This window comes from Chryseobacterium barbadense (assembly GCF_042849955.1).
Taxonomy (GTDB): domain Bacteria; phylum Bacteroidota; class Bacteroidia; order Flavobacteriales; family Weeksellaceae; genus Chryseobacterium.
This window is the reverse complement of sequence record NZ_BAAFHL010000019.1, coordinates 1-57,671: the sequence shown is the minus strand read 5'-3', so window position 1 is coordinate 57,671 and position 57,671 is coordinate 1. Positions and strand designations below refer to the sequence as shown.

Below are 57,671 nucleotides of genomic sequence, written 5' to 3'. Positions count from 1 at the left end.
CCATCCAATATAATTATTTAAATTTACCAAGCCAGATCACCCAAAACGCCAAAGTAACCAGCTATACTTACAGAGCAGACGGGGTGAAGGTAAAGAAGCTCTTTGGAGATATAGAAACGAATTATCTGGATGGATTCCAATATAAGTCAACTTATACAGCTGAATCAAATCTTGAAGGAACTCCAATAGATCCTGATGAGACTCCTGTTTTAAAGCTGAGAATTATCCCTACTTCTGAAGGATATTATGATGCTTTACATGGGCAATATGTATATAATTATACCGATCACTTGGGAAATGTAAGGTTAAGCTATTCTGATTATGACAAAAATGGAACGATCCGTCCTAAGGCAATTACGGAAACCATATGTGATGGTCCAATTGATGATCCATTCACAATTTGCTACTCACAATGGCAACCGGGAGAAATTGTAGAAAATAACAACTACTACCCTTTTGGAATGCTGCATAATTATACAGCAACCACGCAGAACGCTTACCAATACAAATTTAATGGTAAGGAGCTTCAAGAGTCTGGAATGTATGATTTTGGAGCCAGAATGTATATGCCGGATTTGGGAAGATGGGGCGTCATTGATCCTTTAGCGGAAAGCTACAGAAGGTGGTCTCCTTATCATTATGCGATGAACAATCCTGTTAAATTTACGGATCCTGATGGTATGGGGTCTTACGATTCGGAAGGGGTTTGGCATAGTGAAATGGAGGATTTTAACAATTACCATCATATAAATTGGAATGCACATGATCAAGAGTATAATACCTTTAAGCCAAGCGATGAGGGTGGCGGTGGCGGACCAGGCATAACAATGGGAGATTTATGGGATGCTTTGTTTGCACAATCTGAGGATTATACACCAAATTTTGAGCAGTTTGATTTTGAGCAATTTGGAGCGGAAGATTGCTGTCCTGATCCGGCAGCTCCATGGTTTTTTGATAAAAAAGGCGAAGAATTGATGAATCATTGGCTTGGAGGTTCTGGAAAAAAATTAAGTTTTGCATATGATAAAAACTGGACTATATACATGAGCAATAACGGATTTATAAAGGATGAACTTCTTAAAAGAGCAATAGCACGAAGTTATACCATGTATTCAGAGGGAAAAACTAAATATTCTGAAACATCGGGTAATTTTTCATTTGAAATAGATAATACATATAATACCGGATACGGTATGCTCCATGGAACTCGATATTTTAGTTACGTTATGAATGGAAAATATGATAAATCAATCGATTCATATATCTTTAATTTTGATTTAAAATGGACTGATCAGATAAACCATAATAAAAATGTTTTAATGGATAGAGTGTTTAATGGTATTGCTAGGTCTATTGGTCATCCTGCTGATTATTGGATAACAATTAAATGGACTCAAACAATTATAGTAAAAAATAAAGAATGGGAAAGATTAAGATAATTATAGCATTATTTCTACTTATTAGTTGTGACAATAATTCTAATTTTACGAGAAATAATAAGAATAGAGGAGTATTTATTAAGCAAAATACATTTATAAATTCGCCTGGAAGATATTATTTCAGAGACCTCACTATTATAGTAAAAGAATTTAAGGATGATACTATTGTTTATGGGGTTTTTGATTATTATAATAATCTATTATATCAAAGGAATATTAATACTCCAATAAGTAGTCATATGAAATGGACTATTTATATTGATAATCAAGGTCAAATATGGTTTTACAATGTAGATTATCAAGAAACAAATGTTTTTATTATAGAAGAAAAAAAAGGAACTTTTATTAAAGATAAAAACAAACTTCCTTCAATACCAATAGAGCTTTCTAGATTTATAAAAGAATAAAAATGGAGTTTCTAGCTTTTTTGAGACAAAAAGTTTATATTTCTTATACGCTTTAAACTTTGAAAACCAAATAATTAATTAGAGTGTTGAAATCAACACTCTGATTTTTAAAACAAATTTCGCAAAAAACATCATAGTGTTCTTGAAACCACAGACAATAATGATTACTCTCCAACGGTTACCAATACAAATTTAATGGTAAAGAGCTGCAGGAAAGTGGGATGTATGATTTCGGAGCCAGAATGTATATGCTGGATGTTGCCAGATGGGGAGTTATAGATCCTTTAGCGGAAAGCTACAGAAGATGGTTGCCGTATCATTATGCGATGAACAATCCTGTTAAATTTACGGATCCTGATGGTATGGGATCTTATGATTCGGAAGGAGTTTGGCATAGTGAAATGGAGGATTTTAACAATTACCATCATATAAATTGGAATGACATGATCAAGAGTATAATACCTTTAAACCAAGCGATGAAGGTGGCGGTGGTGGACCAGGCATAACCATGGGAGATTTATGGGATGCTTTGTTTGCACAATCTGAGGATTATACACCAAATTTTGAGCAGTTTGATTTTGAGCAATTTGGAGCGGAAGATTGTTGTCCTGATGACCCAAAACCTAAATCAAACAAAGAGATTACTCCATATGAATTAGGAGTTGAATGGCTTACAGGGACTGGTCCAAGACACAGAGATTTTACAAATGGAGATTTGATGACTGAAATGTTACGAAAACATTCTCATGTAGAGAAAACAAGACAGATAATATTGTATAATGTATTACATGGTCAAGAACTTTCTGGTAAAAATTCATATCAACTAGGAGGAATAAAGGGAGTGGATTATATATAAAAGATTACTCAACCCTATTAACTGGGGGAGTAACAGGGAACTTAGCTGTGACTTTTCTCGGATCATATACATTAAACTGGACAGCTATGCCTAATTATAGGAATCATACAGTAACTGTTCGTTTTTCTGTGGAAAATTCTTCTACAATGCAATCTGCTTCCAGACCTCCTGTTTTAGGCTATTTACCTGTGTGGCAAAATACAGCTGGAAAATATATAAATGAAAAATTTAAAAGTGGTTGGGGATCAAAAACAACACAAAGATTAATTTGGACGGAAATTTTAAAAATGAAATAATGGTAAGAATAGGTTATTTATTAATAGTAATATTTTCACTAATAAGTTGCAGCAAACCTAAGATTGAAAAAGAACATTTTATAGGTGAATGGGAATCAGATGATGGCTCTGTAATAATATTAAAACCAAATGGCACGTGTACGTTACAAAATATAAATCATTATATTTTTAGTAGTTTTCCTGAAAATAGTAATAAGAAATTGAATACTAATGGTACTTGGAATATAGTAACCGCTGAAAGTGGAACTATTGATGGTATAAATAAAGGCATTAAAATTGTCTATGAAATACCTGATACTCAGACAAAAGGTAGTATTACTTTCTTTATCTCAGGCCAAGGTATTCAGGGCAATACCCCACCATGGAGTTTATATGTTTGGGACGGTGATCCAGATGAAATGAAAAAATATGAGTTTATTAAATAGTTTTATAAAGAGTAAGAGTAGGAACTAAGTACCCTTGTTTATTAATCTAAGCGTAGATCCTTTAGCGGAAAGCTACAGAAGATAGGTCGCCTTATCATTATGCGATGAACAATCCTATTACGTTCACCGATCCTGGCGGTATGGGGTCTTATGATGCAGATGGTGTTTGGCACAGTGAAATGGAGGATTTTAACAATTACCATCATATAGACTAGAGATCACCTGATGAAAAAGAGTATAATACCTTTAAACCAAGCGATGAAGGTGGCGGATCAGGTATAAACATGCGCATAAATTTTATATATTTGTATATATAACTAAAAGTTCATTGATTCTTTGATAAGATTTTGCTGATCAAAATATTTTTATGGAGTTGTGGTAAATTCGTGGCAATGCTCTGTTTTGAAAATGTACTAAATTCATTTTCAGGATTAAAAGATAAATAGTTCGAATCCCTCACTCTCCGCAAAATTTAAAATACATCATTGATTCAATGGTGTATTTTTTTTGTCAAGTGTCTATATTTTTTGACAGGTAATTGTTTTGTTTATCCATAAATTGTCAAATTTGAGTTCCCTTAAACTTTACAGGATGGATGCTAAAATGATGCGCAGTGTTTCCAAGTAACTATTTTAATTCTTGTGTACAACATCAGAATAGAATTCTTTGAAATTATTAACAAGATGGTTACGGGGCTTTTAGTTTTGTGTAAATTTATCACACCAATTAAAAATAATCAGAATATGGAATTTTCACCATTCAATAACGTGGTAAAGCGATGTCTTCAAGGAATGAGTATGGAAGAAAAGGGAAAACCTGAGGAAGCTCGCCGATTATTCCTTCAGGCTTGGGAAGAATCCGGAAACGATCATGAAAAATTTCTCGCTGCCTATTATATATCCCGACATCAAAAAACAATTCCTGATACCTTAAAATGGCTCGAAACAGCTTTGGCACATGCTGTCATTCTTAATGATGATACAGTAAAGAGTGCTTTCCCGGCTCTCTATTTAAGAATATCTGACTGCTACAAAAAATTAGGCAATGTTGAAAAGGCAAAAGAGAATGCTGAATTAGCAGTGCTATTTAAAAATAACCCTTCCGATAAAGGTCCTTTTTATCACGGAACCAAAGCGGATTTAAAGACGGGCGATTTTCTGAAGGCAGGTGGTAATTCTAATTATAAGTCTGAACTTACCATGAATCATATTTATTTCACTGCTTTAGTGAATGGGGCAGGACTTGCCGCTGCATTAGCGAAAGGGGATGGAAAGGAACGTGTATATATTGTTGAGCCAACTGGAAATTATGAAAATGATCCCAACCTTACGGATAAAAAATTCCCGGGTAACCCAACCCGCTCGTACCGTTCTGAATCTCCGTTGAAAATTACTGGTGAAGTAACGGATTGGGTTAAACCAAATCCTGAAGAACTTCAGAAATTCCGTGAAAAACTAGAAAGCAGTGAGGGAGAAATACTAAATTAAGCGGCCTTAGAGCAAAACGTATTAAAAGAAAACTTATATTTTATGAAGTCTTTTAAATTCCTTCTTCCATAAGCAAAACATTGAATAAATGTCCGTCAGGATCGGCAAAAGTAAAACCATAATAACCGGATCCGTTTCTTTCTGTTTCATGGGAAATACGACCACCGGCTTCCTTAACTCTGTCTTTCCATTCATTCACTTCTTTTTCAGTTTCTGCTGAAAGAGTAAATATGATTTCGCTGGTTTTGAATCCCGGGGATAAATATTCATCTATTTTGGTTCCCTGTTCAAAAAAATGGATCACAAAATTATGTTCACCAAAAAGAAAGCTGGCTAGTTTCGGATCACTATTAGATGGGGTGGGAGTAAATCCCAGTCGGGTATAGAATTCGTGAGTACGTTTGGCGTCTTTTACACTAAAATTGGCCCAGATTTTTTTTGATTTCATAGATGTTGGATTGGTATTATTTTGATAACGCAAAACATATCAACTTCGTATTTTTACCAATTTCATACGTGTTTTTATCAAAATAAAAATGAAAAAGCCCTTTATATTTGTCAAAGATGTGATCATGACATTTTTTAAAGAACAATAATTCGAAATTTTTTTTTCATCATTTGTGTTTTTTTTAACCGTATCTGAAAAGATACGGTTTATTGTTTTTTGATAGTCAAATAAAATAACCCTACTGCCGTTTTGAGACTATGAAAGAACTTTTAACAGAGCCTTTTTTACATTCTGATAACGGTTTTCCGAAGATTAATACAAAGGAAATATCAGATTTGTTGTTGTTACGGCCGGAACAGCTTTTTCAGCCGCATCGGGTTTCATTTTATGCGATTCATCTTCTTTGTGAAGGTTTTGGAAAACATTCCATTGATTTTGATAGCATTGATATAAAAGAAAAACATATTCTGTTTATTTCTCCGGGACAGATCGCCCAATTTCATCATCCGACAGATTATAAAGGCCGGGTTTTGATTTTTACTGAAGATTTTTTTTGCAGAAATAATGCCCAGACTCAATTTCTGGGACATACCTGTCTGTTTAATGATCCGCTCAAGCTGTCATATTTTTCTGTGGATGATAGATTTGAAGAGATTCTAAACCTGTTTGATGGTATTCATAAAGAGTTACAAAGACCATTTAGTGAAATAAAATCTTCCATAATCAATAATTACCTGTTCAATATATTGCTTATTGCAGAAGAACTTTATCAGCCGATGGAAACGATTCTTGATACTCATCCTTATAAAATCCTGGTTTCGAAATTCAAGAGTATAGCCAACAAAGATCTCAGTTGCCAGTATTCAATTCAATATTTCGCAGATCAGTTGAACGTAAGTATAAGAACGTTGGAAAAGGCATTTGTTGAGGTAGAAAAAATCACTCCTAAAAAATGGTTAATAGAAAGAATTATTTTAGAGATTAAAAGAAATCTGGTGTATAATGAAATTACAATAAGTGAAATTGCCTATAATCTCGGATTTAAAGAAGTGACGAACTTTACAAAATTTTTCAAAGCAAAAACAGGACAGACTCCTTCTCGGTTTAGAGAAAATATGCATTGATAGGTGTAAAAAAAGTCCACAATCTTTTTGGTTGTGGACTTTATACTAAATATATTATAATTAAGATTCGGTCTGTATTAATCTGTAATTTTGTGAAACGGGCTCTTTACCGAATAAACAGGCAAATATATTTTGAAATTCATGAATATACTTGCACCGGATTGCGTTGCCGTATATCTTAAGCCCGTCAACAATTTTTCTGGAACTTAAGTCAATGTCATATTTTATAAACGGTTCAGGTCTTTCATAACGTATTCTCTGCTCAGAACTGTAAGTTCTAGAGAATCCAAACTTTTCAAGCCATTCTTCCGTAATTTTTATAGGCTTGATCGTGTCTGCGGGAACTGACACGCTTTGGATGTCATTTTCAATTCTCACAAAATAATTTTTCTCATGATTTTGGAATATCTCAGCAATAGTAAAAATCTGATTCTTGTATTCCACAAGATTTTTAATCTTTAGATCTGCAACGTTCATAGTATTATATTTTTGTGTAAGGTTAGGGTATAAGTGTGTTGGTAAACAATATTATTGCAAATATTATGCCTTATATGTTTCTTTTTTTAAATTATATATTAATTATGATGTAAATAATTTAATAATTGTTCATTGATTGGTTTAAATTCAAAAGTAATTGCCTGAAATGAATTTATACGAAAAGTTCACCATTTGTATTTGATGAATCTTTTTTAAATTTATATCCTTATTACGTGAGCAATATGAATAATGATGAGAAATTATTTAAGAGAAGTAAGGAAATTGCCAGTAGCTATTTTTCTTTTCTGGATCAACACATTATGGATGTAATTAAAGGAGATGCTTCTGAATTCCTCGAGCTTAATGAAATTGCCGGTAAACTGGCTGTTTCACACACTCATCTTACAGATACCATTAAAAAAGAAACAGGCAATCATCCTTGTTATTTTTATGATGCTAAGATTATTGAACAAATGAAGTTAATGCTTTTGGATTCGGATAAGTCCATTGCCGAAATAGCTTTAATTTTCACCTATGATCCTTCTAATTTTTCAAAGTTCTTTAAAAAATGGACGGGCCTGACTCCGGGAAAATATAAAAAAAACAATTCAGGCAAGAGCTAAACTTCCGAAAAGTTCACCATATTTAATTCCTCTTTCCGGGTCATATTTGTACTGTAAAACAATAAATAAAAAATTATGTCACAAAATGATTTAAAAGGTAAAATAGTGCTTATTGCAGGAGGTGGAAAGAATCTGGGTGGATTATTAAGCAGGAATTTTGCAGCAAAAGGGGCAAAGCTGGCCATACATTATAACAGTGAAAGTTCAAGAGCAGACAGTGAAAAAACACTGGCAGATGTAAAAGCGTTGGGGGCGGAAGCATTCCTGTTTCGGGGAGATCTTACAAAAATAGAAAACATTACCAAATTCTTCGATGAAACCATTACAACATTTGGCGGGATTGATATTGCTGTGAATACCGTAGGAATGGTTCTTAAAAAGTCTTTTGTAGATACTACCGAAACGGAATTTGATACCATGTTCAATGTCAATTCAAAAGTGGCTTATTTCTTTATCCAGGAGGCAGGTAAAAAGCTTAATGATCACGGGAAGATTTGTACCATTGTCACGTCTTTATTAGCTGCATATACAGGGTTGTACTCAACGTACGCGGGAGCTAAAGCTCCGGTGGAGCATTTTACGAGAATGGCTTCCAAAGAATTTGGAGACAGGGGAATTTCGGTTACAGCAGTTGCTCCGGGACCTATGGATACCCCTTTCTTTTACGGACAGGAGAGTGATGACGCAGTAGCATATCATCAATCTGCTTCAGCATTAGGAGGGTTAACCAATATCAAAGATATTGCACCATTAGTGGAATTTTTGGTGACTGACGGTTGGTGGATCACGGGTCAGACCATCTTTGCCAATGGTGGCTATACCACGAGATAAAATATTTAAAGACATGTAAATGAGGCGATTGCGAAAAGCAATCGTCTTTTTTTATGATAAATGAAGAATTTGTTCCATTTTTTTGTTAATTTAATAGGAAAATAAAAACAACAAATGAGTAGTTAAATTCTTAGAAAAATCACCTTAAAAATGTGAATTAATCTGATTTTCAATAAATGGTTTAAAAGAATACCACACATAGTTTTTTTAATTAAAGATTAAAAATCTGATTTCAAAAATCATATATTTGTTTCTTTAAACAGCTAAAACAATTAAGGATGAATATTGATTTTTTAACAGCCACATTTAAGGATTTTGAGAATATCCCGGATTACGATATTGCTCAAAGAGCGGATTATTTTTATGAATTTCTGAATCATATGAAATCCAGAGGGCACATGAATTACAGATTAAAAAATGTTTCGGGAACCAATGCAACATTAAATATAAATATTGCAGACCAGAAAAAAGAATATGTAAGCTTCGTTTCCAGTGATTATTTGGGATTTACACAGCATCCCAAAGTAAAGCAGGCTGCCATTGAAGGGATTGAAAAATATGGAACAGGTACCGGAGCAACACCTCTTATTGGGGGATATTTTGATTATCATTATGCATTGGAAAAAACAATTGCCAATTTTTTTGGAAGAAATGAGGATGAAGCAGTAATCTATACTACAGGATATACAGCTAATAGTGCCACTTTGCAGATTTTGATGCACAAGGAAGATTTGGCTATTTTAGACATGGCTGTACATGCCAGTGTGCATGAAGGGTGTGCTTTTACCAATAAAAAAACATTTCCACACAATAATTTGGAAGCTTTGGAACACATTTTGAAGATATCTGAAAATACGTACCGTACAAAACTTGTTGTAGTAGATGGAGTATATTCCCAGGATGGTGATACTTCGCGTCTCAATGAGATATACGATCTTGTAAAAAAGTACAATGCTTACCTTATGGTGGATGATGTACATGGTGTTGGGATTTTAGGTGAAACCGGAAGAGGAACAATAGAGCAGGCTGGCTTACTGGATAAAGTAGATTTCATTACAGGTACATTCAGCAAAACATTTGGTAATTTGGGCGGATTTGTGATTACGAATAAAAAAATCGCATCGTTCCTTAAATTCCAATCCAGACAGCAGATTTTCTCAGCAACAGCACCACCTTCATCTTTAGGAATCGTAAAAGCAATCGAATTGATTGATGAAGAACCGATCTGGAGAGAAAGGCTATGGAACAATATCAATTACTTTAAAAAAGGTCTTGATGATTTGGGTATGGATACCGGAGTTACCTGTTCAGCAATTATTCCGGTGAAAATAGGGGATCAGAATAAAATGTGGGATATCGGAAGAATACTGATTGAAAAAGGAGTATATACAAATCCTATCATGTATCCTGCTGTAGCAAGAAAAGATGCACGTATCAGAATGAGTGTAACGGCGAGACACGAAAGGGAGCATCTTGACAGAACATTAAATGTATTTGATGACATTAATAAAAAAATGCATATCGCGAAAAAACAATAAATTATGCCTAGAAAAGTAGTGCAAGGTCCTATTAGGGACAAAGAAAAGACAAAACAAAAACTGCTTGCAGCAGTGGGGAAAATCCTGAGAGTAAAAGGCTATTCAGGATTAAAAGTAAGTAAGATTGCGGCTGTAGCCGGTTTTGATAAAAAACTTATCTACGAGTATTTCGGAAGTACAGACAAACTTATCGATGAATATATTAAGTCTCAGGATTACTGGAGTAAGTTTAATCCGAACGTAGAAGAGGAAAAGGTAACAACAATAGGTAAAGAAGTTCTTACTCAGGGAATATTGATGCAGTTTGAAAGTTTGAAAAAAAATAAAGAACTGCAAAAAATTATCCTTTGGGAGCTTTCCGAAAGCAAGCCGATACTTAAGAAATTAGTACAACAAAGAGAAGATGTGGGAGCTGAGCTATTTGCGGTTACAGATCCAATTTTTGGGGAAAATGCTAAAAGATTTAGAGCCATTTTAGCTTTGATTGTATCAGGAGCTTATTATCTGAACCTATATCCTGCTTATAATGCCAATGAATTTTGCGGGCTTGATATGAAAACAGATGAAGGCAGGTCTGAAATTGAAAAAGCGATTGTTGATATCGTAGATTTTGCATATCAGAAAGCGAAAAAGTAATTAATAGTTTCGGGTTTAATCAAAAATGATTTTGTTAATAATTTGAAGACTTTTGGCTTTCAAATTAGAACTATATTTCTTACTTTTGGCCAATGGAAAATTTTATAGTATCTGCAAGGAAATACCGTCCACAGGAGTTTGAGACTGTTGTAGGGCAATCCCATATTACGGATACTTTAGAGCATGCAATTGGAGAAAATCAGTTGGCGCAGGCTTTACTGTTTTGTGGACCCCGTGGAGTGGGGAAAACCACCTGTGCCCGGATTTTGGCAAGAAAGATCAATGAAAAGGATGGTTCCGTTTCAGAGGATGGTTTTGCCTATAATATCTACGAATTGGATGCGGCATCCAACAACTCTGTTGATGACATTCGTGAGCTTATCGATCAGGTTCGTTTTGCGCCTCAGGTAGGTAAATACAAAGTATACATCATCGATGAGGTTCATATGTTGTCTTCCGCAGCTTTCAATGCTTTCCTTAAAACATTGGAAGAACCGCCTGCACATGCTATTTTCATTCTGGCTACCACAGAAAAACATAAAATCATTCCAACGATTTTATCACGTTGCCAGATTTATGATTTTAAAAGAATCACCATTGAAGACATTCAGGGGCATTTAAGAAAAATCGCCCAACAGGAATCCATTCAGTATGAAGATGATGCTTTGTACCTGATTGCCCAGAAGGCTGATGGTGCATTAAGAGATGCTCTTTCCATATTCGACAGGCTTTCTACATTTTCCCAGAAAAATATTACCCTCGCAAAAGCGGCTGAAGTTCTTAATATTCTCGATTACGATCAGTATCTTAATATCGTAGACCTTGCTAAAGAAAATAAAATTCCGGAAGTGCTTTTTGCATTCAACGAGATTGTGAAAAGAGGATTTGATCCGCATATTTTCATCGCAGGTTTAGGCAATCATTTCAGAGATCTGATGATGGCGCAGAATACCTCTACCATAGATTTGATTGAAGTTGGGGAGAAAACAAAAACTAAATTCGTTGAACAGGGACAAAAATGGACTGCACAGCAATTGATTGATGCTGTGGAAATCTGTAATCATGCCGATATTAATTACAAGAACTCCAAAAATCCAAGACTTACCGTTGAAATTGCTTTGATGCAATTATCTTCTCTGACTACAGGCTTAGATTCTAAAAAAAAAAGTTCATAATATTAGCGCCGTTTCTTCATGAAAAAATTGAGGTAAAGCTTGTGAGTAAGCCTCAGGAAAAGATTGAAGAGAAAATTGAAAAACCTGAAAATATTGAGAATCCGCCGCAGGAAATTGTTATCAAAAAGGCTTCAAAACCCTTATCACGACAAACAGTTTCTTCAGGCTTCAGTATTCACTCCTTTCTGAATAAAGAAGAAAAAGAAGAGAAAGAAGAATCTCATACGGTCAAAACAGAAAACCTTCCGCAAAATCACTTCACGGAAACCGATCTGCAGATGGAATGGAATTTGTTGCTGAAACAGCTCCAGTCTAAAGATCCGTTTGTATTTAATGCGATCAAAGCATTTAAGCTGGTTAAAACAGATGAAAATGCGATCCGGGTCTTGTATCCTTCAGATTCCGCAAAAGTGGAGTTTGATAAAATAAGTGGAGACTTTTTCAACCATTTCAAAAGAAAAGTCCATAATTATGCTATTGAAGTGGATTACAAGAAAGACCATGAAAATCTTAAGATCGAAGTCGTTACCAAAAAGAAAGTCTTTGAAAAATTGGTGGATAAAAACCCATTATTGAAAGATTTAGACGATTTATTAAAGTTTGATTTGACATAAAATACTTATATTTGTCAAGTTATTTTGTAAAAAGAACTTTTACAAAGCTTAAAAAAATATTTAAAAGAGTTAAAAACCACACAGGCTCAGACATTTATAAAAGTGGAAAAATTATTTACCCCATATCTGTCTTTTTGCAAAGCTGCTTATTGTATGAGTGGCTATTTTAGCTTTTTTACTACTTATTTTAGAAATTTCAGAAACTATTACCGATTTTATTGGTATTGCTAACTGAATTTCTTTCTCAAAAAATACAGGTATCCTAAGAGTTCTCTTAATTTCCTGAACCCATTAAAATTTTAAACGGCATTTTTTTGAAAGGAATTATAAAGTAAATTTTATAATGAATAAACTATTGGTGTAATTTTAAAAAGAAATAAAAATATTTAAACAAAATAAAAGATGAATTTAAAAGATTTGAAGAATGAGTGGATCAACGAGTTTTCGCAGCCACTGATGATTGCAGGACCTTGTAGTGCGGAAAGTGAGGCCCAGATGCTTGAAACGGCCAGAAGAATAAAAGAAACCGGGGCCCAGGTACCGATTTTCCGTGCCGGAATCTGGAAGCCGCGTACAAAACCCAATGGCTTTGAAGGAGTAGGAGTAATAGGTTTGAACTGGCTTAAAAAAGTGAAAGAAGAATATGGTTTCAAAACCGCAACTGTAGTTGCCAATGCACACCACGTGTTTGCTGCATTGGAAGCGGATGTGGATATTCTTTGGATCGGAGCCCGTTCTACAGTGAATCCGTTCACCGTTCAGGAAATTGCGATGGCTTTAAGAGGAACCAATAAGCCTGTTTTGGTAAAAAACCCGGTAAATCCGGATCTTGCTTTATGGATCGGAGCATTGGAAAGGCTTTTAGGGCAGGATATTAAAAATTTAGGCGTTATTCACAGAGGTTTCTCAACGTACCAGAAGACAAAATACAGAAATAATCCGAACTGGCAAATCGCATTAGATTTCAAAAGCCAGTTTCCTAATATTCCAATGCTGATCGATCCTTCTCACATTTGCGGAAACAGAACCGGATTGGCAGATATTACCCAGGAAGCGATGAACGTCGGTTACCAGGGAGCCATCATTGAATCTCACTCCAATCCCGATGAAGCTTGGAGCGATGCATCACAGCAAATTACCCCTGAGGTTCTGGCTGAACTGATTGGTAATTTAAAAGTGAGAAATTCCGGATTGGCTGGGTTTGATGGTGAGATGGGAAGGCACAGAACTCTGATTTCAGATATCGACTTCCAACTGATTGAGCTTCTTTCTCAAAGAATGAAAATCTCTGAAAAGATTGGTAAGCTTAAAAAAGAGAATGACATTGCGATTTTCCAGCCGGAACGTTGGAAAGTGATTACAGAATATGCCGTTCAGAAAGCTAAAGAAACAGGAATGTCACAGGAATTTATTGAAAAAGTGTTCAAAGCGATCCACGAAGAATCGATTGAAGTACAAAATAATATCATGATAGACAGATAAAAGTACGAGATATTACGGAAATTAGGGCTTAGGTTTCAGGCGTTAGGATAATGAATAAAACATCATTTCTCGAGTCTGAAACCTAAGCCCTAATTCCTTATATTTGCATCCAGTAATCATATGAAAGGAAAAATCATTAAATCTACAGGAAGCTGGTATCAGGTTTTGGACTTGGAAACAAATACAATTTTCGAGGCCAGAATCCGGGGCAAGTTTAAACTGATTAAAACAAGACTTACCAATCCGCTTGCAGTAGGAGATTTTGTGGAATTTCAACTCGAACAGGATGATATTGCCTGGATCACTAAAATCGAACCGCGTAAAAATTACCTGATCAGAAAATCCGTTAACCTTTCAAAAGAAGCACATATTATTGCTTCCAATTTTGATTTGGCGTGTTTCATCTTTACGCTGAAACATCCAGAAACTTCTCTGGGTTTCCTGGACAGGTTTCTGGCATGCTGTGAAGCGTATAATATACAGCCATTGATCTTATTCAATAAAATGGATGTATTGGACACCGAGGAAATAGAAGCCGTAAAAGATATTGAATTCCTTTATCAGGAAATAGGATATGATACCATGCTGATCTCTTCCTATTCCAAACTTAATCTCGATGACCTTACGGAAGTTTTGAAAGATAAAACTTCTGTGTTCTTCGGTCATTCAGGATGTGGAAAGTCTACATTGGTGAATGCGCTTCAGCCGGGATTGAATTTAAAGACTTCTGAAATTTCAGATACGCACTTAAAAGGAAAACATACCACTACTTTCGCTCAGATGCATTTCTGGGATTTTGGCGGAAATGTTATAGATACACCCGGAGTCCGCGAATTTGCTATGATTGATATTGAAAAGGAAGAAGTACAGCATTACTTTCCCGAGATCTTCAAAAAAAGAGAAGAATGCAAATTCCATAATTGTCTTCACATTAATGAACCTAAATGTGCCGTTATTGATGCGCTTGAAACAGGAGAGGTTCAGATTTCCAGATATTCCACCTATATCAAGCTCATGGAAGAAGCAGAAGAAAATTCTCAAAAATAATTTAAATTCATATTAATAATTGGTAATATAAGTCTGTTTTTATTTTAAACAGAATGATGCTTTTATTTAGATAATTCAAAAATTTCTGGTTACGGTTTAATTTTCGGGGATGCCGATCAATAAAAAACCCAGCCGAAGCTGGGTAAAAACTAATAACCATGAAAACTCAAATTAAACATGAGAATCGCAATAGAATAAACAATTACTGTGCCAAAAACGAGTTCACACTTTCTTAATAAAAGTTATTTTTATGTTAAAAAAACTTTAAAATCAAACTAAAGGATATTTTTTGTAATTTTGCGCCATCAAAAAATTTAAAAATTTATGTCTAACATTACATTTACTATGATTAAGCCGGACGCTGTTGCCGACGGACATATTGGAGCTATATTAGGGAAGATTGCAGAAGCTGGTTTTAAGATCAAAGCATTAAAGCTTACTCAGCTTACTGTTGCCGATGCTAAAAAATTCTATGAAGTGCATGCAGAAAGACCATTCTATGGAGAATTAGTGGAATTCATGAGCTCCGGGCCAATCGTAGCTGCAGTTTTAGAAAAAGAAAATGCCGTTGAAAGTTTCAGAACGTTGATCGGTTCTACCAATCCTGCTGAAGCTGCTGAAGGAACTATCAGAAAAATGTTCGCAAGAAGTATCGGAGAAAATGCAGTTCACGGTTCAGATTCTGACGAGAACGCTTTAATTGAAGCCCAGTTCCATTTTTCAGGAAGAGAGATTTTCTAATCGTAAACAATTATTTCAATATAAAAATCCAGAGGAAAGCCTCTGGATTTGTTTTTATAAGATAGGGTGCCACAATAAGCGACATAGCTATAATGCTTTGCCAAAGCCGTTATAAATTATTTTCAATAGCGCCTATATTTTCACGGTATAGTTCTATAGGCTTATCTAATAGAATCGCAATAACAGTCATATTCTTGTCCAGTCTCTCTTTGGGAACATCTATATAAACAATTCCCGGAGTCTGGCTCCAATATAATTTATTATATGTTTTATGGCTGATGATGGAACCTTCACCGGCGATGCGTATCCTCGCAATTCCATTTTTAATTCCCTTTAATGCAACAGGTCCGGTCGGCGTTCCTTCTACAAAAAGATAAAGCGTCTGTTTGTCTTTTGAAAGGGCGCTCATTCCGGAATAATGCCCTTCAGGCAACCCTTTTCCGGTCTCAAAAAGAGCTTCGGCATGTTTGCTGATCCAGTCTAAAGTTTCAGGATTGGTTTTTGGGGTCTGAATTTTCATATTCATGCCATCATTTGTTAAACCGGAACCGCTGAATACATTATTTCCTGTATGCAGCTCATATGCAATATTATACACTGCCAGCTTTGAATTCTTATCCCCGAGTATTTGGGTCAGGGAATATTTTTCGTCAGAAATCTCTTTTAACAATTCAAATGGAGTTTGAAACTCTAATTGAATCACCGTAACATCCTGATCAAAATTGACTTTTGAAAGGTCAAGTGTTAATGTACTGTTATTCAGTTCAAAATTGACTTTAGATGAAAGATCGCCAATGACTTTTGCTGAAACAGGCTTTGTGGCCAGACCATAAACCTTATCAAAATCCTTAGCTTCTTCCAGATAAAGAAATATGGACTTACGACTTTGTGAAATTGCAGATTTGCCCTTGTAATTTCCAAAAGGCAATCCTCTTCGGGTGCCATATACAGCATCTGAATGTTTTGATGTCCATCTTCCCAGGTTTTTCAAAATGTTGACTTGTTCCTCAGGAAGCGTACCATCTTCTTTTGGCCCGATATCCAATAACAGATTTCCGCCCATGCTGATCACATCTGCTAATGTTCTCACCAGCATATTCGGAGTTTTGTAATTCTTATCAAACGGCTGGTATCCCCAGGAATCATTCATAGTGTAACATAGTTCCCAAGATTTGCTTTGGGGAGGAACAACGGGAATTCCCTGTTCAGGCGTTTCATAATCTCCATGATGATTCAGCCTGGAATTGACAATAATATTCGAATTGAACTTTTTTAGATTTTCCAGAGTTCTGGGAGCCTGCCATTCTTCCGAAGAATGTTCCCAGTCGCCATCAAACCATAATAAGTCAGGTTGATACTGGCTTGAAAGCTCTTTAAGCTGGGTTTGGTAATAAGTGACGAAATTTTGCCAGCGCTGAGGATCATTTTTAATTTCATATCGTTTTCGGGTTCTGGTGTTGATATCATAATAAGGATGGCTCCAATCCGGAAGAGAAAAGTAAAGACCGGTTTTTAAACCTGATTTTTTAAGTTCCCGGATAAAGGGAGTTAAAACATCTTGATGAGCGGCAGAGTAGGCTGGGATCGTAGTGGCTTTTTCTGCTTTAGAATTCCACAGGGAAACTCCATCATGATGTTTGGTAGTGATGACCGCATATCTGGCTCCTGAATTTTTAATTAATCTTATCCATTCTGCAGGCTGATATTGTGAAGCCGTAAAACCGTTGAGCTGCTTCATATAATTATCATGACTGATGTAATTATTGAAAAAAGCCCAGGATTCCGAAATGCCTTCCACGGAATAAATTCCCCAGTGAATAAAAATCCCCAGTTTAGCATTATTGAACCATTCCATTTTTTCCAGGTCTTTTGCCTGGGCCTGAGCCCGAACGGATTGGGTTGCCAGGGTAAGGCTTAACAAACATATGCTGGTTAACTTGTTTCTCATGCTCTCCTTTTTACCGCTAAAATAAGGAAAGTGGCAATATATATCTAAATAACTGAGTTCAGGATGAGAAAAATTCGTCAGTTCGAATGTTTTTTGCCACCTTTCTCAAGCATAACTTCTTTCATATTAAATAACAAGTTAAAAGAATCAATTTATTAGTAATTTTATCAACAATCAATCACCTGAAATATAACTATGAAAATGACTACAACACTTCTTATCATCATCGCAACGCTTACAGCACTTATTGGAGGGCTTTTTTACGCCTATTCATGTTCTGTTGTTTTAGGACTTGGCAAATTATCGGATATGGAATATCTGAAATCCATGCAGTCTATCAACCGGGAAATCCTGAATCCCGTGTTTTTTATGAGCTTTATGGGAACTGCGGTTTTGCTTCCCGTTACAACTTTTGTGTTCAGAACGCAAAATCCGGCATTTATATTCCTTCTATTGGCTACGCTTATTTACCTGATCGGGGTTTTTGGGGTTACCATAGTTGGAAATGTACCGCTTAACAATCAATTAGATCAGTTCGATATTATGAGTTCTACAGCTGAGTCGGTAAAGAAAATGCGCGATGTATTTGAGAACAGATGGAATTTCCTTAATCATATAAGAAGTATTTGTTCTGTGATCGCTATTATTTTTGTGGTTTGTGCCTGCATATGGCATAAATCCCAAAATATTTCCGGGCTGTAAAATTCAGTAAAAATACCTAATCAGATTCCGTGTTTTTACGGATGCTTTGTATTGATTTTATACTGATCTTTACACCAGCATTAGAACAAAAGGAAATTTAAGCATTAAGTCTCCAAAACTAATAACCATCAACGCTCAAATTTTCAGAAAGAGGAAAGGCAGCCATTAAAAGCTGCCTTTATTTATTTACTTGAAAGCAAAATTCTTAGATTTTTAAAAGTTCTATGGTTCTTTCCGGGCTTTCGGAAGAAAACACTGCATTCCCAGCCACTAAAACATCTGCTCCGGCTTCAAACAGCTTGGAGGCATTATCGAGGTTTACTCCGCCATCAACTTCTATAAGTGCTGTAGAATTGTTACTTAAAATAAGATCCTTGGTTTCAGCGATTTTTTTATAGGTATTCTCAATGAACTTCTGTCCGCCAAATCCAGGGTTTACGCTCATTAATAATACCAAATCTACATCTGCAATAATATCTTCCAGCATTAAAACCGGAGTGGAAGGATTTAAAACAACTCCCGCTTTCGCTCCTTTGCTCTGGATATGATGAATGGTTCTGTGAAGGTGGGTACAAGCTTCGTAATGAACGGAAACAAGATCAGCACCGTGATCAATAAATTCATCAACGTATTTTTCTGGCTCTACGATCATCAAATGTACATCCACAAATTTCTTGGCATGCTGCTGAACGGTTTTCATTACCGGAAAACCAAAAGAAATGTTAGGAACAAATCTTCCGTCCATTACATCAATGTGGAACCAGTCTGCCTGTGAATTGTTCAGCATTTCAATATCTCTTTGCAGATTCCCAAAGTCTGCAGATAAAAGGGAAGGAGCAATAAGCTTCGTTTTCATTTTACTTTTTATACTTTATATTTATTCAGAGGTAAGAGAAAAGAACAAAGAAGAAAGACGTTATCTGTTTGGAATTATCTTTTTTCTCTGCTCTTTATTCTTTTTTTCTTAATGATATTTCAGTTTCATTTCCGGTTGTATTTTCAAAACGGTTTCATAGATCAGTTTGATCACATTTCCTACATCTTCTTTAGCCACCATTTCCACCGTTGTATGCATATAGCGCAAAGGTAAGGAAATTAATGCACTTGGAACTCCGCCATTGGAAAGGGCAAAAGCATCCGTGTCAGTTCCTGTTGTTCTGCTGGATGCCGCTCTTTGGTAAGGGATCTTCTTTGCTTTTGCCGTATCGATGATCAATTCCCTGATGACATGATGAACGGTTGGTGCAAAGAAAATTACCGGACCTGCACCGCATTTCTGGTCACCCTCTTTTTTCTTTTCGATCATTGGAGTAGTGGTGTCGTGAGTGACGTCTGTAACGATCGCAATATTAGGCTTGATGACATCTGCAATCATATCGGCTCCATATAAGCCTACTTCTTCCTGTACCGAATTGGTAATGTATAAACCGAATGGAATCGTTTTTTTATTTTCTTTCAAAAGTCTCGCTACTTCGGCAATCATAAATCCTCCGATTCTGTTGTCTAACGCTCTGCAAACAAAATAACGGTCGTTCAGTTCGAAGAATTCATCAGGATAGGTGATCATACAGCCTACATAAATTCCCAGGTCTTCCACTTCTTTTTTGGTAGTGGCCCCACAATCAATGAAAATGTTTTCAATTTTTGGAGTAGGCTCATTCTGATTGGTTCTTGTGTGGATCGCCGGCCAGCCGAATACACCTTTTACAATTCCTTTTTCCCCATGAATATGAACTACTTTGGATGGGGCAATGGTCTGATCGGAGCCTCCGTTTCGAATGACATAGATTAACCCGTCGTCGGTAATATAATTCACATACCATGAAATTTCATCCGCATGGGCTTCGATCACCACTTTGAATTCGGCTTCCGGATTGATGATTCCATAGCAGGTTCCGTAATGGTCTATTTCTATCTTATCTACGTAAGGACGGATATAGTCCATCCAGACTTCCTGGCCTCTGCGTTCGTAACCTGTTGGTGATGATGTGTTTAAATATTTCTCTAAAAATTTCAAAGATTTCTTTTCAAATTTCATAAAAAGGAATGATTTTTGCGTTCAATTTTTGTTCTAATACGCGTAAAAATAATGAATTTTAGTAAGATTATTTGTCTTTTTCTTTTCTTTTTCGGCGTGTGTGTTTTCGGGCAAAAAGACTCTATTATTAATGTGAAGTCATTGAGCCAGTACCCACCTGAAGAACTGAGAGTAGATGAATTCGGGAATAAGTATTATTATGATGAAAGGCAAAAAGCCAAAATCTATGAAATAAACGGTGAGGTAGTGATTGTGCTGGATGAGCTTGTGCTGGTAAACAAGCCCAAGTTTAATAACCAGTTGGACAGAAACTATTATTACTTCCTTAACAAAAAGCTTTATCGGGTATATCCGCTATTTCTTACTGCTTTGCAGCAGTACCGAGATATTCAGAAGGAAATGAACGATATGGATAGTAAGGTAAGAAGAAAATATATCAAAGACCGGCAAAACATTCTTGCAGATCAATATGAAAAGCAGCTTAAGGATCTTACTACTACGGAAGGACAGGTTTTTGCCAAGCTGATGAACAGAGCTACAGGGAAGAATGTGTACGAGATTATTAAAGAATTAAGAGGAGGGTGGAGTGCTTTCTGGTGGAATGTTAAAGGGAAAATGGCGGATATTGATATCAAAGATCAGTATAATCCGCACAAAAATAGAACCGACGAGTTCTTGGAATCTCTGCTCCAGTCTAACTGGAATTCCGGGTATCTGCAGCCTTATCCTGGTGCAAGCGATTTTAAAGTAGCCAAATAATAAATTATTATAAAAGAAAAATTCCTGTAATCATTGACTACAGGAATTTTTCTTTTAATTTTTCGAATACGATCTTATCTATTGGTAATGGGAACGGATTATCCGGGCGGTTGATCTCGATCCATTCTGTTTTTTCAATGCAGGGGTCCAGAATAAGGAAATCCTGCTCGTTCACAATATTTACTATATAATATATGGTAAGCAGTTGCTCATTTTCCCTGAAACGCGAAACCAGAAAATCTTCTTGAGTATACAAATGTTCTACAATGTCTATTTTTACATTCAGCTCTTCATCAAACTCACGGTGCAGGCAATCGATTAGTCCTTCTCCGTATTCCAGTCCGCCTCCGGGAAATTTCATTAGCGGTTCACCTGCATATTCTTCAAATAAGGTAAGGACTTTCTGGTCCTTTACAGCACAAGCATAAACCCTAATGTTGATCTTGTCTATCATATAGTATATTTTGTATAGCTAAAATAAGGAAAAATTGCTTTAAAGTTATGAGTCATGAGTTATAAATTATAACTTCCTTTAAAGCTTTATGGCATTAATCATCTCTCTTTTTCCCGGAGGTCCTTGTTTCTTTTCCACTCTGAAATTAAGCTCCTCAAGAATTCTTCTTACGCTTCCTTTAGAAGAGTAGGTGGTTAATAATCCGTTCACACTCATTTTATCGGAAACCATTTCAAAAAGTGGTTTTTCCCAGAGATCAGGCTGAACTCTTGCTCCGAAACAGTCATAATATATCAGATTGATTTTAGGTAAATCAATGTCTTTCAGGTCAAAAAAGTCGCATTGGATCTTTTTCAGGTGAAAACCTTTAATAATTTCAACAGACTTTTCCCAATCTGACTGATGAATTTTTTGATAAATATTTTTAAATTCAGGGTTACCAAAAAGTTCGAAATAGGCTAAATCTTCGATTTCGGATTCATTTATGGGATATTTTTCCAGAGAAAAATAGTTGATTACATGATTTTTGTCAGTTTTTAAATATTCATTAATTGTCACCAAAACATTCAAACCTGTTCCAAAACCGAGTTCTAAAATATTAATTTCGCAATCATTTATTAAATTCAGTCCATTTTTGATAAACACGTGTTCGGCTTCCTGTAAAGCTCCGTGATGAGAATGATAGTTTTCATTTAATTCATTGATAAGCAATGTTTTACTACCATCATTAGTGGTCTTAATTTCTCTTTTCAAGCTATTTTTTTGTCAAATTTACTCCAAAATTTTTATATTTAGAAAATTATGTTAAATTTGTAGAACATCGTAAAAAATTTTAGAAATGATAATTCAAAAAACCGAGAAATCCAGAATTTCTACATTCGATCCCAATAATTTTTCATTCGGAAATACTTTTATCGACCATATGATCATATGTGAGTACGAGAATGGAAAGTGGGGTGATGTACAATTAGTGCCTTATGGCCCTTTAGCATTTACGCCTGCGATGATGGGAGTAAACTACGGGCAAGCTTGTTTTGAAGGAATGAAAGCTTATAAAGATAGGGACGGACAGGTTTTTCTTTTCAGACCTGAAAAGAATTTTGAACGTATCAACAAATCAGCGAAGCGTCTGGCTATGCCGGAAGTAACGGAAGAGATGTTTTTAGACGGTTTAAAAGCATTGGTGGATATAGACAGAGACTGGATTCCTCACGGAGAAGGGATGTCATTATATATCAGACCATTGATCTTCGCTACGGAAGAAGCTTTAAAAGCAAGAGTAGCGGATAAATATATGTTTGCCATTGTAGCAACACCTGCCAAGAGTTATTACAGCGCACCGGTATCCGTAAAGATCTCAGATCACTATTCAAGAGCGGCTAACGGAGGAGTAGGGTCTGCCAAAGCAGCAGGAAACTATGCGGCTTCTTTCTATCCGACTCAATTGGCGATCGAAGAAGGGTATGACCAGATTATCTGGACAGATGATGCTACTCACGAATATTTTGAGGAGAGTGGAACCATGAATGTATTCGTAAGAATCAACGATACCATTTATACGCCGCCTACATCTGAGAAAATCCTTGATGGAGTTACCAGAGACAGCTTTATTCAATTGGCTAAAAGAAGAGGGTTTGAAGTAAAAGTAGAGCCTATTAAAGTAACGGATGTGGTAGAAGCTCAGAAAAACGGAACTTTGAAAGAAGTTTGGGGAGTAGGAACCGCTGTGGTAACTACTGTTTTCGAAGCATTAGGATATAAAGGCCAAAAACTGGAACTGCCTAGACTTTCCGATGAAGAAAGCTATGCAACGATCCTTAAAAATGATTTGGTAAACTTACAGAACAATCTTTCTGAAGATCCTTTCGGATGGAGAGTATTAGTGGAAAAGAATGTTCTTGAAACTGTTTAATTGTTAGACCAATATTTATATTTGAAGCCGGGAATTTTCCTGGCTTTTTTATTTCTGTTCAACGCAAAAACTTTGCATTTAATTTAAAAATAATTATTCTCAAAAAGCTTTTTCAAAAGAATGTTAGGTGTTTTATTTCAATATCTTCATCAAGTTTTGTAATTGATTCCCGAAATGTGTATTTTCGCAAAAGTTTATGAAAAAATTAGTCTTCATATCGGTATTGGGATTATTGAGCTGCAACAGAAACGCGCAGACTCCACATCCTCCTGTAGGTGGTGTTTTGAGCCAGAATGACCTTGATGTTTCTAAAGAAAGGATGAAGAATCTTAACGGATTGGAGAGAAAGCACATCCAGGAATGGATCAACACTCAGCCTGTAAAATATTATCCGACACAGCTTAATTATTGGGTGAACACTGAGAACTTTGACAGAAGGGAAAGAAGGCAGGACAATACGTTCATCTCTTATTCTTACGAGCTGTATGATTTTGACCAAACCAAGATCTACGACCAGCCGATCGAAAGAAGGGATGCGAGATTCGGGCACTTTGATGAATTGAAAGCGGTAGAAAATGCGTTGCGTTTTATCCAGGATGGGGAGGAAGTGACCCTTTTAGTGCCGTCTTCTTTAGCTTACGGAACGTATGGAGACGAAAAGAAAATAGATAACGATATACCATTGATCATAAAATTAAAAGCGCTATAAATGAGATTGTTTAACAAGAATATAATTCTGGCAGCGGCAAGTATCTCGCTGATGAGTTGTACCCCAATTTATAAAAAAATGAACGTAGACAAAGAAACTTACGAAGGTCTTAATGACGGACTTTATGCGAATCTTCAGACAACGAAAGGGAATATGATCGTGAAGTTTGAGGACAAGAAATCACCGGTAACTGTAGCGAACTTCATCGGTCTTGCAGAAGGAAAGATCGATAACAAAGCTAAGGCGAAAGGAGTTCCTTTCTATGACGGAACCATTTTCCACAGAGTGATCAAAAATTTTATGATCCAGGGAGGTGATCCTCAGGGAACAGGAATGGGAGATCCCGGGTATAAGTTCGAAGATGAGAAAAACGATCTTAAACATACCGGAAAAGGAGTTTTATCTATGGCGAACTCAGGGCCTAACTCTAACGGTTCTCAGTTCTTCATTACGGAAGTTCCTACCCCTTGGTTAGACGGAAGACACACGATCTTCGGTAAAGTGGTAAAAGGAGAGGAAGTAATCGATGCGATTGCAAACGTAGAAAAAGGAGCTCAGGATAAGCCTAAAACTGATGTTGTTTTACAGAAAGTATCTGTATTCAGCAAAGGTGATGAGTACAAAAACTACGATGCTGCTAAAACTTTCAATGAAGGAAAAGCTAAAATTGCAGAAAACAATAAAGCATACGAAGCAAAGGAAGAAGCGGAAAGAAAGAAAAAAGAAGAGGAGTTCAAAGCGAACCAGTTGAAAATGGTTGAGGATTTGAAAGCAGGAATGCAGAAAACAGAATCCGGATTGTATTATAAAATCACGAAAACTACTTCCGGAAAAGCTCCGAAAGCAGGTGACAATGTATCGGTACACTATGCAGGAAAATTAGTGGACGGAACAGAGTTCGATTCTTCTTTCAAGAGAAATGAGCCGATCGATATTCCTATCGGAATGGGAAGAGTGATCAAAGGATGGGATGAAGGAATCCTGTTATTAAAAGAAGGAGAAACGGCAACCTTATTGATCCCGCCTGCAATGGCTTATGGAGAAAGAGGAGCAGGTGGTGTTATTCCGCCAAACGCTTGGTTAGTTTTTGATGTAGAACTTGTGAAAGTGAAGTAATTGAAAATTGAAAATATTGGAAGCCACCCGGAAGGGTGGCTTTTTTTGTTGGAAATTCCGTAGGAATACGGTTTCCCGTAATGTAATTTAAAAACATATTTATATTTTCAATATCTAATAATGAAAACGCATGAGTCAAATTTATCTTGAAAACTGGCTGAAAAAGACAGAAATTGATTACTATCAAATGTTTATCTTTTCTTGGATACCTTTTAATGCTTGGTATATGAAAACTTATTATGATTATGAAAATAAAATTGATACAGATAAAGAAATTATAAAGAAAATCAAGGCTGAAGAAAATCCTTTTAGGAACAAAATATTAAATTTATTAACTGGATCTACTCAAGAGGCAATTGATTTTCGTTATTATATATATAAATTACATGATTTGTTAGAAATTAATACTATTCCTAGTCAAGAAAAAAGAGTATCGTTTTCTAGTCTTAAAACCTATGATAATGGAAAAAGGCAAGAGATATTATCTCATAATAATAAAACGTATAAATTTGAATTTCTTATTTCTCAACCTAGAACAACAAAGAGATTTCGTTGTGAAATTATAAAAATCAATGGTACTTCTGATGGCTTAATTGAATTACATACATGTACTAAGGAAGAAATAGAACAACATCCTGACTTTCAAAAACAGATATTTAAAATCCAGCAAAAAATATTAACGGGTTTTAATGAAATAAATCCAAACAAATCTACATCTATAATAGGAGTGAAGAAATCTGGATTAAAAATATATGAAAATTTATATTTTATTAATAATACAACCTTAATTAGTCAATTTCTAATAGAATTATTATATCAGCTTAGATGTAAGATTTTTCATGGAGAAATTGATCCTAAACCAGCATATTACGATATTTATAAATATGCATATTTGATTTTAAATCCACTAATTTCAACTTTAAATTAATATGGCACATATAGCAAATAAAATTGATGCAAAAGATGTTAAATTGCAAAATGTATTTTATGGTAATAGATATAAAATAGATGTATTTCAAAGAGAGTATAGATGGCAAAGAGAGCAAATTGAAGCTTTAATAAGTGATTTATGCTCTAGTTTTATGAATAACTATAGTCCCAATGATTCAATTGAATCTGCAATAAATTATGATTGTTATTATATGGGGCCAATAGTTTTATGTGAAGTTGAAAACACTTTATCAATTGTTGACGGACAACAACGATTAACATCGTTTACATTATTATTAATTTTTCTAAATCATATTCAAAATATTTTGGATATTAAGGAAGATCAAAGACAAGATTTAGAAAATTATATTTTTGTTAAGAAAGCAGGTAAAAGAACATTAGTTTTAAATGTAGAAGCAAGAAATGAGGCTGTAAATCAACTTTATTTAAGTGGACATAATATTTTTTCCGAAGAAATTAGTACAGATTTTAAATATTCTTATGATGAAATAGAAGAATCTATAGAGAATATTAAAAATAGATATGATGATATTGTTAAATTTTTCCCACCTGAGCTTAAAGAAAAAGGAATACTTCCTATTTTTATTGAATGGCTCTTAAATAGAGTTGTACTGGTAGAAATTAAAGCTTATAGTTTAGAAAATGCATATACAATTTTTGAAACTATGAATGACAGAGGACTAAGCTTGAATCCCACTGAAATTTTAAAAGCTTATTTATTATCGAATATAAAAGATGAGTCAAAAGCAGTAGAAGCAAATGAAACATGGAAAGAGTTAGTGAATGAATTAAAGGTCCAAATTGGGCAACAAGATGCAGATTTAGACTTTTTCAAAAGTTGGTTACGAGGAAAATATGCTGTGACAAGGAGAGGGACTTTTAAGGGTTCTGAAAATGAGGATTTTGAAAAAATAGGAGTTCAATTTCATGCTTGGGTAAAGAATAATCACAAATCTTTAAGCCTTAAAAAAGATTCAGACTATTATTATTTTATTTTAACAGATTTGGATTTTTATGTTAAAGAATATTTGAAATTGTATTCATTTAAAAATGAAGCAGACAGTGACAAAGATTATTTTTATATTACTAATTCATTTGCAATAGCTGATTCATTGGTTTATCCCTTGTTTTTAGCACCAATAAAAAAAGTGGATAGTATAGAATGTATTTATGAAAAATATTTTTTGGTAAATCATTTTGTAGATATGTATACTAATATCAGAATGCTTTATAATAAACCAATTACTCAAAGTTCAATTAGAAATTACTTTTATGATCTTATAAGAGAAACAAGGAATAGAGATATTGATGATTTAAAAAATATTTTTCAAAAAGAAATTGACAAACTCAAAGAACTTAAAGGAAGTTTACAGAATTTTCATGTTGATAATTGGGGGTATTATCATTACTTATTTGCAAGAATTATTTATTCTTTAGATAATGTTAGGAATGAATATAAATTTAATGAAATTTTACGAAGTAGAAAACAAAGCTCGTATGTTTTAATTCAAATATTTAGGCATGATGAATTGGAAAAATATGATGATTATGGGGTTACTAATATCGAAAATACTATTGGTAATTATTGTTTGATTAGAAGATATGACTTAGAAGAATTTTCAAATAAACAAACTAGATATAAATTATCCTTTTTAAATAAAAGAAATTACTTCCCTGAAATTGATGATAAAGATTTTATTAGAGATATAGAGTTGTTCGATTTTATTGATTATAGAAATCGTATTCTCAATTCTATTATTTCAAATATATGGGTTTAATTAAATAAACCCTATTTTAGCATAAAATAATCCAATGAAGAAGATTCTACACTTATTTTTTGCTTTTTGCGTAGTTTATACATCGGCACAGGGGAAAAGGTTTTTTGAAGACGGTGAAGCACAGCTCAAAAACCCGGTTGAAAAAATCAATTTAACATTTGCAAATAATCTGCCTTTTGTAAAGGTGAGCATTAACGGGAAACCGTATAATTTCCTATTCGATTCGGGAGCTCCTACCGTGATTTCCAATGCTATTTATACAGAATTGGGCCTGGAAAAAAAGCATAGAAGTAAAGTAAAAGATTCTCAGAAAAACAAACAGGAACAGATCTTTACCCAGCTTCCGGAAATGACCATTGACAATGTAGTCTTCAAGAATATCGGAGCTATTGTGATCGATTTAAATAATTCAGAACTGAGATGCTTTAAAATCGATGGGATTATCGGAGCCAATCAGATGGCTAAGCTGTTCTGGAGAATCAACTACTCTGAAAATTCACTGGAAGCCACTAAAGACTTATCCCGTTTTGATCTCAATAGCTATGAAACCATTATTCCATTTGATTTTAAGGACCAGAAAACTCCTATTGTGGAAATGAAAATCGCAGGGCAGAAGGCAGATCTTATTTTTGATACCGGATTTACGGGAAGGATCAGGATCACGGAAAAGAACTATATGCCATCTTCTACCACTCAAAGCATTGAAACTTATGGTGTGAATGCAGTGGGGGCTTACGGAACAGGAAAACCTGAAACCAACCATATTTTCAAAACCAATGAAGTTCTCTTAGGAAATGCCAAGTTTGCCAATGAAGTAGTGATGACCGGGAGTTCCGATATCATCGGAAATGAATTTTTTCAGAATTTCTCTTTCATTATGGACTGGAAGAATAAGAAAATTTATATGAAGCGTATTAAAGATATGGATGCTAAGATTGAGTCCTTCGGATTCGGATACCGTTTCATTGAAGGGAAAGCCGAAATTTCCTATGTTTTCAAGGAAGACAATTTCCCGGTTCAGATAGGGGACTCCATCATCAGCATCAATAATGTGAAGCTGGACAATTTAGATAAAGAGTCTTCATGTCATTATTTCATCAACAGGGTGGAGAAAGAGGCCAAAACCATTGATATGAAAGTGAAAAGAGACGGAAATATTTTGGATATCAAGCTTGATAAAAAAGAATACCTGAAATAATGCGGAAAAAAAGAATTTGAGCTTTTACTTTATTATATTCCGTGAGTCAGCCAGCGCGGTATTGCCAGATAAGATAAAAAGACCATCCCACTGGGATGGTCTTTAATAATATTAAAATATGTTATGAGTGTTCCTTTTGTCAAAGACTTCTACATCATGCGGCAAGCTGATATTCCAATAAAACAATAACAACCTGCCGTGTTCTGATGTAGCCTTGAAATCTAAAAAATAGAATTTTCCGTCATTTGTGTTGTAGTTACTATGGAACCACTTTTATGCCAAGTTCAGTCACTTTTTTTGAGTCCGACAAATTATTGAAATGTAATATTTTCTATAAATAAAGCTTGTTTTAAAATATTTGCAAGAATTGCTCCTAACTGATTTTGAATATTTTCAAAATTCTAAATGGAAAATGAAAAAAATAAACACCTGAACATCTGTTGTTTTTTTTTTAATATCGACATTGTTCTATAAATCAATAGATTAAATTCTACACATAAAAGACTCGGGACCGCCTTGAAAAGGCGGTCCCGAGTCTTTTACCAGTTTTTATCGATCATATAAATCAACTGAGTCATTACAACAGCACCCAGAAGCAATTCCCGTCGATTGACTTTTTCAAAAGTGTCTTCCTCGGTGTGATGGATATCAAAATATCTTTGCGGGTCAGGAACCAGTTCTGCGGTAGGAACGCCCATATCACGCAGCGGATAAATATCTGCTCCGGAATATCTTCCGTCGAAATTATAAACTCCATAAGGAAGGAACAGGTTAACCCAACTTTTAATCTGGTTGATTTTCTGGTCCTCCATTTCAAGTGAAATTCCTCGTGGTGAAAAACCTCCGGCATCGGATTCTATGGCAAAAAGATGTTTTTCACCCTTTTCTTTTACTGTTTTTCCGTACTGTAATCCGCCCTTAAGTCCGTTTTCTTCATTGGCAAAGCAAACCACTCTGATGGTGTGATTATTTTTAAGGCCTAGTTTCTTGAATGTTCTCAACACCTCAATACTCTGAACAATTCCGGCTCCGTCATCATGTGCACCTTCACCCACATCCCAGGAATCTAAATGTCCGCCAACGACAATGACGCTTTTATCTTTTTTGCCGGTAATTTCACCGATTACGGAGTGGGAGAGCTTTTCCCCTTTCATCCCACAATTGGAATTCAGCTTAGCCGTCACTTTCTGATTGTTCAAAAGCTTTTCAAGTTCATCCGCAGTTGTATTTCCAATTGCTACGGCAGGAACTTTTGCCACATCATCATCGTATTTCATAGCACCTGTATGAGGAACATCATCAAATGCAGAAGATAAGGAACGGATGATGGCAAATTTGCCCCCTTTCTTTGCCGTTAAGGAAGCCGCAGTTCTTCTATACACGCCGGCATCACGATAGCCCAGAAAGGTCTGTACATACCCTTGATTGAATGGATGGTTGAAGAAAACGATCTTTCCTTTCACTTTTTCGGCAGGAAGCTGATCATATTCCTCCAAAGATTTCACCATGATGATCTCTCCGGAAACATCTTTTCCCCCTGTTCCTTCGGAATTTCCAAGAGAGAGCATTTTTAAGCTTTTCCATTTTCCGTTGGAGGTCTGGATATGAAGAGATTCTTTTCCTCTTTCCCAGACCGGGATCATCACTTCCTGAAGCCACACCTTGTCAGCACCGGCTTCACGAAGCTTCTGTGCTGCCCATTGAACTGATTTATCATAGGCTGCAGAACCGCTCAGGCGATGGCCTATATTTTTAGTTAAATCTTTAAGTTCCGCATATCCTTTTCCGTTATTGAGAATTTCTAACGAAATTTTGCTGAACTGTATCGAGTCTTCTTTAGCCTGGCCGGATACAGCCATACTGAGAAGCAATAATGAAGTACTTAATAACTTTTTCATATTAATTTTACCAATTACTATCAATCATGAAAATCATTTGTGTCATGGCTACAGCGCCCAATAAAAGCTCTCTTTTGTTGACCTTGTCAAAAGTATCTTCCACAGAGTGGTGATAATCGAAATACCGTTGAGTGTCCACAACAAGTTCAGCTAAAGGAATATCCAGCTTTTTTAAAGGGGAGATATCCTGGATCGCTTCTGTCTGTTCAAAATCATAAACCCCGTAGGGAAGGAAATACTGTTTCCAGGCGAAAACCAGTTTTCTTCTCTGTGGAGCCATATCTAATGAAAATCCGCGTGGAGAATAGCCTCCTGCATCGGTCCCCAAAGCGAAAATATGTTTTTCTTCTCTCTTTTTAACGTAGGCAGCATACATATCACGTCCTTGTCCGCCATTTTCACTGTTGGCGTATAAAACCACCCGGATCGTGTGGTTGTTTTCGTAGCCGAGAGCTTTCAGCGTTCTCAATACTTCAATACACTGAACAACCCCTGTTCCGTCATCAATGGCCCCTTCTCCGAAATCCCATGAATCCAGCTGAGCTCCCAAAACAATCACTTTGGAATCTTTTTTACCCTGGATTTCAGCAATAATGTTGGGATTGGTTATTTCACCCTTTGATTCGGCTGTCATGTTGATCTTGGCGGTAACTTTTTGTTTTTTCAATGCTTTTTCAAGCTCATCTGCGGATCTTACGCCAATTGATAAAGCCGGAATTCTCGCTTTATCATCCGGTTCATAATAGATCATTTTCGCATGAGGCGTATCATTGGTAGCGGTTGTTAATGATCTTATGATTAATGCTTTTGCACCTGTTTTGGCAATGACGGAAGCGGAAATTAATTTTGATTTTGCAGCCTGTAAATATGAATCACTGGTATTGATGATTTTCGGATCCATCGGAAGATTAACGAAAACAATTTTGTCCTTTAATTGCCCTATAGACATTTGGTTCAATTCGGTAGTGGAATTGATCAAAACAACTTCACCAATTAGGTCTTTTCCGCCCGTCCCTTCCGAGTTCCCGAAAGAAAGCATTCTGATGCTTTTCCATTCTCCATTACCAGCTTTTATTTGCAAAGATTCCCTTCCTCTTACCCAAACCGGAGCTTTGGCTTCCTGTCTCCAGATCATTTCAATCCCGATTTCCTTGAACTTTTTTTCTGCCCATTCTACAGCTTTCATATAATCGGGGGTCGCACTAAAACGGGATCCAATACTTTTCGTTAATTCTCCGAGCTGGTCATAGGCCTTCCCGTTGGTCATGATCTCATCGGATATTCTTTTGAATTCTTCGTGATAATTGAATTTAGCGACAGGGGCGGTTATTTTTTTTTGCGGTTTTTTTTGAGAAAATAAAAATCCACCCAAAAAGAGTGGAAGTATCAGAATGAATATTTTTTTCATTTTTTATTTACCTTTTCTTTTCCGTGTATAAAAGTAAAGAAAAAATAGGAATTTATCAGGCTTTCATGTCATACATTAACAAAGCTGTAATCAATTTAGGTTCAATAAAAGTACATTTTGGCGGCATGCTCAGTTTCTGATCGGAAATTTTGATCATATCATTGAAGCTTACGGGATAAATTCCGAAGCCTACTTTGCCCTCACCATTATCAATATTTTCCTTTAAAAGATTAATTCCGGCAATGGTAGAATTTCCTTTTACATAGGAAATCTTTTCAGAGCTGTCCGGATCTTCAATTTTCAGGATATTCTTGAAAATATATTTATCCAGAAGATGGTGATCCAGGTTATCCAGAGACATTTCCGGAGAACGAAGATCATGCTTTACGTGAAGAGAATAGAACTTCCCGTCCATATACATCGAAATATGGAATTTCTGTGAAGGGAAATACGGTGTTTCGCCTTTCTCGTGGATTAAGAAATATTGTTCAAGCTGTTTTAAAAAATTTTCAGTCGACAATCCGTTTAAATCCGTCACAATTCTGTTATAATCATGGATTTTGATCGATTGGTTGGAAACGATGAAACTATACACAAAATTATACGGTTCCGTACCGTTGTGTCTTTTGTTTTTCTCTTTCTGGTGTTTGGCATTCAAAGCAGTGGAACCGATTCTGTGATGCCCGTCTGCAATGTAAAAAGAATCGATCTGGTCGATAACTTCCTTAAACTGCTGCAATTTCAAACGATTGTCAATTCTCCAGATCTTATGCCTGATTCCTTTTGAATCCACATGATTGAAAATCGGAACATTTTTCTCCTCATGGTTCATCAGCAATTCAATTTTTGAATTGGCAGGGTAGGTAAGAAGCACAGGTTCGGCCTGTAAGTTTACTTTTTCCAGGTAATGAGCCAGTTTCTCTTTTTTCTGAGGAATGGTACTTTCATGTCTTTTGATCTTTCCGTTCCAGAAATCCTCAATGCTTGCCAAACCAAGCAATCCCCTGAAAACCTGTTTGTTGGGATAGATCTGCTCATAAAGATAATAAGCTGAATTGTCCTGAACCAGTTTCTTGTCATCCAGGAGTTCTTCAAAAGTAGAACGGATTTTCCTTAAATTCCGGTCAATATCTTTAGATTTACTTACAACATAAGGTTTGATCATGTGGATGTAAGTATCTTCAACTTGAGCTTTTTCCGCAATTTCTTCCTGCGTGAAATTATCCAGAGGATGAGTAGGGAAAGTGCTCTCAAGGTCTTTATGAGGTCTTATTCCGCGAAAAGGTTTAAAAACAGGCATATTTTATTGTATAGTTTCTTTTTTTAGCTTAATGATTTGTTCTGCAAGTTCAATCCCGATTTTTTCCTGTGCATCCACCGTATTTCCTCCTACGTGTGGAGAAAGAGACAGGGAAGGGTTCATTAATAACGGGAGTTCCGGCGTCGGTTCGTTTTCAAAAACGTCCAAAGCGGCTCCCATTACTTTTCCGGACTCAATAAAATCGAGCAGGGTCACTTCATTAATTACTCCTCCTCTTGCAGTATTTACAATATAAACACCGTCTTTCATTTTTTCAAACTGAGGCGTGTCTATAATATATTCATTAGTTTTCGGTGTATTGATGCTGATGAAATCCGCGTCTTTAAGGAATTCATCCGTATCATTGGTCGATGTTATTTCAAAGTTCACGGTCTGCCCGTCAAAAAAACTTAATGTAACAACTTCTGTTCTGGGCTTTCTGGTCAGAACTTTTACCTTCATTCCCAATGCAATACCCATTTTTACCACTTCCTGTCCTATGCTTCCGAAACCAATAACTCCCAATGTTTTTCCTGAAAGCTCATACGCATTAGTGAATGATTTTTTCAGGGCATTAAAATGCGTTTCTCCTTCCAACGGCATTAATCTGTTCGATTCATGAAGGAATCTGGCCAGTGAAAAGAAGTGGGCAAAAACCAGCTCTGCAACCGATTTTGAAGATGCAGTTGGAGTATTGATCACTTTGATTCCTTTGCTTTTGGCATATTCCACATCTATATTATCCATCCCGATTCCGCCCCTTCCGATGATGGAAAGTCCGGGACAGGCATCAATCACATCCTGTTTTACTTTGGTGGCACTTCTTACCAGAAGAACATCCACATTATTTTCATTGATAAAATTAATCACATGATCTTGGGCAACACGGTTGTCCAGAACTTCTATTCCTGCTTCTTTTAAAGCCTGTTCTCCTGCTTTAGAGATTCCATCGTTAGCTAAAACTTTCATGGTTTTATTTGATTTAAAGATTAAAAAATTAAAATATTTTAAAAATTCTAAATCGGGTCGCAAATTAAGAAAATTTAAAATAGTGATAACAATCTTTTAATCTTTGAATTTTTAATCTTTAAATTACTTTATTGATCTCATAACATCTACCAAAACCTGAACACTTTCAATCGGTAAAGCATTGTATAAACTTGCTCTGTATCCGCCTAAGCTTCTGTGTCCATTCAAACCACTGATTCCGGCGGCTTTCCACGCATTATCAAATTCTTCTTTCTTACTTTCATCCGTAATTTTGAAAGAAACATTCATTAAAGAACGGTCTTCCTTCACACAGAAAGTCTCGAATAAAGGATTGCTGTCGATCTCATCATATAAAAGCTTTGCTTTGGCTTCGTTTCTTTGTTCAGCAGCTGCAATTCCTCCGTTTCTTTCCAAGTGCTGAAGCGTTAGTAAAGAAGCATACACCGGGAAAACAGGTGGCGTATTGTACATAGATTCTTTAGCAATATGTTGGGAATAGTCTAGCATGGATAGCATATTTTCTCTTCCTGTTTTTCCAAGGATCTCTTTTTTAATGACTACTAAAGTGACTCCTGCAGGACCCATATTTTTCTGAGCTCCTGCATAGATCAGGTCGAATTTAGAGAAATCCAGCTGTCTTGAGAAAATATCAGAACTCATATCACAAACCATTAAGGTATCCACTTCAGGGAAGGTTTTCATTTGAGTTCCGTAAATTGTATTATTGGAAGTACAGTGAAAATAATCATATTCTGAAGATACGGTATAATCTTTCGGAATATAAGAATAGTTAGCTTCCTTGGAAGAACCCACTACATCTACTGTTCCTAGTTTTTTAGCTTCTTTGATGGCTCCTGCCGCCCATGTTCCCGTATCTAAATAAGCAGCTTTACCGTCAACTTTCAACAGGTTGTAAGGTACCATGGCAAATTGCAGGCTTGCTCCGCCACCTAAATACAAAACTTCATAGTCATCACCAAGATTCATCAGTCTTTTTACAATTGCACGCGCTTCGTCCATTACAGGAACGAAATCTTTACTTCTGTGAGAAATTTCCAGAAGGGATAAGCCAATACCGTTGAAGTCCAGAATAGCTTCTGCTGATTTTTCAAACACTTCTTGTGGTAAAATACACGGACCCGCGCTAAAATTGTGTTTTTTGCTCATATTAATTTTGTTTTTTACAGGGACTTCCGAACCTGTGATTTCATTTATTTTATTTGATCAGATTTATCTAAAATTAAAAAAACCGTCTCATACTGGATGAGACGGCGTATATTATTCACCGTGTAAGAATGCTTTTTTATTAAGTAAAGCTTCTTCAGACTCTACATGGTCTTCATCTGGCACACAGCAGTCTACCGGGCAAACGGCTGCACACTGCGGCTCTTCGTGGAAGCCTTTGCATTCCGTACATTTATCTGTTACAATGAAATATACATCGTCATTTACAGGTTCCTGAGGCGCATCTGCATCTATCGTTAATCCTGACGGTAATGTTACAGTGCCTTTCAATTCGGTACCATCAGAAGCTTTCCAATCTACGGCTCCTTCATATATGGCATTATTCGGGCATTCCGGTTCGCAGGCTCCACAATTAATGCATTCATCAGTTATTTTAATAGCCATCGCTAATTTTTTTTAAATTTGCACAAAATTACAAAATATTCCCCAATTTTAAAGTAATTATGAGTATTGAAAATAGAGTTTTAGGACTTTCTAAGCTAAGTGAATATATTAAAGCGTTTTTATCAAAAAATCAGAATGATTATGATGAAAGTGATCTTGAATTTGAATTATTGATGAAAAAGTCTGAAATAGAGAACCCGTGGTTCACAATCGAGAACCAGAAATTTGCTTTGGCGCAATGGGCTGATCTGCTGACGGAAGAAAATGTAATGAATTGGCTTAAAAAATATTCAGCGGCTGCAACTTCAAAAAGAGTGGGACTGATCTTGGCAGGGAATATTCCTTTGGTAGGATTTCACGATGTGATTTCCGTTATTCTGAGCAATCATATTCCTATAATCAAATTGTCCTCAAAAGATAAATATATGATTCCTTTCCTGCTGAAAAAATGGAATGAATTGTCCGGAAACGAAATTGAATTTGAGTTTGTAGAAAAACTGGAGAATTTTGATGCGGTTATCGCAACAGGAAGCAATAATACGGCAAGATACCTTGAATATTATTTCAAAGACCGATTAAACATCATCCGTAAAAACAGAACATCGGTTGCTATATTAAAAGGTGACGAAACAGAAGAGGAATTGCAGCTTTTGGCAAAGGATATCTTCCAGTATTTCGGATTGGGCTGCAGAAATGTAACCAGAATCTTTATTCCGCAGGATTTTGTGATCGACAGGCTGTTTGAAAATTTCCTGGGATTCCAGGATATCATCAATCATAATAAATATGCGAACAACTATGATTATAACAGGGCGGTTTACCTCTTGAATCAGGAAAAGTTCTGGGATAACAACTTTGTGATGCTGAAAGAGGATGATAAGCTGTTCAGTCCGCTTTCTGTGATCAATTTCAGCAGATATGAATCTTTAGAGGATGTGAAGAAATTTTTAACGGAAAATGAAGAGAATATTCAATGTGTCGTAGCAAAAGATGAATTAGGATTGAATTCCATTTCGTTTGGTGAAGCCCAATGCCCGGGATTAGACACGTATGCGGATAATGTGGATACGATGAAATTTCTGGAGGTTGTGTAATTTAATTTGATATATTTAAAGAAAAAATAAAACTATGATGACAGACATTTTAGTGGCCCATTCTTCAGAGGTTGAAAAGGCAGATTTTTATAAAAAAGTGTATTTGCATGTTGCATTGGCGGTTCTTGCCTTTATTGGAGTTGAGACTGTTTTAATCAATATTGTGCCGGTTGAAATTATCAGCCTAATGTTTGCACAGAAATATACCTGGTTGCTGATCATTGGTGTATTCTGGTTAGCTTCTATTCTGGCGAATAAATGGTCTCTGTCACAAAGCAGATCAACACAATATATGGGATTAGGATTTTATATTCTATTAGAAGCAGTGATCTTCCTGCCGTTACTTTATATTGCTGTCGGATATTCAGGTGGAGGAACCATGATCTTTCAGGCTGCCATGTTAACTATTGCCATGTTTGCAGGTTTATCAGCAGTAGCATTCACTTCTAAGAAAGATTTTTCATTCCTGAGAAACATTATTATTATCGGAGGCTTTATTTCTATAGGATTAATTGTTGCCGGAGCTATTTTCGGATTTAATCTTGGCCTTTGGTTTTCCGTAGGAATGGTGATCCTGGCTTCTGCAAGTATTCTGTACGAAACCAATAAACTTAAAGATACATATACAACAGGACAATATGTGGGAGCTTCTTTGCAGCTTTTTGCATCTATCATGTTGTTATTCTGGTATATCTTAAGAATTTTGATGAGCAGAAGAAGTTAATTGAATTGTAGGAAAGTTAATACATTATAAGTCCTGGTGATTTTTCATCAGGATTTTTTATTTACCTTTTTTTGTTATTGTTTTAACGCAAAGGAATAATGAGAACTGTAAAATGTAAGTGAGCAAAGGATTAAATCAATAAATTGATTTTTAAGAAGCTGGCTTCATCAGCGACAGAGTCGCTATTCTTTGCTTTCTTTTAATAAAATGTTTTGTGATAAAACTTTGCGTTAAATAGGGGTAGTTACAAAGCTTATAAGAAGAGAAGAGGTGTATAACCCAAAAAATCCTGATGTTTTCCATCGGGATTTTTATTGTAAGAATGGGTATTCTTAGAATTTTTTAATGCTTAAATTTTTCAATCTTTTAATTGTTATAAGCTATTATTTATCAATAGATCCTAAAACCTTCTGAGCGAAAGAGTTCAAAGCATCTTTTTCACTCATTCCGTTTTGAACGTTGGCATGAACCTCCAATGCTCCGCAGATGTTGGTGATCAATTCTCCCGCAACATTCAGGTCTTCTTCGCTGGTTCCTCTGAATTCGCTGAAGCTTTCTAAAACTTCTAATGTCTTTTCAAGGTTTTCAGGAGTCTGGTTTTGATAAAACTGTCTGATAATTGGTAATTTCATTGCTTTAAATTACTTTAATTCATTAAATAAGTTAATTAAACTTTCAGCCTGGTTAGATTGAACCTGGTTCACTAATTCTCCGTTTTTGAAAATTGCAAAAGTAGGTAAGTTGTCTACTTTAGCCAGTTTTCTGCTTTCAGGTAATTTTTCCGCATCTACGTATAAGAAAGGGATCTCATCGTTTTCAGAGGCTAGCTTTTTGAATTTAGGTTTCATGATTCTACAGTTTCCGCACCATGTTGCTCCGTACTGTACAACCACTTTTTCATTATCGCTTACAATACTTTGCAGCGTATCTTCTGTTAATTCTGTGTACATGATAATAATTTGAAAATTTGTGAATTTGAGAATGCGTTAATGAGCAAACTGAATATCAAAATCTGAATGTTTATTCTTTGCCATTTACGCGTACGATATAGATAGAAAATGAGATAATTCTTATAAATCCTGAGATTAATTTTCAAATTATCTCATTTTCAAATTAGCACATTATATTAGTTCTTAGCTAAATATTCTGCTGTAGAGTTTCTGTCAGCTTTCATTGCTTCTTTTCCTTCTTCCCAGTTGGCAGGGCAAACTTCTCCGTGCTTCTGAACGTGAGTATAAGCGTCAATCAGTCTTAAATATTCTTTTACGTTTCTTCCAAGAGGCATGTCGTTTACAGACTCGTGGAAAATTTTTCCTGTCTCGTCAATTAGATACGTTGCTCTGTACGTTACGTTAGAACCTGTGAAAGTTTCTTCTCCATCCTCATTGTATTCGAAATCCTGATCAACAATTCCTAAGATATTAGCTAATTGTCTGTGAGTGTCAGCTAAAAGCGGATAAGTTACTCCTTCAATACCTCCATTTTCTTTTGCGGTGTTTAACCATGCAAAGTGAACTTCGTTGGTATCGCAAGAGGCTCCGATTACTTTAGTGTTTCTTTTTTCGAACTCACCTAAAGCATCCTGGAACGCGTGAAGCTCAGTCGGGCAAACGAAAGTGAAATCTTTCGGGTACCAGAACAAAAGAACTTTTTGCTGATTCGCTGTAGTTTCTTCAAAGATGTTGATTCTAAGATCATCACCCATTTCAGACATGGCATCAATGGTTACATTCGGGAATTTTTTTCCTACTAAAGACATAATTTTCTTGTTTTTATATTTTAAATTTTCTGGTGCAAATATATAAACATTTCATCTATCGAACAAATTGATTTTGATAAATAAAATCTATAATTGTTTTTGATCGGGAAGTAAAGAAAAAAGCCCTGAATCCAGGGCTTTTAGTTATTTTTAGTAACCGAATATTTCATTCAGACTGAGTTTTTTCACCTCGCCTAATTTCTGCATGTCGGCTTCTTTTACTTTATCCTGTGAAGCTACGAGACAATAGGTGAAATTCTTGCCTTTCATTTCCTTGTCGTGGAAACTGTTAATGTCTGTAAAGGTCAATTTTGGAGCTTGTTCATAGATATTTTTTCTCATATCTATCGTATTACCGAGTTTTTGGGCTCTTAAATACGTGAAGATAATGCCGTCCTGAGTAATTCTTTCGGCTGCAATTGATTTCTTCAATCCGCTTTTTGCTGTTTCAAATAATTGATCAGACTTGGGAAGCGTCGTTAAAAGCTCGTTCATTGCTATGGTAGACTCATTGAATTTATCTGCCTGGGTTCCTACATAAGCCATAATTATATCCTTATCTTCTTTTTTGCTCGGAAGCGAGAAATAAGAATAGGTAGAATAGGCCAAAGCTTTAGATTCTCTGATGGTCTGGAATACGATAGAACCCATTCCGCCCCCGAAATAATTATTGAATAAGCTTACGGTAGGCGTAATGCCTGAATTGTATTTTTCGCCGTTTCTTACCCAGAAAATTTCAGCCTGAACCATGTCATAGTGTGCAAACAATACTTTATTCTTATCAGTAGGAATTTGAGTAAATGTTTTGGATTTCGGCATATCTTTTAAGGTAGCCGGAAGCTTATGGACCGGAGTCAAAGAAGCGACTACTTCGTTCCCTGATTTCGGACCGTAATATAATACCTTATGCTTATGGTTGAATAGATCATGAAGTACATTCACCAGATCTTCAGCTTTTAAAGCATCCAGTTCGGCATCACTTAAAACATTATTGAATGGGTTTTGAGGACCGTACTGTGCATAACTTCTCAATCCGGACATGATCGATCCTTTGTTCTGTTTGGCGTTGGTTCTGGATTTTTTTAGTCTTGCTTTATAGGCATCCAATGCTTTCTGATCCGGCTGACAGTTTTTAATTAAATCTTCGAATAAAGCGATTGTTTTATCAAAACTTTCATTTAAACCTTCTAAAGAAACATACGTTTCTTCATTTCCCGCACTTACGCTAAAGCTTGAAGCAAGCTTGTAGAATTCTTTGCTGATGGCTTCTGAAGATTTGTCTTTCGTTCCTAGATACTGAAGGTATTCCGCTGCCAAAGGAAGAATTTTGTTATTCCATTTTCCGGCATCGAAATAATAATACATTCTGAAGAGCTCATTATCCGTATTCTTTACAGAAAGAACGTCTAGACTTCCCAGTTTATTTTTGGCGATGTCTTTATCAAAGTTCAACCAAACAGGAGAGATGGCTTCTTCCGGCATTTTTTCAATATTCTTTAAGAATTCTGACTGGTCTTCTCTGTTGACGGAAACAGGAGTAATCGCAGGCTTGTCAACTTTTACGATGTTTTTATCTTCTCCTTTTCTTTTGTAAACAGCAACGTAATTATTATCCTGAAGATATTTGGACGCAAATTCCATAATATCCTTTTTGGTAAGCTTGGAAATCTCATCCACGTATCCTAAAGTCGCCTGATGGTCAACCTCAGAAGTAAATTCATCCATTAGAGATTCCGCTCTGGAAGTGTATTTCTCATATTTCTGGATCACATTTTTCTTTTCGTTGTTTACAATGGACTGGATTAGATCATCAGAAAATTCCCCTTTTCTCAGTTTATCGATTTCCTGAAGCAGTAAGCCTTTCACTTCATCCAAAGACTGTCCTTCTGTAGGATTTCCCTGCAATAAAAGAACTGAGTAGTCTTTCAGAACATAAGGAAAAGCATAAGCGCCCAATAATTTCTGTTTCTTTACGAGATCAAGATCGATAAGTCCGGCTTGTCCGTTGGTCAGCATGCTTCCGATCAGATTCAGCAGTCTGGCGTCTTTGGTAGTGGCTCCCGGGAATCTGAAACCAATCGTGATGTTTTCAGGATTCGGACCGTACACTTCTCTTGTGATAGGGGCAGTGATTGGTTTTTCCTGCGCTACTTTGTATTCAGGAACAGGCTTAGCTTTCATATAAGAAAAAGCCCTGTCGATCTTAGCGATCATCTCGTCAGGATTAAAATCTCCGGACATGATCACTCCCATATTATTAGGAACGTAATAATTGTTATAGTATTCACGGATTGCTTTTAAAGAAGGGTTCTTCAAATGTTCCACCGTTCCAATAGTGGTTTGTTTTCCATAATTGTTATTCGGGAAAATGGCAGCAAACATCGCTTCATATACTTTTCTAGGGTCATTATCCAATCCTCTGTTCTTTTCTTCATATACTGCTTCCAGCTCCGTATGGAAAAGCCTTAAAACGGGCTCTCTGAACCTTTCAGCCTGAACGGCAAGGAATTTATCGGCAACATTGGCAGGAATATCTTCCGTGTATACCGTTTGTTCGAAAGAAGTGAAAGCATTGGTTCCATCGGCACCCATTCCGGAAAGCATTTTATCATATTCGTTTGCAATGGCAAACTTGGAGGCTTCACCGGAAACTTTATCAATCTCCTTATAGATTTCCTTTCTCTTCGCTTCGTCTTTGGTTTGATTATATTTTTCATACAATGCATCAATCTGATCCAAAAGCGGTTTTTCTTTCGCCCAATCCTTAGAACCGAACTTATCTGTCCCTTTGAAAAGCATATGCTCTAAATAATGAGCAAGACCGGTGTGATCCGAAGGGTCGGTTTTACTTCCCGCTTTAGTCGCAATAAAAGTCTGGATTCTCGGATCCTTCTTTGTAGGACTTAAAATAACCGTTAAGCCATTTTTAAGCTTATAATATCTTGCAGAAGTAGGGTCATTCGTTACATATTTGTAAGGATATCCGTTGGAAGTGGCTTCTTTCCATTGGAAATCCTGCCCGTAAGCATAGCCGGTGAAACTTGCTGCGGCAATACTTGTTACAATAGTGATTCTCTTTAAAAGGTTCATTGTGATTCGTTATGTTTTTTAATTAAATTTTTCAAGTAATTCTTTAATTCTTCTCATCGCTTCTCTTAAATCTTCTTCCGAAGCAGCATAAGAGAATCTGATACATTCCGGGCTTCCGAAAGAAACTCCGCCTACAGATCCTACATGGGCATGATCCAGTAAGAACATCGCAAAGTCATCAGAATTTTTTATCTCAGTACCGTCTAAGGTTTTACCGATATAATGGGAAATATCCGGGAAGAAATAGAAAGCAGCCTTCGGAAGCAATACCTTAAAGCCCGGAATTTCTTTAATCATTTCATACATAAGATCTCTTCTTTTCCGGAAGGCGTCAATCATGTATTTATATTCCGATGGATCTGTTTTTAAAGCGGTAATGGAGGCTCTTTGAGCCATCGTGTTGGCTCCGCTGGTCATTTGTCCCTGAACTTTTTCGCAAGCTTTGGCCAACCATTCCGGACACGCAGAATACCCGATTCTCCAACCTGTCATGGCGAAAGCTTTAGACATTCCATTGATAACGGCTGTCTGTTCATATACTTCCGGAAACTGAGCGATGGAAGTGGTTTTAGTTTCATAATTGATGAATTCATAGATCTCATCGGAAATTATGGTCACATGCGGATATTTGGCAACCACTCTGGCGATAGACTTTAATTCGTCATACGTGTAATATCCTCCGGAAGGATTGCAGGGTGAGCTGAAAAGGATCGCTTTTGTTTTATCGGTAATAGCTTCTTCCAGCTGTTCTGCCGTTACTTTAAAATCAGTAACATAAGAAGTTGGAAGCATAACGGATGTTCCGCCCATCATTTTCACCATTTCATCATAACTTACCCAATAAGGAGCAGGAAGCAAAACTTCATCACCATCATTGATGATGGCAGCCAACACATTTAAAATAGCCTGTTTGGCGCCATTGGACACACAGATCTGAGTAGGTTTGTAGTCAAGATTATTATCTCTTTTTAGTTTATAGGCAACGGCTTCACGAAGCTCTAAAAATCCCGGAACAGGAGAGTAGTGGCTGTAATTTTGATTAATGGCATCAAAAGCTGCCTGTTTGATATTATCCGGAACATCGAAATCCGGCTCACCGAGAGTTAAACTGATAACGTCTATTCCATTGGCTTTCATTTCTCTAACCTTATTAGACATTACAAAAGTTTGCGAGTAACCTAGTCTTTTTACTCTATCTGAAAGTTTGTCCATGTATTTTTTTGAATTTGAACAAATATAGATAAAAACTTAATCTGAAATAGAATGTGAACCGGAAAAAATAGCTTTCCAACGTACAGTTTTTCGTATATTTAAAATCCTTTAGTTTAAAAATAGCCGGTTATGAAATATCTTCTTTTTTTATGGTTTATTCCCTGTACGATGTTTTCCCAGGTACGCTCGAAAGATGATGAGATCAAAAAGTATGTTTCCGAAGTGAATTCAGACTCTTTACAATCTTATATCAAGAAACTTGTGAGCTTTAATACAAGACACACTTTAAGTCTTACAGATGATCCGGATAAAGGAATAGGAGCGGCCAGAAATTGGGTACTTTCAAAATTCAGAACCTACGCAAAAAACTCCGGCGGAAGAATGGAAGTATATCTGCAGCAGCAAGATATTCAAGCAGATGGTAAACGTGTGGATCAGGTGACTAATCTGGGAAATCCCATTGCCTTTCTGAAAGGAACAGACCCGAATGATAAAAGAGTTTTCCTGATTTCCGGACATTTAGATTCCCGCGTTACTGATGTGATGAACAGGGCTTCTTTTGCACCGGGAGCGAATGATGATGGGAGTGGAGTGAGTGCGGTAATAGAAGCGGCAAGGATTTTAAGCAAATCTTCTTTTCCTGCATCTGTTATTTTCGTAGCATTTTCAGGAGAAGAACAGTCATTATTGGGATCTAAAATGTTGACGGAAAAAGCTAAAAAAGAAAATTGGCAAATAGAAGCTGTTTTGAATAATGATATGATCGGGAATACCAAGGCCGGAGAAACCAATGAGGTCAATGACCGTGTGCTTCGGGTTTTCAGTGAAGGATTGCCTTATACGGAACTGGATAAGAAAGCGATGAGTATAAGAAACCTGGGACTTGAAAACGATGGTGATTCGAGGCAATTAGCCCGTTATATTAAAGAAGTCGGAGAAAAATATGTAAAAAATATTGAAGTTAAACTGATCTATAGAAATGACAGGTTTTTACGCGGTGGAGATCATTCAAGCTTTGTAAATAATGGATTTCCTTCCGTAAGGCTTACCGAATATTATGAGAACTATGATCATCAGCATCAGGATGTGAGAACCGAAAACGGTAAACAGTACGGTGATCTTATTGAGTTTATAGATTTTAATTACCTGAAAAAAAATACTGCCGTTAATATCGCTACACTGGCAAGTCTCGCCAAATCCACTCCGAAACCGGAAAAAGTGGAAGTGGAAGTAAAGGAACTCACCAATTCTACGACATTGCATTGGGAGAAGCCCAAAACAGGAAAACCTGTCGGGTATGTTGTATTGGTAAGGGAAACCGATAGTCCGGTGTGGCAAAAAAAGATATTTACAAAAGACGTTTCCCTGAAGATTCCGCTTTCAAAAGACAATTATATTTTTGCGGTACAGAGTGTGAATGAGACTGGGAATGCAAGTTTACCCGTAATTCCAAGTATCGCCAGGTAAGACTATTTCGTCGGTTCGAGTTGAAATTATTCATCATAAAAATGAGGGATAATTTTGTATCGAGAACTTTATAATCAATATTTCGGAACTGTTTAAACTTCTCGATACGATTTTTTACAAAAATCTACTCGAAGTGACGATATAAAACTGTGAAATAAAACTTATTTTTGTGGTTTATAATATTTCACATGTCTACATCGTTACTATTAAAATACTTTCCGGATCTTACAGAAAATCAGATAGAACAGTTTGCAAAACTAGAGAAGCTTTATCATGAATGGAATGAAAAAATCAACGTGATTTCCAGAAAAGATATGGAATCCCTGTATGAAAAACACATTCTGCACTCTCTGGGAATTGCGAAAATAATGGAATTTGCACCAGGAACAAAAGTGTTGGACATAGGAACCGGCGGCGGTTTTCCGGGAATCCCTTTGGCGATTTTATTTCCCGAATCAGAGTTTACGTTGATTGACTCCATTGGAAAAAAGATCAGTGTGGTGAATGCAGTAGCGGAAGGAGCAGGCTTGAAAAACGTGACAGCGATCCACGGAAGAGCAGAAAAATTAAAAGAGAAATTTCATTTTGTGGTAAGCAGAGCGGTTACCCAAATGCCTGAATTTCTAAGATGGCTGAAAGGAAAGTTTGAGAAAGAACAGTTTAATCCAAAACACAACGGAGTCTTATATTTAAAAGGCGGTGACCTTGCAGAAGAGCTTGCCGGAATAAAATGCGAGATCTTCCAGCTTAAAAACTATTTTGATGAAGAATTTTTTGAAACAAAAAAGGTAGTTTACCTGTCAAAAGGTAATTTTAATTCCTAATTTTAACATAATTTAGGAATAATTTTTGCTAAATATTTCATTAATAATCAAAATTTGTAGTCATGAAAAAGTTTCTCAATATTGGGGCTTGTGCAATAGTTTTAGGATTATTTTTTACTTCCTGTAATGATAATGATGACTATCAGACGATAGAATCAATAGATAAGGTAAAGATAGACAGTGTGAAAATTGTCAATGATACGATGGATGTCTTTACCGTTCAGAGTATCAAAACATATTCCACCTATTCGTCTCATTGTGAGGGCTTTTATGCTTATGATTATATTCATAACAGCAACCTTACCAGAACGGTTACAGCCTATAAATATATTACGAACGGGCCTTGTGCACAGGGAGCTTTTACGGGAGCCAGCCAGATCAATTTCAGTCCGCAGCAGGCGGGAACGTATACTTTTAAATTCTGGAGTGGTGACAATACCTGGATTACCAAAACAATCGTTGTAGAATAATACATAATGAAGTGGATTTTTTTATTTAGTATATTAATAACCAGTACTCTATCCGGTCAGAAGATCAAGTGGCAGGAAGACAAAAAGCTCGACTGGAGCAATTTTAAAAGTAATGTCAACAGACAGAGGGGAAACAACGTGGTTGCTTATACCAATTGCGGTTGGGTGTATTCCGTAGTGAAATCTACAAATCCCAAATCTCCGGTGAAAATTACCATTGAAACATTTTTTAATGAAGATAAATCCTGGAAGGATGTAAAGCAGATCAATGATTATGTTTTGAATCATGAGCAGAAACATTTTGATATTGCTGAAGTATTTGCCAGAAAACTACGTAAGGAAGTAGCAGAGAATATTAAAACTTCCGGAGATTATAATAAGCATTTCCAGGGAATTTATAACAGGATATTAAAGGAATATACGCAATTCCAGATGACCTATGATAAAGAAACTCAACATGGGATCAATAAAGATAAGCAAGCGGAATATAATACTTTGATTTCTGAAGAATTAGAAAGCTTAAAAAGTTACCAGATCTCTTGAAATTTCTGAATAAGATCATACACGAACTTTTAATCCAAAACACAGATTTATCTGTGTTTAATATTGTTTTGCCGGGAAAACGTCCCATTGTTTTTATCAGGCAGATCTTAGAGGAAAATAATTATTCCGGTTTTCTTCCGAATTTTTATACGATCGAGGAATTGATAGACAGGATTGCAGATCAGCAGTCGATTCAGGGGATTTCTTTATGGCTTTTTGCTTATGATGTCTATAAAAGCCTGAATCTCATTCCTAATGACGATTTTGCAGAGTTTTTGAAGTGGTTTCCGACCCTACAGAAAGATTGGGACGATATTCTGAAATTCTCGGAAAATGACCAGATTGTTCTTCAGTATATGTTCGATGAAGAACGGATCAAAGACTGGGCACAGAATTTGGGTGAAGAGGATGATGTTCCCAGAAGAAAATTTCTTAATTTCTGGAAAAATATGAACGTTTTTCTTCCTGTTTTAAAGAAAAGATTGAAGGAAAAAAACTGGGCCACTTCAGGAATGATCCATGAAACGGCGAAAGCCAGGATCGATGATTTTGCTAAAAACACCGATGAACAATTTGTTTTTTGTGGTTTCAATGCCTTTACGCCGGTAGAGGAAAAACTAGTGCGAAGCCTTTTGCAGTGGGATAAAGCCCAATGTTTTTTCCAGGCGGATCATTATTATTTCGATGATGAAAGGCAGGAAGCAGGGAAGTTTCTCAGGAACCATAAAACCTGGAAAGAATTTAATGACAGCCGTTCCTTTGAATGGATCGAGGATGATTTTAACCAGCCTAAAAATATAAAGGTGTATGAAGTTTCGGGAAATGTAACCCAAACCAAAATATTACCGGAAATTTTTAAGGAAATTAATAATTCCACCTATTCCAATACGGCCGTTGTCTTATTGGATGAAAATCTGCTTCCGGCAAGTCTCGATGTTATGTACGGTGTTGAAAACCTGAATATTACTATGGGTTTTCCTTTGAAGAACCTTTCTTTCTCTAATGCGGTTAAACAGCTTTTTTACCTGCAAAAACAGCTTGAAAAGAATAAATCTTCCTATTACTACAAAGATGTATTTCCTATCCTTGAAGAATTGCCGAAATCTGTTGAAGATGAATTGGTTATCAATGATTTTAAGGCGAAAATAGAGGAGCGGAACATTGTTTATATTTCTAAAAAGCTTTTAGCAGAGCTCTTAGGTGGGCTTTCTTATTTCAATCTTCTTCAAAAGGTGGATTCCGTAAGTGTTTACCTGGATATGCTGATCGGGTTCTGTCAAAAGATCAAATGGCTCGACATTGATGATATCCAGTATGAAAATGTCTCCCATTTTGAAAATGCATTCAGGATCATTAAAAACCAGCTTACTCCATATGATTTTGAGATCAAAATGGAAACGTTGGAAATCCTGATCAACCAGCACATTAACTCAGAAAGCATTGATTTTCAGGGTGAACCGTTAAAAGGGTTACAGATCATGGGATTGCTGGAAACCAGGCTTTTAAACTTTGAAAATGTGATTATGCTGTCTGTGAACGAAGGAAAACTTCCTCTTGGGAATTCGCAGAACACCTATATACCTTTTGATATCAGAAAATACTTTGATCTTCATACCTTTTTGGAGAATGACAGTATTTATGCCTATCACTTTTACAGGCTGATTCAGGATGCTAAAAATGTCCATTTATTGTATAATGCTTTAAGTTCCGGTGTAAATACCAGCGAAAAAAGCCGTTTCATTACCCAGATAGAAATGGAAAGTTCTCACGAAATAGAGCACCTCATTATTGAGAATTCTTCAGAGCCTATTTTGAGCCAGCCTATTGAAATTTCTAAAACCGGAATTGTTTTGGAGAGACTGGAACAATGGAAGAAAAAAGTTTCGGCTTCACACCTTACGAGCTATTTATATAACCCGATAGATTTTTACCTTTCCAAGATTTTGAATACCTCTGAAACGGATGAAATTGAAGAAGAACTTTCTGTAAAAAACTATGGAAACCTGGTTCATTATTCACTTCAAGAAGTTTATGAAGTGTTGAAAGGTAAAATATTAAAAGAAAGTGATTTACACAAATCAATTAAAGAAATAGATCAATATATTGATGTAGCTATTGAAAAGCTAAAACATCAACCTGAATTCTATGAAAAAGGAATGAACTTTATTCACAAAGCTATTGCCAAAAAGGTGATTCAAAATATTTTGTCCCATGATCTCGACCTGGTAAAAAAAGGAAATAAACTGGAGATTCTTGCCATCGAAAGAAGGTTCGAAAATGTTGATTTTTACCTGGATGAAAATAACACGGATAAGATTTCTTTCTTTGGTTTCATAGACAGAATAGACCGCTTAAACGGGACATTAAGAATCATTGATTATAAAACAGCCAAGATCAAAAACCTGACGGTAAAAATTGATGCTGACAATGTGGACGAATATTTCCATAATAACGACAGAAAGCAGGCTTTACAGCTTTGTATCTATCATTACATTATCCAGAACCTTCCTGAATTCTGGGGTTTCCCAATCGAAACCGGAATCTGGAGCTTTGCGGAAGCTAAAAAAGGCGTTGTTTCCTTACAGTTTGAAAAGGGAGATATCAACGATGCTATGAAATCGGTGAGAAGCCTGATCCTTGAAATTTTGAATCCGGAGATCAATTTTACAGAAAATGTAAAAACCTATTCCCACTAAAAATGCACCTCATTGCTGAAGTGCATCTCCATTTGATATAAGAAATTGTTATTGAGAAGGTTATTTATTCTATTTTTACCTTTTTGTTGATTGCTTTTCCACTGATTGGTGTTATTTGTACCACATAAACTCCCGGTTCCAGCGTATTGGATTCATATTGAGCCTTATTTACCTCCTGATTTTGAATTAAAGCCCCGGAAATACTGTAAATGGTAATATTCTTTATCACATTTCTGTTTCTCGCTATGATTCTGCGGTTTTGGGAAAATACTTCCGTATTATTTTTCAAGTGAACATCCCCAACCTGTTTGTTGAATTGCAGATTATAAAACTGAGAGACAATTTCAAATGTATAGGTTTGATTTTCCATATTGTTTAGATTGACCCCGCCATCTTTCATATATTGCCCCTGTGAAACAGATTGCACTAGGTTGTTATCCTGATCAAAAATATTGATGGAACGCAATTCATCCTGATCAATTTTTAAGCTTAAAACATGATTGTTTTCAGACTTTACAATCTCACTCTCAGTAACTTTGATTGGGGTGTTTTTAACATACGGAATAAGCTTGTTCGTTTGATGATCGGTAACTTTAAGTAAATAGACCCCATCTTGTAATGAAGCTAAATTACTATTGGAAGCTGTTTTCCGGTCTGCTTTTTCCTTATTGAAATCTGTAATTTCCAACAGTTCCATTCCCTGCAATTCCGGCCTGATTTGGGAAGTATAAGAATAGGATTGAGTATTGTTTTCTGATTGTTTTGAAGTTAAAAGAGCCCATTCATTGAATAGTCCTCCGCTTCTTAACGTATTGAATTTAGCATTGGAAGCCAATACAAAGGGTACAATCCCTCCCACATGTCCCAGAGGCCCCCAATAAAATGCTTCCAGTTTATATTTTCCAAGGTCCCACCAGGGATAATATCCTCTCTGAACATCTATCGTTTTCGATGTATTTTCCGGGTGGATGGCTAAGTCTATGGTAGAATGTCCTAAAGTCATTGGTGTTTTATTGTACCAGTCATATACGTCATTGGCTCTTAAACACTGTCTTAATTTCGTATTCGGATTATTGGTAACTTCATTCACATAACTATCTGTAAACAATTTTCTCCATAATAATGGGCCCCACAATAATCCTCCATTATCCTGAACCACATGATAATTGTATTTTTCCAGATATTCTGCCGAAATTACTTCTGATATATTGTTTGTGTAGGTTTTGTATCCGGTATTATTGCAGGTATTCAATACATTCGCAATGAATGAAGTGAAAGGGTAGACGTCTTTCTCCAACACTCCTTTTTGAAGGGTAACGCCCGAAAAATCATAAGGACCATCACCCATATAGGCATATTTAAATCTTAATCCTGTAGGATTGGAGATATTGAGTTTTTTTAAAGTAGACATGGCTGCATGAGCTCCCTGTGAATATCCGGTCAGGAAATATTCATCATAACGTTTTATGCCTTGTTGAGCTAAAACTTTATTGGCTGCCGTTACAAAATCAATCGTAGCAGAAGCTTCGGTAGGATAGTGTACATACGGATGAACTCCATCGCCTGATCCCATCCCTACATAATCAGGAGCCATTAGAATATAACCGTTCAAAACATAAGATAGTTCAACAACAAATCCTGCATACATCACGCCTTTAAGATTGGAAGGAACATTATTTCTGTTGTCTGTGGTTCCATGATCTGAAACTACGGTGGAAAGTTTATAATTTACGCTTGGGTACATCAAAAGCCCGGTAGCTTTTACCAGTGTATTATTTTCATTTTTAGTGTAATAAGTGATTTTATAGGCTTTAAGACCTACATTAAAGCCATTGAGATAACTTACAAAATCCGGAGCATTCTGCTCCCCAAGATTATTGGCTATGAAATTGACGACTCCCTGTGGTGTAAGATCCAGTTTTTGTTCTACACTCACAACGTCACCGGATTGTTGAGCAAGATAAAAGGGTGCGGAAAGCCCTAGTAAAAAGAAAGTAATTTTTTTCATATTGTTACTTTTTATTTTGATTAAATTAGAAACTTTCAATAAATCAAACAAAATATTAAAGCATCAATAATTATTCATTGAATATTATTTCTCTGAATTGTGACTAAAATAGCGAGTCCGGCCGAAGGCCGGACTCGCTCCATTATATTTTTTTTAGCTTAAAAAGCGTTGATCCCAGTAATATCCAATCCTGTAATCAATAAGTGAACATCATGAGTTCCTTCATAGGTAATTACTGATTCTAAGTTGGCAGCATGCCTCATCATCGGGAATTCACCCATAATTCCCATTCCGCCAAGGATCTGTCTGGATTCTCTTGCGATATCGATCGCCATCTTCACATTATTTCTCTTAGCCATTGAAATCTGGGCAGGGCTCGCTTTATGATCGTTTTTAAGATTTCCTAATTGCAGACAAAGTAACTGGGCCTTAGTGATTTCAGTCAGGAATTCAGCCAATTTCTTTTGCTGTAACTGGTAAGAACCAATGGGCTTTCCGAATTGTTTTCTTTCCTTAGAATACTGAACAGCAGTACAATAACAATCGATGGCTGCTCCGATAACACCCCAGGAAATACCATATCTGGCTGAATTTAGGCAGGATAAAGGTCCTTTTAATCCGCTGACATTAGGAAGAAGATTTTCTTTTGGTACTTTTACATTATTAAAAACCAATTCTCCTGTTTTGGAAGCCCTTAAGCTCCATTTATTGTGGGTTTCAGGAGTAGTGAAACCTTCCATTCCTCTTTCAACGATCAGCCCGTGAACTTTTCCTTCTTCATTTTTAGCCCAAACTACGGCAATATCGCATAAAGGTGAATTGGTAATCCACATTTTGGCACCGTTTAAAAGATAATGATCACCCATATCTTTGAAGTTGGTTTCCATGGAACCCGGGTCAGAACCGTGATTAGGCTCCGTCAATCCAAAGGAACCGATCATTTCACCGGAAGCTAACTTCGGTAAATATTTTCTTTTCTGTTCCTCAGAACCGAATTCATTGATAGGGAACATCACTAAAGAGCTTTGTACAGAAGCTGCAGAACGAACCGCAGAATCTCCTCTTTCCAGTTCCTGCATGATTAGACCATAAGAAATCTGATCTAAGCCTGAACCACCGTATTCAACCGGAATATAGGGACCAAGAGCTCCGATTTTCCCCAATTCTTTCATCAATCCTGGTAAATCTGTGTGATTTTGTGCAGCCTGATCTATCTGAGGCATCACAAAACTTTCCACCCAGTCTCTGATGGATTGGCGAATGAGTTTGTGTTCTTCAGTTAATAAGGCATCAATTCCATAATAGTCCGGAATACTTGTGAGAGGGTAGTATGACATGTTTTTTTAATTTTTCTAAAAGTAAGACTTTTCAGGATTTTAGAAAAATTTTTTTTGAAGAGCCGTATTTACTTAAGCTTCACCAGCTTTAGCATTCAATTAATCAATCATTTAGTTTTCTTCCTCTTCGTTGGAGATAGGGTATTGTCCGTTAGAATTGTGAACTTTGGTTTTAAATTTATAGAGATAAGGCGCTTTATTCGCAGACCCGTCATATAGCTTCTCCAATCTGTCCAGAATATTCAGGCTTAAAATCTTTCGTTGGAAATTGTTTCTTCTGAATTTTTGTCCTAAAATAGTCTCATAAAGGCTTTGAAGATCCTTCATGGTAAATTTTTCCGGTAAAAGATTACTCGCTGCCACTTCCGTATTGATATTCATTCGAAGGTATTCAAGGCCGGTTTCTATAATCCTGTCATGGTCAAAAGCCATGTTGGGAAGCTTATTCACTTCAAACCATTCGCAGCTTTCATTGAAAGCGTCCGGAAATGTATTCGCTAAAGAAAAATCAATAAGACTGCAATATCCCACCGTAATAAACCGCTGGAAGATCCAGTGGTCTTTCGGGACTTCAATTCCTTTATTCTTAAGCAAAATCTGATGTACATTGTTTTCCGTACGGTCTATTCTCCCGAAAGTATGAAATTGTTTCAAAAAAATGTCCTTTAAATGTGTTCTTTCATATAAAACACGTTCGGCAGCTTCTCTAAGATCTTCATCATTAAAGACAAAACCTCCCGGAAGAGACCACAAATCCAGGTCGTGGTATTTTAGAAGCAATACTTTCAGAATATTATTATGGAAACCAAATATGGTACAGTCAACAGACACATGAGCTACAAAGTCTTTTGTATCAATAAGTTCCTGAAGTGTTTCTTTGTTTTTTGGATCCTGGATTTTCATAACAATAAAAGTAAATTAATTTGGTATTTTTTTCATGACAAGATTAAAATAAATTAAGCTTATTACCAAAAGTATGGCAACAAAAAATAAAATATACAGCGGATAATAGTTTAACAGTTGATTTTCAAACAGTAGTGCCATAATAATTGAGCTTACGGAACTGCCCAATGAAGAGAAAATAACGATAAGAGAAGTGAAGAGGCTGATTTTTTCTCTATCTATTTGTGCAATCATTTTAGAGTTGACAACAGGATAGAGGGGAGATAAAAATAAGCCGATAACAGGGAATAAATACAATAGAATTTTGGAGTTATCCGACTCGAAATACTGGATAAGAACAATTATACATAAAACTGCTATAATAAGTCCCAGACAAATGCTGTAATATTTTGACAAGGAAAACCTTTGAATAATATTGGCTGTGATCATCCTTCCTACATAAGAAAATAAGGCGAGAAATGAGGAGGCTTGTAATGCGAAAAATGAATTGACCTTCAAATGGTTCTTATAGAATGAAGGTAACCATGAATTAAAGCTTTGCTCTATAAATACGATGAAAAAAATAACAGCCAGAAAAGCAACCACTGGAATGCTGAAAATACCGGACAGTTCAGAAATGAGCCCTTTATTATCCGTTTTTTTAGCTTCGGATATGGCAATTCTTGAAAAAAGAAAGATCGTAACAATAGACAATAATGAGATAAAAAGGAAACCGAATTTCCAAAATTCAGAATACCGGCTAGAAATCAGCCATCCGAATCCGGTATTGACCACAAAAATTCCGATCATGAATGAAGCTTCAACACTGTTCATGGTTTTGGCCAGTGATTTTTCGTCTCCGATGTTATTTCGGATAATGCCGAAGACACATATTTTTCCAATCGCAAAACAGGCGCCGATAATGGCAAACCAAAGCTTATAAAACCAGAATACTTCCACAAAAGGTAATATGCAGGAGCAAATACCTACAATGGCCAATGCCAGAATCAATGCTTTCTTGGTTCCAATTTTACTGATGAAGTTCACCGCGAAAAGTGAAATAAAAGCAATGGGAATATCTTTAAATGATTCTAAAAATCCCAATTTTTCATACGTTATTTTGGCTTCGGAAAGTTGTAAAATTACAATCCCCATACAGTTCAGTACCATGGAAAAAATCAGAAAAGTAAGTTTTAACGGAAGGGATATTGCAGAGAGCTTGATGGCCATTTTGGGGAATTTATTTTAATTGATTTTTATATTTTTTTATGAATATGATGCTGAATATAAGGCTTTCAAGGCCCAAAAATAAACGAAAAATTAAAATATTTATTAATATAATGTTAATTATTTAAAAAAAAATATATTTTTATTGTCTCAATTTGAGAATTAAAAAACTAACAGTATATGAATGTGAAAATATCCAGAAGTTTGGGGATGGTTGCTGTGCTTTATTTTACAGCGAATTTCAATGCCCAGAACACCAGCAATGACACCTTGCCTAAAGAGCAGAAAATAGAAGAGGTGGTAATGATTGGTTATGGTACTCAGAAAAAGAGTAATGTAACCGGAGCTATTGCAAGTATTAAAGCCAGCGATATTGAAAATATCCCGGCCGGTAAACCAGAGCAGGTGCTGCAAGGTAGAGCAGCCGGGGTAAATGTCATTACCAATTCCGGGCAGCCGGGTTCTGCTGCTACAATCCGTGTAAGAGGGATTACCAGTTACTCATCCAGTAACGATCCGCTTTGGGTAGTGGACGGAATTGTAGTAGACGGTATCGGATGGTTGAACCAGTCTGATATTGAAAGCATGGAAGTACTGAAGGATGGTGCATCATCGGCAATTTACGGGGTCTCTGCGGCAAGAGGAGTTATCCTTGTTACCACCAAAAAAGGTAAAAAAGGAAGACTGAATATTTCCTATAACGGGTTCTACGGAGTAGGAAGCGCTTCAAGAAGACTGGACCTTTTGGATGCCACTCAATATGCTACGATTATCAATGAAGCTTTTGCGAACGACGGGAAACCGGTTCGTTACAGTGATCCTTCAAGTTTCGGAGCTGGAACAGATTGGCAGGATGTTATTTTCAGCAATGCGGAAAGATCCAGCCACGAAGTAAGCATTAGCGGCGGAAATGAAAAATCCACATTCTATGGTTCTTTTGGCTATTATGACCAAACAGGGATCGTAATGAGCGATATTTCCTATTACAAAAGATTAACAGGACGGTTGAACTCTACTCATAAAGTTACGGATTGGTTAACGGTGGGACAAACGTTCGCTTATACACATACCAAATCTCAGGGAATTAATTCGAACGGTGAATTTGGAGGCCCTTTAAGTTCCGCAGTGAATTTAGATCCTACAACACCGGCAGTCGTTACGGATGTAAATGCACAACCTTTCCCAAATGATTATTCCAATCCATACATTTTCAGGGATGAGAATGGGAATCCGTATGGTATTTCCCATTACGTGAACCAGGAAATGTCGAATCCGTTAGCGTTCCGCCAGACCCAATTAGGAAATAATGGCTGGTCTGATGATTTTGTGGCTAATGTTTATGCTGAACTTAAACTTTCAAAGCATTTTACCTTTAAATCTTCTATTAACGGTAAAAAAGCGTATTGGGGAAGCAGAAACTTTACGCCGTTATTCTACCTGAATCCAAACTATACGAATCTTAGTGTTAATAGTTTAAGCAGAACAACACAGGAGAAATTCGAGTGGAGTTTGGAAAATACGATTAACTATCAGAACAAATTCGGAAAGCATAATGTAAATGTTTTATTAGGAAACGGGTATTATGAATACAATATCGGATTCGGGCAAACCGTTACGCATACCGATCTGCCTGTTAACAATTGGCAGGATGCTTCTTTCAACTTTTATGTACCGCCTAATAAAAGAAATACGAATGCATGGGATTACGTGAATACCCATAAAGCATCTTATTTCGGAAGGGTGATCTACGATTATGACAATCGATATTTATTCACCGGAACTCTAAGATATGATGGTTCGTCAAAATTCGGAGCCAATAATCACTGGGGAACATTCCCTGCCTTCTCTTTAGGTTGGAATGTAAGCAATGAAAGCTTCTGGCCTCAGAATGATATCGTAAAC

Annotated in this window: 55 protein-coding genes (1 of these 55 running past the window's edge); 33 read left to right on the top strand and 22 right to left on the bottom strand. The window is 36.1% G+C overall.

What is annotated here, in order from left to right; all coding sequences use genetic code 11:
- The 7 genes from ACGHIN_RS09515 to arr form a co-directional block, all read left to right on the top strand.
- Positions 1-1,439: part of an RHS repeat domain-containing protein coding region (locus tag ACGHIN_RS09515; protein WP_390452853.1), annotated on the top strand (this coding region is incomplete at its 5' end). Its footprint begins 169 nt before the window's first position; the window shows 1,439 of its 1,608 annotated nt.
- Positions 1,421-1,846, top strand: a complete 426-nt coding sequence (locus ACGHIN_RS09510) for a hypothetical protein (RefSeq protein ID WP_390452851.1) — start codon at positions 1,421-1,423, stop codon at positions 1,844-1,846. The genes ACGHIN_RS09515 and ACGHIN_RS09510, both read left to right, overlap by 19 nt.
- A gap of 221 nt (positions 1,847-2,067) precedes the next feature.
- Positions 2,068-2,352 (top strand): RHS repeat-associated core domain-containing protein, encoded by a 285-nt coding sequence (locus ACGHIN_RS09505; RefSeq protein ID WP_390452850.1) that lies wholly within the window; start codon positions 2,068-2,070, stop codon positions 2,350-2,352.
- 2 nt (positions 2,353-2,354) lie between these two features.
- Entirely contained in the window at positions 2,355-2,702 is a 348-nt protein-coding gene (locus ACGHIN_RS09500) for a hypothetical protein (RefSeq protein WP_390452848.1), read from the top strand.
- An 86-nt stretch (positions 2,703-2,788) separates the two neighbouring features.
- Positions 2,789-2,998, top strand: coding sequence for a hypothetical protein (locus tag ACGHIN_RS09495; protein ID WP_390452847.1), 210 nt, complete (start codon positions 2,789-2,791; stop codon positions 2,996-2,998).
- The gene (locus ACGHIN_RS09490) at positions 2,998-3,423 is read left to right on the top strand and encodes a hypothetical protein (RefSeq protein ID WP_390452846.1); all 426 of its coding nucleotides are present in this window, start codon (positions 2,998-3,000) and stop codon (positions 3,421-3,423) included. The genes ACGHIN_RS09495 and ACGHIN_RS09490 overlap by 1 nt, the downstream gene beginning before the upstream one ends.
- A gap of 1,079 nt (positions 3,424-4,502) precedes the next feature.
- A complete protein-coding gene (gene arr, locus ACGHIN_RS09485) occupies positions 4,503-4,910 on the top strand; it encodes an NAD(+)--rifampin ADP-ribosyltransferase (protein ID WP_390452856.1) in 408 nt (135 codons plus the stop codon).
- Positions 4,911-4,962: 52 nt separating this feature from the next.
- Here arr and ACGHIN_RS09480 read toward each other — a convergent pair whose 3' ends face one another.
- Positions 4,963-5,358 carry a VOC family protein gene (locus ACGHIN_RS09480; RefSeq protein WP_390452844.1) on the bottom strand — a complete coding sequence of 132 codons (396 nt, stop codon included), beginning with the start codon at positions 5,356-5,358 and terminating at the stop codon, positions 4,963-4,965.
- A 257-nt stretch (positions 5,359-5,615) separates the two neighbouring features.
- On the opposite strand from ACGHIN_RS09480, the gene ACGHIN_RS09475 reads away from it, so the two are divergent.
- Entirely contained in the window at positions 5,616-6,482 is an 867-nt protein-coding gene (locus ACGHIN_RS09475; protein WP_390452843.1) for a helix-turn-helix domain-containing protein, read from the top strand.
- A 60-nt stretch (positions 6,483-6,542) separates the two neighbouring features.
- Here ACGHIN_RS09475 and ACGHIN_RS09470 read toward each other — a convergent pair whose 3' ends face one another.
- Positions 6,543-6,959 carry a hypothetical protein gene (locus tag ACGHIN_RS09470; RefSeq protein ID WP_390452841.1) on the bottom strand — a complete coding sequence of 139 codons (417 nt, stop codon included), beginning with the start codon at positions 6,957-6,959 and terminating at the stop codon, positions 6,543-6,545.
- 242 nt (positions 6,960-7,201) lie between these two features.
- Here ACGHIN_RS09470 and ACGHIN_RS09465 point away from each other — a divergent pair, with 242 nt between their 5' ends.
- From ACGHIN_RS09465 to ACGHIN_RS09425, 9 genes are all read left to right on the top strand, one after another.
- Positions 7,202-7,582, top strand: a complete 381-nt coding sequence (locus ACGHIN_RS09465; RefSeq protein WP_390452854.1) for a helix-turn-helix domain-containing protein — start codon at positions 7,202-7,204, stop codon at positions 7,580-7,582.
- Between the two features lie 75 nt (positions 7,583-7,657).
- Positions 7,658-8,413, top strand: coding sequence for an SDR family oxidoreductase (locus tag ACGHIN_RS09460; RefSeq protein ID WP_390452839.1), 756 nt, complete (start codon positions 7,658-7,660; stop codon positions 8,411-8,413).
- A 278-nt stretch (positions 8,414-8,691) separates the two neighbouring features.
- Positions 8,692-9,951 carry an aminotransferase class I/II-fold pyridoxal phosphate-dependent enzyme gene (locus tag ACGHIN_RS09455; RefSeq protein ID WP_390452837.1) on the top strand — a complete coding sequence of 420 codons (1,260 nt, stop codon included), beginning with the start codon at positions 8,692-8,694 and terminating at the stop codon, positions 9,949-9,951.
- A 3-nt stretch (positions 9,952-9,954) separates the two neighbouring features.
- On the top strand, positions 9,955-10,587 hold the full coding sequence (locus ACGHIN_RS09450) for a TetR/AcrR family transcriptional regulator (protein ID WP_245141170.1): 633 nt from the start codon (positions 9,955-9,957) through the stop codon (positions 10,585-10,587).
- 92 nt (positions 10,588-10,679) lie between these two features.
- On the top strand, positions 10,680-11,762 hold the full coding sequence (dnaX, locus tag ACGHIN_RS09445) for a DNA polymerase III subunit gamma/tau (RefSeq protein WP_390452834.1): 1,083 nt from the start codon (positions 10,680-10,682) through the stop codon (positions 11,760-11,762).
- A gap of 41 nt (positions 11,763-11,803) precedes the next feature.
- A complete protein-coding gene (locus ACGHIN_RS09440; RefSeq protein ID WP_390452833.1) occupies positions 11,804-12,376 on the top strand; it encodes a hypothetical protein in 573 nt (190 codons plus the stop codon).
- 402 nt (positions 12,377-12,778) lie between these two features.
- Positions 12,779-13,858: a chorismate mutase gene (locus ACGHIN_RS09435; protein WP_390452831.1), complete on the top strand. Its 1,080-nt coding sequence runs from the start codon at positions 12,779-12,781 to the stop codon at positions 13,856-13,858.
- Between the two features lie 120 nt (positions 13,859-13,978).
- Positions 13,979-14,905, top strand: coding sequence for a ribosome small subunit-dependent GTPase A (rsgA, locus tag ACGHIN_RS09430; protein ID WP_390452829.1), 927 nt, complete (start codon positions 13,979-13,981; stop codon positions 14,903-14,905).
- A gap of 324 nt (positions 14,906-15,229) precedes the next feature.
- Complete coding sequence (locus tag ACGHIN_RS09425) at positions 15,230-15,646, top strand: nucleoside-diphosphate kinase (protein WP_299181209.1); 417 nt, start codon at positions 15,230-15,232, stop codon at positions 15,644-15,646.
- A 109-nt stretch (positions 15,647-15,755) separates the two neighbouring features.
- Here ACGHIN_RS09425 and ACGHIN_RS09420 read toward each other — a convergent pair whose 3' ends face one another.
- Positions 15,756-17,594 (bottom strand): alpha-L-fucosidase, encoded by a 1,839-nt coding sequence (locus tag ACGHIN_RS09420; protein WP_390452827.1) that lies wholly within the window; start codon positions 17,592-17,594, stop codon positions 15,756-15,758.
- Positions 17,595-17,789: 195 nt separating this feature from the next.
- On the opposite strand from ACGHIN_RS09420, the gene chrI reads away from it, so the two are divergent.
- On the top strand, positions 17,790-18,296 hold the full coding sequence (gene chrI, locus ACGHIN_RS09415) for a chryseobasin maturation helper ChrI (protein WP_390452825.1): 507 nt from the start codon (positions 17,790-17,792) through the stop codon (positions 18,294-18,296).
- Positions 18,297-18,501: 205 nt separating this feature from the next.
- Here chrI and rpe read toward each other — a convergent pair whose 3' ends face one another.
- Both rpe and chrP read right to left on the bottom strand, forming a co-directional pair.
- The gene (gene rpe / locus ACGHIN_RS09410; RefSeq protein ID WP_123261264.1) at positions 18,502-19,152 is read right to left on the bottom strand and encodes a ribulose-phosphate 3-epimerase; all 651 of its coding nucleotides are present in this window, start codon (positions 19,150-19,152) and stop codon (positions 18,502-18,504) included.
- 108 nt (positions 19,153-19,260) lie between these two features.
- Positions 19,261-20,334, bottom strand: a complete 1,074-nt coding sequence (gene chrP, locus ACGHIN_RS09405) for a chryseobasin maturation metalloprotease ChrP (RefSeq protein ID WP_390452823.1) — start codon at positions 20,332-20,334, stop codon at positions 19,261-19,263.
- 51 nt (positions 20,335-20,385) lie between these two features.
- Here chrP and ACGHIN_RS09400 point away from each other — a divergent pair, with 51 nt between their 5' ends.
- A complete protein-coding gene (locus ACGHIN_RS09400) occupies positions 20,386-21,093 on the top strand; it encodes a DUF4294 domain-containing protein (protein ID WP_390452821.1) in 708 nt (235 codons plus the stop codon).
- Positions 21,094-21,130: 37 nt separating this feature from the next.
- Here the strand turns inward: ACGHIN_RS09400 and ACGHIN_RS09395 are convergent, their stop codons facing one another.
- Both ACGHIN_RS09395 and mnmC2 read right to left on the bottom strand, forming a co-directional pair.
- The gene (locus ACGHIN_RS09395) at positions 21,131-21,547 is read right to left on the bottom strand and encodes an NUDIX domain-containing protein (RefSeq protein ID WP_390452819.1); all 417 of its coding nucleotides are present in this window, start codon (positions 21,545-21,547) and stop codon (positions 21,131-21,133) included.
- A gap of 78 nt (positions 21,548-21,625) precedes the next feature.
- Positions 21,626-22,300 (bottom strand): tRNA (5-methylaminomethyl-2-thiouridine)(34)-methyltransferase MnmC2, encoded by a 675-nt coding sequence (gene mnmC2, locus ACGHIN_RS09390; RefSeq protein ID WP_390452818.1) that lies wholly within the window; start codon positions 22,298-22,300, stop codon positions 21,626-21,628.
- Positions 22,301-22,385: 85 nt separating this feature from the next.
- Here mnmC2 and ACGHIN_RS09385 point away from each other — a divergent pair, with 85 nt between their 5' ends.
- The 6 genes from ACGHIN_RS09385 to ACGHIN_RS09360 all read left to right on the top strand — a co-directional run bounded on the left by ACGHIN_RS09385 (position 22,386) and on the right by ACGHIN_RS09360 (position 29,211).
- Positions 22,386-23,459 carry a branched-chain amino acid aminotransferase gene (locus ACGHIN_RS09385; protein ID WP_390452816.1) on the top strand — a complete coding sequence of 358 codons (1,074 nt, stop codon included), beginning with the start codon at positions 22,386-22,388 and terminating at the stop codon, positions 23,457-23,459.
- Between the two features lie 196 nt (positions 23,460-23,655).
- Positions 23,656-24,168 (top strand): FKBP-type peptidyl-prolyl cis-trans isomerase, encoded by a 513-nt coding sequence (locus tag ACGHIN_RS09380; protein ID WP_390452814.1) that lies wholly within the window; start codon positions 23,656-23,658, stop codon positions 24,166-24,168.
- A 78-nt stretch (positions 24,169-24,246) separates the two neighbouring features.
- Entirely contained in the window at positions 24,247-25,284 is a 1,038-nt protein-coding gene (locus ACGHIN_RS09375; RefSeq protein ID WP_390452812.1) for a peptidylprolyl isomerase, read from the top strand.
- Positions 25,285-25,414: 130 nt separating this feature from the next.
- Positions 25,415-26,212 (top strand): hypothetical protein, encoded by a 798-nt coding sequence (locus ACGHIN_RS09370; RefSeq protein WP_390452810.1) that lies wholly within the window; start codon positions 25,415-25,417, stop codon positions 26,210-26,212.
- Between the two features lies 1 nt (position 26,213).
- Positions 26,214-28,013, top strand: a complete 1,800-nt coding sequence (locus ACGHIN_RS09365) for a DUF262 domain-containing protein (protein ID WP_390452809.1) — start codon at positions 26,214-26,216, stop codon at positions 28,011-28,013.
- A 34-nt stretch (positions 28,014-28,047) separates the two neighbouring features.
- Positions 28,048-29,211, top strand: coding sequence for an aspartyl protease family protein (locus tag ACGHIN_RS09360; RefSeq protein ID WP_390452808.1), 1,164 nt, complete (start codon positions 28,048-28,050; stop codon positions 29,209-29,211).
- 539 nt (positions 29,212-29,750) lie between these two features.
- Here the strand turns inward: ACGHIN_RS09360 and ACGHIN_RS09355 are convergent.
- The 6 genes from ACGHIN_RS09355 to ACGHIN_RS09330 form a co-directional block, all read right to left on the bottom strand.
- Positions 29,751-31,109, bottom strand: a complete 1,359-nt coding sequence (locus ACGHIN_RS09355; RefSeq protein WP_390452806.1) for a M20/M25/M40 family metallo-hydrolase — start codon at positions 31,107-31,109, stop codon at positions 29,751-29,753.
- 7 nt (positions 31,110-31,116) lie between these two features.
- Positions 31,117-32,517 (bottom strand): M28 family peptidase, encoded by a 1,401-nt coding sequence (locus ACGHIN_RS09350; protein ID WP_390452804.1) that lies wholly within the window; start codon positions 32,515-32,517, stop codon positions 31,117-31,119.
- A 55-nt stretch (positions 32,518-32,572) separates the two neighbouring features.
- Positions 32,573-33,817 (bottom strand): DUF1015 domain-containing protein, encoded by a 1,245-nt coding sequence (locus ACGHIN_RS09345; protein ID WP_390452803.1) that lies wholly within the window; start codon positions 33,815-33,817, stop codon positions 32,573-32,575.
- 3 nt (positions 33,818-33,820) lie between these two features.
- Positions 33,821-34,786 carry a D-2-hydroxyacid dehydrogenase gene (locus tag ACGHIN_RS09340; RefSeq protein ID WP_390452802.1) on the bottom strand — a complete coding sequence of 322 codons (966 nt, stop codon included), beginning with the start codon at positions 34,784-34,786 and terminating at the stop codon, positions 33,821-33,823.
- A 123-nt stretch (positions 34,787-34,909) separates the two neighbouring features.
- Positions 34,910-35,974 (bottom strand): 3-phosphoserine/phosphohydroxythreonine transaminase, encoded by a 1,065-nt coding sequence (gene serC / locus ACGHIN_RS09335; protein ID WP_390452800.1) that lies wholly within the window; start codon positions 35,972-35,974, stop codon positions 34,910-34,912.
- Between the two features lie 111 nt (positions 35,975-36,085).
- A complete protein-coding gene (locus tag ACGHIN_RS09330) occupies positions 36,086-36,436 on the bottom strand; it encodes a 4Fe-4S binding protein (RefSeq protein WP_390452798.1) in 351 nt (116 codons plus the stop codon).
- A 59-nt stretch (positions 36,437-36,495) separates the two neighbouring features.
- Between ACGHIN_RS09330 and ACGHIN_RS09325 the strand changes: the two genes are divergently transcribed.
- Together ACGHIN_RS09325 and ACGHIN_RS09320 are read left to right on the top strand one after the other, a co-directional pair.
- Complete coding sequence (locus ACGHIN_RS09325; RefSeq protein ID WP_390452796.1) at positions 36,496-37,530, top strand: acyl-CoA reductase; 1,035 nt, start codon at positions 36,496-36,498, stop codon at positions 37,528-37,530.
- Positions 37,531-37,564: 34 nt separating this feature from the next.
- Positions 37,565-38,254, top strand: a complete 690-nt coding sequence (locus ACGHIN_RS09320) for a Bax inhibitor-1/YccA family protein (RefSeq protein WP_390452794.1) — start codon at positions 37,565-37,567, stop codon at positions 38,252-38,254.
- A 383-nt stretch (positions 38,255-38,637) separates the two neighbouring features.
- Here the strand turns inward: ACGHIN_RS09320 and ACGHIN_RS09315 are convergent, their stop codons facing one another.
- The 5 genes from ACGHIN_RS09315 to ACGHIN_RS09295 form a co-directional block, all read right to left on the bottom strand.
- Positions 38,638-38,886 (bottom strand): DUF6952 family protein, encoded by a 249-nt coding sequence (locus ACGHIN_RS09315; protein WP_059136935.1) that lies wholly within the window; start codon positions 38,884-38,886, stop codon positions 38,638-38,640.
- A 9-nt stretch (positions 38,887-38,895) separates the two neighbouring features.
- Positions 38,896-39,204 carry a thioredoxin family protein gene (locus ACGHIN_RS09310; protein WP_390452792.1) on the bottom strand — a complete coding sequence of 103 codons (309 nt, stop codon included), beginning with the start codon at positions 39,202-39,204 and terminating at the stop codon, positions 38,896-38,898.
- Positions 39,205-39,380: 176 nt separating this feature from the next.
- Positions 39,381-40,013: a peroxiredoxin gene (locus tag ACGHIN_RS09305; protein WP_390452790.1), complete on the bottom strand. Its 633-nt coding sequence runs from the start codon at positions 40,011-40,013 to the stop codon at positions 39,381-39,383.
- Positions 40,014-40,163: 150 nt separating this feature from the next.
- Positions 40,164-43,103, bottom strand: coding sequence for a M16 family metallopeptidase (locus tag ACGHIN_RS09300; protein ID WP_390452789.1), 2,940 nt, complete (start codon positions 43,101-43,103; stop codon positions 40,164-40,166).
- 18 nt (positions 43,104-43,121) lie between these two features.
- Complete coding sequence (locus ACGHIN_RS09295; RefSeq protein ID WP_390452788.1) at positions 43,122-44,315, bottom strand: pyridoxal phosphate-dependent aminotransferase; 1,194 nt, start codon at positions 44,313-44,315, stop codon at positions 43,122-43,124.
- Between the two features lie 129 nt (positions 44,316-44,444).
- Between ACGHIN_RS09295 and ACGHIN_RS09290 the strand changes: the two genes are divergently transcribed.
- The 5 genes from ACGHIN_RS09290 (at position 44,445) to ACGHIN_RS09270 (ending at position 50,315) form a co-directional block, all read left to right on the top strand.
- The gene (locus ACGHIN_RS09290; RefSeq protein WP_390452786.1) at positions 44,445-45,782 is read left to right on the top strand and encodes a M28 family metallopeptidase; all 1,338 of its coding nucleotides are present in this window, start codon (positions 44,445-44,447) and stop codon (positions 45,780-45,782) included.
- A 188-nt stretch (positions 45,783-45,970) separates the two neighbouring features.
- Positions 45,971-46,606 (top strand): 16S rRNA (guanine(527)-N(7))-methyltransferase RsmG, encoded by a 636-nt coding sequence (rsmG, locus tag ACGHIN_RS09285; RefSeq protein ID WP_390452785.1) that lies wholly within the window; start codon positions 45,971-45,973, stop codon positions 46,604-46,606.
- A 62-nt stretch (positions 46,607-46,668) separates the two neighbouring features.
- Positions 46,669-47,076, top strand: a complete 408-nt coding sequence (locus tag ACGHIN_RS09280) for a hypothetical protein (RefSeq protein WP_390452783.1) — start codon at positions 46,669-46,671, stop codon at positions 47,074-47,076.
- A gap of 6 nt (positions 47,077-47,082) precedes the next feature.
- Positions 47,083-47,619 (top strand): DUF922 domain-containing protein, encoded by a 537-nt coding sequence (locus ACGHIN_RS09275; RefSeq protein ID WP_390452781.1) that lies wholly within the window; start codon positions 47,083-47,085, stop codon positions 47,617-47,619.
- Positions 47,616-50,315, top strand: coding sequence for a PD-(D/E)XK nuclease family protein (locus ACGHIN_RS09270; RefSeq protein WP_390452780.1), 2,700 nt, complete (start codon positions 47,616-47,618; stop codon positions 50,313-50,315). The genes ACGHIN_RS09275 and ACGHIN_RS09270 overlap by 4 nt, the downstream gene beginning before the upstream one ends.
- 64 nt (positions 50,316-50,379) lie before the next feature.
- Here the strand turns inward: ACGHIN_RS09270 and ACGHIN_RS09265 are convergent, their stop codons facing one another.
- The 4 genes from ACGHIN_RS09265 to ACGHIN_RS09250 form a co-directional block, all read right to left on the bottom strand.
- Positions 50,380-52,323 (bottom strand): T9SS type A sorting domain-containing protein, encoded by a 1,944-nt coding sequence (locus tag ACGHIN_RS09265; RefSeq protein WP_390452778.1) that lies wholly within the window; start codon positions 52,321-52,323, stop codon positions 50,380-50,382.
- Positions 52,324-52,481: 158 nt separating this feature from the next.
- The gene (locus ACGHIN_RS09260; protein ID WP_390452777.1) at positions 52,482-53,660 is read right to left on the bottom strand and encodes an acyl-CoA dehydrogenase family protein; all 1,179 of its coding nucleotides are present in this window, start codon (positions 53,658-53,660) and stop codon (positions 52,482-52,484) included.
- Between the two features lie 111 nt (positions 53,661-53,771).
- Positions 53,772-54,563 carry an NUDIX hydrolase gene (locus ACGHIN_RS09255; RefSeq protein WP_390452775.1) on the bottom strand — a complete coding sequence of 264 codons (792 nt, stop codon included), beginning with the start codon at positions 54,561-54,563 and terminating at the stop codon, positions 53,772-53,774.
- 15 nt (positions 54,564-54,578) lie between these two features.
- The gene (locus ACGHIN_RS09250; RefSeq protein WP_390452774.1) at positions 54,579-55,772 is read right to left on the bottom strand and encodes an MFS transporter; all 1,194 of its coding nucleotides are present in this window, start codon (positions 55,770-55,772) and stop codon (positions 54,579-54,581) included.
- A gap of 177 nt (positions 55,773-55,949) precedes the next feature.
- On the opposite strand from ACGHIN_RS09250, the gene ACGHIN_RS09245 reads away from it, so the two are divergent.
- Positions 55,950-57,671 (top strand): SusC/RagA family TonB-linked outer membrane protein (locus tag ACGHIN_RS09245; RefSeq protein WP_390452772.1); only part of this gene is annotated, 1,722 nt, incomplete at its 3' end.

Coding starts and splice junctions, on each gene's coding strand:
- rsmG (WP_390452785.1), top strand. CDS start 45,971: ATGTCTACATCGTTACTATTAAAATACTTTCCGGATCTTACAGAAAAT.
- ACGHIN_RS09370 (WP_390452810.1), top strand. CDS start 25,415: ATGAGTCAAATTTATCTTGAAAACTGGCTGAAAAAGACAGAAATTGAT.
- ACGHIN_RS09250 (WP_390452774.1), bottom strand. CDS start 55,772: ATGGCCATCAAGCTCTCTGCAATATCCCTTCCGTTAAAACTTACTTTT.
- ACGHIN_RS09400 (WP_390452821.1), top strand. CDS start 20,386: ATGAATTTTAGTAAGATTATTTGTCTTTTTCTTTTCTTTTTCGGCGTG.
- ACGHIN_RS09345 (WP_390452803.1), bottom strand. CDS start 33,817: ATGCCTGTTTTTAAACCTTTTCGCGGAATAAGACCTCATAAAGACCTT.
- ACGHIN_RS09325 (WP_390452796.1), top strand. CDS start 36,496: ATGAGTATTGAAAATAGAGTTTTAGGACTTTCTAAGCTAAGTGAATAT.
- ACGHIN_RS09470 (WP_390452841.1), bottom strand. CDS start 6,959: ATGAACGTTGCAGATCTAAAGATTAAAAATCTTGTGGAATACAAGAAT.
- ACGHIN_RS09495 (WP_390452847.1), top strand. CDS start 2,789: ATGCCTAATTATAGGAATCATACAGTAACTGTTCGTTTTTCTGTGGAA.
- ACGHIN_RS09290 (WP_390452786.1), top strand. CDS start 44,445: ATGAAATATCTTCTTTTTTTATGGTTTATTCCCTGTACGATGTTTTCC.
- chrI (WP_390452825.1), top strand. CDS start 17,790: ATGAAAATGACTACAACACTTCTTATCATCATCGCAACGCTTACAGCA.
- ACGHIN_RS09265 (WP_390452778.1), bottom strand. CDS start 52,323: ATGAAAAAAATTACTTTCTTTTTACTAGGGCTTTCCGCACCCTTTTAT.
- ACGHIN_RS09455 (WP_390452837.1), top strand. CDS start 8,692: ATGAATATTGATTTTTTAACAGCCACATTTAAGGATTTTGAGAATATC.
- ACGHIN_RS09340 (WP_390452802.1), bottom strand. CDS start 34,786: ATGAAAGTTTTAGCTAACGATGGAATCTCTAAAGCAGGAGAACAGGCT.
- ACGHIN_RS09315 (WP_059136935.1), bottom strand. CDS start 38,886: ATGAAATTACCAATTATCAGACAGTTTTATCAAAACCAGACTCCTGAA.
- ACGHIN_RS09480 (WP_390452844.1), bottom strand. CDS start 5,358: ATGAAATCAAAAAAAATCTGGGCCAATTTTAGTGTAAAAGACGCCAAA.
- ACGHIN_RS09330 (WP_390452798.1), bottom strand. CDS start 36,436: ATGGCTATTAAAATAACTGATGAATGCATTAATTGTGGAGCCTGCGAA.
- ACGHIN_RS09305 (WP_390452790.1), bottom strand. CDS start 40,013: ATGTCTTTAGTAGGAAAAAAATTCCCGAATGTAACCATTGATGCCATG.
- rpe (WP_123261264.1), bottom strand. CDS start 19,152: ATGAAAACGAAGCTTATTGCTCCTTCCCTTTTATCTGCAGACTTTGGG.
- ACGHIN_RS09420 (WP_390452827.1), bottom strand. CDS start 17,594: ATGAGAAACAAGTTAACCAGCATATGTTTGTTAAGCCTTACCCTGGCA.
- ACGHIN_RS09320 (WP_390452794.1), top strand. CDS start 37,565: ATGATGACAGACATTTTAGTGGCCCATTCTTCAGAGGTTGAAAAGGCA.
- ACGHIN_RS09450 (WP_245141170.1), top strand. CDS start 9,955: ATGCCTAGAAAAGTAGTGCAAGGTCCTATTAGGGACAAAGAAAAGACA.
- ACGHIN_RS09475 (WP_390452843.1), top strand. CDS start 5,616: ATGAAAGAACTTTTAACAGAGCCTTTTTTACATTCTGATAACGGTTTT.
- ACGHIN_RS09510 (WP_390452851.1), top strand. CDS start 1,421: ATGGGAAAGATTAAGATAATTATAGCATTATTTCTACTTATTAGTTGT.
- ACGHIN_RS09490 (WP_390452846.1), top strand. CDS start 2,998: ATGGTAAGAATAGGTTATTTATTAATAGTAATATTTTCACTAATAAGT.
- ACGHIN_RS09365 (WP_390452809.1), top strand. CDS start 26,214: ATGGCACATATAGCAAATAAAATTGATGCAAAAGATGTTAAATTGCAA.
- ACGHIN_RS09295 (WP_390452788.1), bottom strand. CDS start 44,315: ATGGACAAACTTTCAGATAGAGTAAAAAGACTAGGTTACTCGCAAACT.
- ACGHIN_RS09460 (WP_390452839.1), top strand. CDS start 7,658: ATGTCACAAAATGATTTAAAAGGTAAAATAGTGCTTATTGCAGGAGGT.
- dnaX (WP_390452834.1), top strand. CDS start 10,680: ATGGAAAATTTTATAGTATCTGCAAGGAAATACCGTCCACAGGAGTTT.
- rsgA (WP_390452829.1), top strand. CDS start 13,979: ATGAAAGGAAAAATCATTAAATCTACAGGAAGCTGGTATCAGGTTTTG.
- ACGHIN_RS09375 (WP_390452812.1), top strand. CDS start 24,247: ATGAACGTAGACAAAGAAACTTACGAAGGTCTTAATGACGGACTTTAT.
- ACGHIN_RS09380 (WP_390452814.1), top strand. CDS start 23,656: ATGAAAAAATTAGTCTTCATATCGGTATTGGGATTATTGAGCTGCAAC.
- ACGHIN_RS09310 (WP_390452792.1), bottom strand. CDS start 39,204: ATGTACACAGAATTAACAGAAGATACGCTGCAAAGTATTGTAAGCGAT.
- ACGHIN_RS09275 (WP_390452781.1), top strand. CDS start 47,083: ATGAAGTGGATTTTTTTATTTAGTATATTAATAACCAGTACTCTATCC.
- ACGHIN_RS09505 (WP_390452850.1), top strand. CDS start 2,068: ATGTATGATTTCGGAGCCAGAATGTATATGCTGGATGTTGCCAGATGG.
- chrP (WP_390452823.1), bottom strand. CDS start 20,334: ATGAAATTTGAAAAGAAATCTTTGAAATTTTTAGAGAAATATTTAAAC.
- ACGHIN_RS09360 (WP_390452808.1), top strand. CDS start 28,048: ATGAAGAAGATTCTACACTTATTTTTTGCTTTTTGCGTAGTTTATACA.
- ACGHIN_RS09255 (WP_390452775.1), bottom strand. CDS start 54,563: ATGAAAATCCAGGATCCAAAAAACAAAGAAACACTTCAGGAACTTATT.
- ACGHIN_RS09395 (WP_390452819.1), bottom strand. CDS start 21,547: ATGATAGACAAGATCAACATTAGGGTTTATGCTTGTGCTGTAAAGGAC.
- ACGHIN_RS09260 (WP_390452777.1), bottom strand. CDS start 53,660: ATGTCATACTACCCTCTCACAAGTATTCCGGACTATTATGGAATTGAT.
- ACGHIN_RS09355 (WP_390452806.1), bottom strand. CDS start 31,109: ATGAAAAAGTTATTAAGTACTTCATTATTGCTTCTCAGTATGGCTGTA.
- ACGHIN_RS09465 (WP_390452854.1), top strand. CDS start 7,202: ATGAATAATGATGAGAAATTATTTAAGAGAAGTAAGGAAATTGCCAGT.
- ACGHIN_RS09300 (WP_390452789.1), bottom strand. CDS start 43,103: ATGAACCTTTTAAAGAGAATCACTATTGTAACAAGTATTGCCGCAGCA.
- ACGHIN_RS09350 (WP_390452804.1), bottom strand. CDS start 32,517: ATGAAAAAAATATTCATTCTGATACTTCCACTCTTTTTGGGTGGATTT.
- ACGHIN_RS09425 (WP_299181209.1), top strand. CDS start 15,230: ATGTCTAACATTACATTTACTATGATTAAGCCGGACGCTGTTGCCGAC.
- ACGHIN_RS09385 (WP_390452816.1), top strand. CDS start 22,386: ATGATAATTCAAAAAACCGAGAAATCCAGAATTTCTACATTCGATCCC.
- serC (WP_390452800.1), bottom strand. CDS start 35,974: ATGAGCAAAAAACACAATTTTAGCGCGGGTCCGTGTATTTTACCACAA.
- ACGHIN_RS09435 (WP_390452831.1), top strand. CDS start 12,779: ATGAATTTAAAAGATTTGAAGAATGAGTGGATCAACGAGTTTTCGCAG.
- ACGHIN_RS09500 (WP_390452848.1), top strand. CDS start 2,355: ATGGGAGATTTATGGGATGCTTTGTTTGCACAATCTGAGGATTATACA.
- ACGHIN_RS09280 (WP_390452783.1), top strand. CDS start 46,669: ATGAAAAAGTTTCTCAATATTGGGGCTTGTGCAATAGTTTTAGGATTA.